The 55,089-nt window shown below is 62.3% G+C and carries 60 protein-coding genes, 1 tRNA gene and 1 pseudogene (1 of these 62 cut by a window edge); 58 read left to right on the top strand and 4 right to left on the bottom strand.

All coding sequences use genetic code 11. The annotated features are described in order from the left end of the window. The first annotated feature begins 48 nt into the window (after positions 1 to 48). The 47 genes and pseudogenes from rplJ (at position 49) to F2P47_RS09555 (ending at position 42,066) form a co-directional block, all read left to right on the top strand. A complete protein-coding gene (rplJ, locus tag F2P47_RS09785; RefSeq protein ID WP_152216168.1) occupies positions 49 to 570 on the top strand; it encodes a 50S ribosomal protein L10 in 522 nt (173 codons plus the stop codon). A gap of 61 nt (positions 571 to 631) precedes the next feature. Beyond that, on the top strand, positions 632 to 1,006 hold the full coding sequence (gene rplL / locus F2P47_RS09780) for a 50S ribosomal protein L7/L12 (RefSeq protein ID WP_152216167.1): 375 nt from the start codon (positions 632 to 634) through the stop codon (positions 1,004 to 1,006). A 161-nt stretch (positions 1,007 to 1,167) separates the two neighbouring features. Next, positions 1,168 to 5,256: a DNA-directed RNA polymerase subunit beta gene (gene rpoB / locus F2P47_RS09775; protein ID WP_152216166.1), complete on the top strand. Its 4,089-nt coding sequence runs from the start codon at positions 1,168 to 1,170 to the stop codon at positions 5,254 to 5,256. A 161-nt stretch (positions 5,257 to 5,417) separates the two neighbouring features. Beyond that, positions 5,418 to 9,629, top strand: coding sequence for a DNA-directed RNA polymerase subunit beta' (gene rpoC, locus F2P47_RS09770; RefSeq protein WP_152216165.1), 4,212 nt, complete (start codon positions 5,418 to 5,420; stop codon positions 9,627 to 9,629). Between the two features lie 15 nt (positions 9,630 to 9,644). Then, a pseudogene (locus F2P47_RS18125) lies at positions 9,645 to 9,998 on the top strand (DUF4344 domain-containing metallopeptidase); the annotation flags it as partial. 14 nt (positions 9,999 to 10,012) lie between these two features. Continuing rightward, positions 10,013 to 10,639, top strand: coding sequence for a DUF4344 domain-containing metallopeptidase (locus F2P47_RS09760; RefSeq protein WP_185681050.1), 627 nt, complete (start codon positions 10,013 to 10,015; stop codon positions 10,637 to 10,639). A 446-nt stretch (positions 10,640 to 11,085) separates the two neighbouring features. Beyond that, complete coding sequence (rpsL, locus tag F2P47_RS09755) at positions 11,086 to 11,457, top strand: 30S ribosomal protein S12 (protein WP_152216162.1); 372 nt, start codon at positions 11,086 to 11,088, stop codon at positions 11,455 to 11,457. A gap of 11 nt (positions 11,458 to 11,468) precedes the next feature. After that, positions 11,469 to 11,939 carry a 30S ribosomal protein S7 gene (gene rpsG, locus F2P47_RS09750; protein ID WP_152216161.1) on the top strand — a complete coding sequence of 157 codons (471 nt, stop codon included), beginning with the start codon at positions 11,469 to 11,471 and terminating at the stop codon, positions 11,937 to 11,939. 24 nt (positions 11,940 to 11,963) lie between these two features. Next, a complete protein-coding gene (fusA, locus tag F2P47_RS09745) occupies positions 11,964 to 14,039 on the top strand; it encodes an elongation factor G (protein ID WP_152216160.1) in 2,076 nt (691 codons plus the stop codon). Between the two features lie 42 nt (positions 14,040 to 14,081). Next, positions 14,082 to 15,272 (top strand): elongation factor Tu, encoded by a 1,191-nt coding sequence (gene tuf / locus F2P47_RS09740; RefSeq protein WP_152216159.1) that lies wholly within the window; start codon positions 14,082 to 14,084, stop codon positions 15,270 to 15,272. Between the two features lie 63 nt (positions 15,273 to 15,335). Continuing rightward, the gene (gene rpsJ, locus F2P47_RS09735) at positions 15,336 to 15,644 is read left to right on the top strand and encodes a 30S ribosomal protein S10 (RefSeq protein ID WP_012111657.1); all 309 of its coding nucleotides are present in this window, start codon (positions 15,336 to 15,338) and stop codon (positions 15,642 to 15,644) included. A gap of 55 nt (positions 15,645 to 15,699) precedes the next feature. Further along, on the top strand, positions 15,700 to 16,410 hold the full coding sequence (gene rplC / locus F2P47_RS09730; protein ID WP_152216158.1) for a 50S ribosomal protein L3: 711 nt from the start codon (positions 15,700 to 15,702) through the stop codon (positions 16,408 to 16,410). Next, positions 16,410 to 17,030, top strand: coding sequence for a 50S ribosomal protein L4 (rplD, locus tag F2P47_RS09725; protein ID WP_152216157.1), 621 nt, complete (start codon positions 16,410 to 16,412; stop codon positions 17,028 to 17,030). Before rplC ends, rplD begins: the two co-directional genes overlap by 1 nt. Further along, positions 17,027 to 17,323: a 50S ribosomal protein L23 gene (locus F2P47_RS09720; protein WP_152216156.1), complete on the top strand. Its 297-nt coding sequence runs from the start codon at positions 17,027 to 17,029 to the stop codon at positions 17,321 to 17,323. The genes rplD and F2P47_RS09720 overlap by 4 nt, the downstream gene beginning before the upstream one ends. A 15-nt stretch (positions 17,324 to 17,338) precedes the next feature. Then, positions 17,339 to 18,172 (top strand): 50S ribosomal protein L2, encoded by an 834-nt coding sequence (rplB, locus tag F2P47_RS09715; protein WP_152216155.1) that lies wholly within the window; start codon positions 17,339 to 17,341, stop codon positions 18,170 to 18,172. An 11-nt stretch (positions 18,173 to 18,183) separates the two neighbouring features. Beyond that, positions 18,184 to 18,462 (top strand): 30S ribosomal protein S19, encoded by a 279-nt coding sequence (gene rpsS, locus F2P47_RS09710; RefSeq protein WP_152216154.1) that lies wholly within the window; start codon positions 18,184 to 18,186, stop codon positions 18,460 to 18,462. 3 nt (positions 18,463 to 18,465) lie between these two features. After that, complete coding sequence (rplV, locus tag F2P47_RS09705; protein WP_152216153.1) at positions 18,466 to 18,846, top strand: 50S ribosomal protein L22; 381 nt, start codon at positions 18,466 to 18,468, stop codon at positions 18,844 to 18,846. Next, on the top strand, positions 18,846 to 19,556 hold the full coding sequence (gene rpsC, locus F2P47_RS09700) for a 30S ribosomal protein S3 (RefSeq protein ID WP_152216152.1): 711 nt from the start codon (positions 18,846 to 18,848) through the stop codon (positions 19,554 to 19,556). The genes rplV and rpsC overlap by 1 nt, the downstream gene beginning before the upstream one ends. Positions 19,557 to 19,590: 34 nt before the next feature. Next, positions 19,591 to 20,010 carry a 50S ribosomal protein L16 gene (gene rplP / locus F2P47_RS09695; RefSeq protein WP_152216151.1) on the top strand — a complete coding sequence of 140 codons (420 nt, stop codon included), beginning with the start codon at positions 19,591 to 19,593 and terminating at the stop codon, positions 20,008 to 20,010. 44 nt (positions 20,011 to 20,054) lie between these two features. Then, positions 20,055 to 20,258 carry a 50S ribosomal protein L29 gene (gene rpmC, locus F2P47_RS09690; protein WP_152216150.1) on the top strand — a complete coding sequence of 68 codons (204 nt, stop codon included), beginning with the start codon at positions 20,055 to 20,057 and terminating at the stop codon, positions 20,256 to 20,258. Between the two features lie 10 nt (positions 20,259 to 20,268). Next, complete coding sequence (rpsQ, locus tag F2P47_RS09685; protein WP_152216149.1) at positions 20,269 to 20,505, top strand: 30S ribosomal protein S17; 237 nt, start codon at positions 20,269 to 20,271, stop codon at positions 20,503 to 20,505. A gap of 45 nt (positions 20,506 to 20,550) precedes the next feature. Continuing rightward, the gene (gene rplN, locus F2P47_RS09680; RefSeq protein WP_152216148.1) at positions 20,551 to 20,919 is read left to right on the top strand and encodes a 50S ribosomal protein L14; all 369 of its coding nucleotides are present in this window, start codon (positions 20,551 to 20,553) and stop codon (positions 20,917 to 20,919) included. Continuing rightward, complete coding sequence (gene rplX, locus F2P47_RS09675; RefSeq protein ID WP_152216147.1) at positions 20,919 to 21,236, top strand: 50S ribosomal protein L24; 318 nt, start codon at positions 20,919 to 20,921, stop codon at positions 21,234 to 21,236. The genes rplN and rplX overlap by 1 nt, the downstream gene beginning before the upstream one ends. Beyond that, positions 21,229 to 21,783 (top strand): 50S ribosomal protein L5, encoded by a 555-nt coding sequence (gene rplE / locus F2P47_RS09670; protein WP_152216146.1) that lies wholly within the window; start codon positions 21,229 to 21,231, stop codon positions 21,781 to 21,783. The genes rplX and rplE overlap by 8 nt, the downstream gene beginning before the upstream one ends. Before the next feature lie 45 nt (positions 21,784 to 21,828). Next, positions 21,829 to 22,134, top strand: coding sequence for a 30S ribosomal protein S14 (gene rpsN / locus F2P47_RS09665; protein ID WP_152216145.1), 306 nt, complete (start codon positions 21,829 to 21,831; stop codon positions 22,132 to 22,134). Positions 22,135 to 22,146: 12 nt separating this feature from the next. Beyond that, positions 22,147 to 22,545 carry a 30S ribosomal protein S8 gene (rpsH, locus tag F2P47_RS09660; protein ID WP_152216144.1) on the top strand — a complete coding sequence of 133 codons (399 nt, stop codon included), beginning with the start codon at positions 22,147 to 22,149 and terminating at the stop codon, positions 22,543 to 22,545. Between the two features lie 40 nt (positions 22,546 to 22,585). Next, positions 22,586 to 23,119 carry a 50S ribosomal protein L6 gene (gene rplF / locus F2P47_RS09655; protein ID WP_152216143.1) on the top strand — a complete coding sequence of 178 codons (534 nt, stop codon included), beginning with the start codon at positions 22,586 to 22,588 and terminating at the stop codon, positions 23,117 to 23,119. Positions 23,120 to 23,123: 4 nt separating this feature from the next. Then, positions 23,124 to 23,477 carry a 50S ribosomal protein L18 gene (gene rplR, locus F2P47_RS09650; protein ID WP_152216142.1) on the top strand — a complete coding sequence of 118 codons (354 nt, stop codon included), beginning with the start codon at positions 23,124 to 23,126 and terminating at the stop codon, positions 23,475 to 23,477. Between the two features lie 11 nt (positions 23,478 to 23,488). Continuing rightward, positions 23,489 to 24,049: a 30S ribosomal protein S5 gene (rpsE, locus tag F2P47_RS09645; protein ID WP_152216141.1), complete on the top strand. Its 561-nt coding sequence runs from the start codon at positions 23,489 to 23,491 to the stop codon at positions 24,047 to 24,049. A 43-nt stretch (positions 24,050 to 24,092) separates the two neighbouring features. Continuing rightward, positions 24,093 to 24,299 (top strand): 50S ribosomal protein L30, encoded by a 207-nt coding sequence (gene rpmD / locus F2P47_RS09640; protein WP_152216140.1) that lies wholly within the window; start codon positions 24,093 to 24,095, stop codon positions 24,297 to 24,299. A 16-nt stretch (positions 24,300 to 24,315) separates the two neighbouring features. Beyond that, the gene (gene rplO, locus F2P47_RS09635) at positions 24,316 to 24,798 is read left to right on the top strand and encodes a 50S ribosomal protein L15 (RefSeq protein WP_152216139.1); all 483 of its coding nucleotides are present in this window, start codon (positions 24,316 to 24,318) and stop codon (positions 24,796 to 24,798) included. Between the two features lie 58 nt (positions 24,799 to 24,856). Beyond that, entirely contained in the window at positions 24,857 to 26,188 is a 1,332-nt protein-coding gene (gene secY, locus F2P47_RS09630; RefSeq protein WP_152216138.1) for a preprotein translocase subunit SecY, read from the top strand. Continuing rightward, entirely contained in the window at positions 26,185 to 26,781 is a 597-nt protein-coding gene (locus F2P47_RS09625) for an adenylate kinase (protein ID WP_152216137.1), read from the top strand. The genes secY and F2P47_RS09625 overlap by 4 nt, the downstream gene beginning before the upstream one ends. A gap of 240 nt (positions 26,782 to 27,021) precedes the next feature. Beyond that, entirely contained in the window at positions 27,022 to 27,390 is a 369-nt protein-coding gene (gene rpsM / locus F2P47_RS09620; RefSeq protein ID WP_152216136.1) for a 30S ribosomal protein S13, read from the top strand. Between the two features lie 61 nt (positions 27,391 to 27,451). Then, positions 27,452 to 27,841 (top strand): 30S ribosomal protein S11, encoded by a 390-nt coding sequence (gene rpsK, locus F2P47_RS09615; protein ID WP_152216135.1) that lies wholly within the window; start codon positions 27,452 to 27,454, stop codon positions 27,839 to 27,841. Between the two features lie 140 nt (positions 27,842 to 27,981). Next, positions 27,982 to 28,998: a DNA-directed RNA polymerase subunit alpha gene (locus tag F2P47_RS09610; protein WP_152216134.1), complete on the top strand. Its 1,017-nt coding sequence runs from the start codon at positions 27,982 to 27,984 to the stop codon at positions 28,996 to 28,998. A gap of 54 nt (positions 28,999 to 29,052) precedes the next feature. Then, a complete protein-coding gene (gene rplQ / locus F2P47_RS09605; RefSeq protein ID WP_152216133.1) occupies positions 29,053 to 29,484 on the top strand; it encodes a 50S ribosomal protein L17 in 432 nt (143 codons plus the stop codon). 218 nt (positions 29,485 to 29,702) lie between these two features. After that, a complete protein-coding gene (locus F2P47_RS09600; RefSeq protein WP_185681049.1) occupies positions 29,703 to 31,145 on the top strand; it encodes a DegQ family serine endoprotease in 1,443 nt (480 codons plus the stop codon). Between the two features lie 35 nt (positions 31,146 to 31,180). Next, positions 31,181 to 32,485, top strand: coding sequence for a replication-associated recombination protein A (locus F2P47_RS09595; RefSeq protein ID WP_152216131.1), 1,305 nt, complete (start codon positions 31,181 to 31,183; stop codon positions 32,483 to 32,485). Further along, positions 32,482 to 32,862: a fluoride efflux transporter CrcB gene (crcB, locus tag F2P47_RS09590; RefSeq protein ID WP_185681048.1), complete on the top strand. Its 381-nt coding sequence runs from the start codon at positions 32,482 to 32,484 to the stop codon at positions 32,860 to 32,862. Before F2P47_RS09595 ends, crcB begins: the two co-directional genes overlap by 4 nt. Then, the gene (locus F2P47_RS09585; protein WP_152216130.1) at positions 32,859 to 33,851 is read left to right on the top strand and encodes an RluA family pseudouridine synthase; all 993 of its coding nucleotides are present in this window, start codon (positions 32,859 to 32,861) and stop codon (positions 33,849 to 33,851) included. Before crcB ends, F2P47_RS09585 begins: the two co-directional genes overlap by 4 nt. Next, positions 33,848 to 34,543 (top strand): HAD family hydrolase, encoded by a 696-nt coding sequence (locus F2P47_RS09580; protein ID WP_152216129.1) that lies wholly within the window; start codon positions 33,848 to 33,850, stop codon positions 34,541 to 34,543. The genes F2P47_RS09585 and F2P47_RS09580 overlap by 4 nt, the downstream gene beginning before the upstream one ends. Further along, entirely contained in the window at positions 34,540 to 36,330 is a 1,791-nt protein-coding gene (locus tag F2P47_RS09575; protein WP_152216128.1) for an AsmA family protein, read from the top strand. Before F2P47_RS09580 ends, F2P47_RS09575 begins: the two co-directional genes overlap by 4 nt. Positions 36,331 to 36,350: 20 nt before the next feature. Further along, positions 36,351 to 37,163, top strand: a complete 813-nt coding sequence (locus F2P47_RS09570; RefSeq protein ID WP_152216127.1) for an ATP12 family chaperone protein — start codon at positions 36,351 to 36,353, stop codon at positions 37,161 to 37,163. Between the two features lie 180 nt (positions 37,164 to 37,343). Next, positions 37,344 to 38,876, top strand: a complete 1,533-nt coding sequence (locus F2P47_RS09565) for an acyl-CoA carboxylase subunit beta (protein WP_152216126.1) — start codon at positions 37,344 to 37,346, stop codon at positions 38,874 to 38,876. 10 nt (positions 38,877 to 38,886) lie between these two features. Then, the gene (locus tag F2P47_RS09560) at positions 38,887 to 40,914 is read left to right on the top strand and encodes an acetyl-CoA carboxylase biotin carboxylase subunit (protein WP_152216125.1); all 2,028 of its coding nucleotides are present in this window, start codon (positions 38,887 to 38,889) and stop codon (positions 40,912 to 40,914) included. Positions 40,915 to 41,040: 126 nt separating this feature from the next. Continuing rightward, positions 41,041 to 42,066 carry a DUF8173 domain-containing protein gene (locus F2P47_RS09555; RefSeq protein WP_185681047.1) on the top strand — a complete coding sequence of 342 codons (1,026 nt, stop codon included), beginning with the start codon at positions 41,041 to 41,043 and terminating at the stop codon, positions 42,064 to 42,066. Here F2P47_RS09555 and lipB read toward each other — a convergent pair. Next, positions 42,063 to 42,746, bottom strand: coding sequence for a lipoyl(octanoyl) transferase LipB (lipB, locus tag F2P47_RS09550; protein ID WP_152216123.1), 684 nt, complete (start codon positions 42,744 to 42,746; stop codon positions 42,063 to 42,065). The two genes, F2P47_RS09555 and lipB, sit on opposite strands and share 4 nt — an antisense overlap. Positions 42,747 to 42,804: 58 nt before the next feature. Between lipB and F2P47_RS09545 the strand changes: the two genes are divergently transcribed. The 7 genes from F2P47_RS09545 to F2P47_RS09515 all read left to right on the top strand — a co-directional run bounded on the left by F2P47_RS09545 (position 42,805) and on the right by F2P47_RS09515 (position 47,861). Beyond that, positions 42,805 to 43,032: a FliM/FliN family flagellar motor switch protein gene (locus F2P47_RS09545; RefSeq protein ID WP_152216122.1), complete on the top strand. Its 228-nt coding sequence runs from the start codon at positions 42,805 to 42,807 to the stop codon at positions 43,030 to 43,032. Between the two features lie 151 nt (positions 43,033 to 43,183). Continuing rightward, complete coding sequence (locus F2P47_RS09540; RefSeq protein ID WP_185681046.1) at positions 43,184 to 43,744, top strand: precorrin-2 dehydrogenase/sirohydrochlorin ferrochelatase family protein; 561 nt, start codon at positions 43,184 to 43,186, stop codon at positions 43,742 to 43,744. Then, a complete protein-coding gene (locus F2P47_RS09535; RefSeq protein WP_246176818.1) occupies positions 43,741 to 44,544 on the top strand; it encodes a phosphoadenylyl-sulfate reductase in 804 nt (267 codons plus the stop codon). Before F2P47_RS09540 ends, F2P47_RS09535 begins: the two co-directional genes overlap by 4 nt. Before the next feature lie 87 nt (positions 44,545 to 44,631). Next, positions 44,632 to 44,716, top strand: a tRNA-Leu gene (locus tag F2P47_RS09530). Positions 44,717 to 44,901: 185 nt separating this feature from the next. Further along, a complete protein-coding gene (locus tag F2P47_RS09525; protein ID WP_152216120.1) occupies positions 44,902 to 45,879 on the top strand; it encodes a Kelch repeat-containing protein in 978 nt (325 codons plus the stop codon). A 21-nt stretch (positions 45,880 to 45,900) separates the two neighbouring features. Next, positions 45,901 to 47,073: an isovaleryl-CoA dehydrogenase gene (locus tag F2P47_RS09520; protein WP_152216119.1), complete on the top strand. Its 1,173-nt coding sequence runs from the start codon at positions 45,901 to 45,903 to the stop codon at positions 47,071 to 47,073. Continuing rightward, positions 47,073 to 47,861 carry a thioesterase family protein gene (locus tag F2P47_RS09515; RefSeq protein ID WP_152216118.1) on the top strand — a complete coding sequence of 263 codons (789 nt, stop codon included), beginning with the start codon at positions 47,073 to 47,075 and terminating at the stop codon, positions 47,859 to 47,861. Before F2P47_RS09520 ends, F2P47_RS09515 begins: the two co-directional genes overlap by 1 nt. A gap of 2 nt (positions 47,862 to 47,863) precedes the next feature. Here the strand turns inward: F2P47_RS09515 and F2P47_RS09510 are convergent, their stop codons facing one another. Next, on the bottom strand, positions 47,864 to 48,739 hold the full coding sequence (locus F2P47_RS09510; protein WP_152216117.1) for a phosphatase PAP2 family protein: 876 nt from the start codon (positions 48,737 to 48,739) through the stop codon (positions 47,864 to 47,866). Between the two features lie 85 nt (positions 48,740 to 48,824). Here F2P47_RS09510 and F2P47_RS09505 point away from each other — a divergent pair, with 85 nt between their 5' ends. Beyond that, on the top strand, positions 48,825 to 50,021 hold the full coding sequence (locus F2P47_RS09505) for an acetyl-CoA C-acyltransferase (protein WP_152216116.1): 1,197 nt from the start codon (positions 48,825 to 48,827) through the stop codon (positions 50,019 to 50,021). Here F2P47_RS09505 and F2P47_RS09500 read toward each other — a convergent pair whose 3' ends face one another. Together F2P47_RS09500 and F2P47_RS09495 are read right to left on the bottom strand one after the other, a co-directional pair. Then, a complete protein-coding gene (locus tag F2P47_RS09500) occupies positions 50,022 to 50,417 on the bottom strand; it encodes a nuclear transport factor 2 family protein (protein WP_152216115.1) in 396 nt (131 codons plus the stop codon). Between the two features lie 12 nt (positions 50,418 to 50,429). Beyond that, positions 50,430 to 51,020: a TetR/AcrR family transcriptional regulator gene (locus tag F2P47_RS09495; protein WP_152216114.1), complete on the bottom strand. Its 591-nt coding sequence runs from the start codon at positions 51,018 to 51,020 to the stop codon at positions 50,430 to 50,432. Positions 51,021 to 51,107: 87 nt separating this feature from the next. Between F2P47_RS09495 and F2P47_RS09490 the strand changes: the two genes are divergently transcribed. The 3 genes from F2P47_RS09490 to F2P47_RS09480 form a co-directional block, all read left to right on the top strand. Continuing rightward, complete coding sequence (locus F2P47_RS09490) at positions 51,108 to 52,715, top strand: carboxyl transferase domain-containing protein (RefSeq protein WP_152216113.1); 1,608 nt, start codon at positions 51,108 to 51,110, stop codon at positions 52,713 to 52,715. Positions 52,716 to 52,864: 149 nt separating this feature from the next. After that, complete coding sequence (locus F2P47_RS09485) at positions 52,865 to 54,865, top strand: acetyl/propionyl/methylcrotonyl-CoA carboxylase subunit alpha (protein ID WP_152216112.1); 2,001 nt, start codon at positions 52,865 to 52,867, stop codon at positions 54,863 to 54,865. Beyond that, positions 54,862 to 55,089, top strand: partial view of a DUF1489 family protein gene (locus F2P47_RS09480; protein WP_152216111.1) — the 5' portion only. 207 nt of this gene lie beyond the right edge of the window; 228 of the gene's 435 nt are visible here — the first part of the coding sequence; its start codon is at positions 54,862 to 54,864; its stop codon lies beyond the right edge, outside the window. Before F2P47_RS09485 ends, F2P47_RS09480 begins: the two co-directional genes overlap by 4 nt.

The raw sequence follows: 55,089 nt of genomic DNA, 5'->3' as shown, positions 1-55,089 counted from the left end.
GAAGCCGCCCCCAGGCGCACGAGGGTTTCGTGCGCACGGAGAGAGCAAGTGGATAGAGCTGGAAAGTCAGAGCTCTTGACGCACCTCAACGGCGTTTTCGCGAACGCCAATGTGGTCGTCGTCGCCCACTACAGCGGCCTCACCGTGACGGAGATGACTGATCTCCGTGAACGGATGGCCAAGGCTGGCGCCGAGTTCAAGGTTACCAAGAACCGGATCGCAAAGCTCGCTCTGGAAGGCACCAAGGCGAACGCAAAGATCGCTGATCTGTTCGCCGGGCCTACGGCAATCGCTTATTCGCAAGACCCGGTCGCAGCCCCCAAGGTTGCCGCCGAGTTCGCCAAGACCAACCAGAAGCTGGTGATCCTTGGCGGCGCGATGGGCGAGACGCTCCTTGATGCGAATGCAGTGAAGCAGCTCGCTGAACTGCCGTCGCTCGATGAGCTTCGTGCGAAGCTTCTGGGCATGATCCAGACGCCTGCGACCCGCATTGCGGGTGTTGTGCAGGCGCCTGCGGCCCAGCTGGCGCGCGTGCTGAACGCTTATGCCACCAAGAGCGAAGCAGCCTGATCCCCGAACGGGACTGCTGTCGTGATACCCGATACCAACCGAACCTAGAGAGATATGAAAAATGGCTGATCTTGCAAAAATCGTCGAAGACCTTTCGGCCCTGACCGTGCTTGAGGCTGCTGAGCTGTCGAAGCTTCTCGAAGAGAAGTGGGGCGTCTCCGCTGCCGCTCCGGTCGCCGTTGCCGCCGCTGCCGGTGGCGCCGCCGCTCCGGCCGCCGAAGCCCAGACCGAGTTCACGGTCGTTCTCGCCGCCGCTGGCGACAAGAAGATCGAAGTGATCAAGGAAGTCCGCGCGATCACCGGTCTTGGCCTCAAGGAAGCGAAAGACCTCGTTGAAGGCGCTCCGAAGACCGTCAAGGAAGGCGCGTCGAAGGAAGAAGCCGACAAGCTCAAGGCCCAGCTCGAGAAGGCTGGCGCCAAGGTCGAACTCAAGTAATTCGACTTGTTGCATGAGACGGGGCGAAGGTGATCCTTCGCCCCGGCCTCTCCCCGAAATGGGGGAGGCGTGTGAAACGACCGAGCAGACTGACCGGGCAGCTCGGTGTCCAGAAGCAAGGCCCGGCCGCCGTTCTTATGAGAGCGTTGCGAGGAGCACAGATGACGCAGTCCTTCACTGGTCGCAAGCGGGTTCGCAAATCCTTCGGGCGCATTCCGCAGATCGCGGAAATGCCGAACCTCATCGAAGTTCAGAAATATTCATACGACCAGTTCCTGCAGGTTGAAGAACCGAAAGGCGGACGCCCCGATCAGGGCCTTCAGTCCGTCTTCAAATCGGTTTTCCCGATCAGCGACTTTTCCGAAACGGCCACTCTTGAGTTCGTGCGCTACGAATTCGAGCAGCCGAAATACGACGTCGATGAGTGCCAGCAGCGGGGCATGACCTTTGCTGCGCCGCTCAAGGTCACGCTGCGCCTCATTGTGTTCGAGGTGGACGAGGACACGGGCGCCAAGTCGGTCAAGGACATCAAGGAGCAGGATGTCTACATGGGCGATATGCCGCTCATGACCGAGAACGGCACCTTCGTGGTCAACGGCACGGAGCGCGTCATCGTTTCGCAGATGCACCGCAGCCCGGGCGTTTTCTTCGATCACGACAAGGGCAAGACCCACTCGTCGGGCAAGCTGCTTTTTGCAGCTCGCGTCATTCCCTATCGCGGCTCCTGGCTCGACTTTGAGTTCGACGCGAAGGACATCGTCTTCGTGCGCATCGACCGTCGCCGCAAGCTGCCGGTGACGACGCTTCTCTTTGCGCTCGGTCTCGATGCCGAAGAAATCCTGCACACCTTCTACAACCGCGTCGTCTATTCGCAGGCGAAGGACGGCTGGCGCGTGCCTTTCGATGCGGAGCGCTTCCGTGGCGTGAAGCCCGAGCGCGACCTCATCGACGCGAAGACCGGCAAGGTCGTCGTCGAAGCAGGCAAGAAGATGACGCCGCGCCTCGCGCGCAAGCTTGCCGAAGACGGCCTCAAGGAACTCCGCGTCCAGGACGAGGATCTCTTCGGCCGCTACCTCGCCGACGAAATCGTCAACATGGAGACGGGCGAGATCTTCGCCGAGGCCGGCGAAGAAGTGACCGCGAAGCTCCTCGAGACGCTGGTCGAGGCGGGCTATGACGAGATCGCCACGCTGGACATCGACCATGTCAACACGGGCGCGTTTATCCGCAATACGCTCGCGGTGGACAAGTGCACGAGCCGCGACCAGGCGCTGATCGACATCTACCGTGTCATGCGTCCCGGTGAGCCGCCGACGCCTGAAACGGGCGAAGCGCTCTTCCAGAGCCTTTTCTTCGACAGCGAGCGCTATGATCTCTCCGCGGTCGGCCGTGTGAAGATGAACATGCGCCTGAACCTCGACGCCGAGGACACGGTGCGCGTTCTTCGCAAGGACGACATCATCGCGGTCATCAAGACGCTGGTGGACCTGCGCGACGGCAAGGGCGAAATCGACGACATCGACAATCTCGGCAATCGCCGTGTGCGTTCGGTCGGCGAGCTCATGGAGAACCAGTACCGCGTCGGCCTGCTCCGCATGGAGAGGGCGATCAAGGAACGTATGTCCTCCGTCGACATCGACACGGTCATGCCGCATGACCTCATCAATGCGAAGCCCGCGGCAGCTGCCGTGCGCGAGTTCTTCGGCTCGTCGCAGCTCTCGCAGTTCATGGACCAGACCAACCCGCTTTCCGAGATCACGCACAAGCGTCGTCTCTCCGCGCTTGGACCTGGCGGTCTGACGCGCGAGCGTGCCGGCTTCGAAGTGCGCGACGTGCATCCGACGCATTACGGACGCATCTGCCCGATTGAGACGCCGGAAGGCCCGAACATCGGTCTGATCAACTCACTCGCGACTTTCGCCCGCGTGAACAAGTACGGCTTCATCGAGAGCCCGTACCGGCGCGTGCAGGGCGGCAAGGTGACCGATGAGGTCGTTTATCTCTCCGCCATGGAAGAAGCGCGCTACCGCGTCGCCCAGGCGAATATCGCCCTTGGCAAGAAGGGCGAGATCGAAGGCGAACTCGTCAACTGCCGTATCGACGGCGACTTCGAGATGGTGCCGCCGGAGCAGGTCGATTTCATCGACGTGTCGCCGAAGCAGATCGTTTCCGTGGCCGCGGCGCTGATCCCGTTCCTCGAGAACGACGACGCCAACCGCGCGCTCATGGGTTCGAACATGCAGCGTCAGGCCGTTCCGCTCATCCGTTCCGAGGCGCCGCTCGTCGGCACCGGCATGGAAGAAGTGGTGGCGCGTGACTCGGGCGCCGCGATTGCGGCGCGCCGCACGGGTGTGATCGATCAGGTCGACGCGACGCGTATCGTCGTGCGCGCCACGGAAGAGCTCGACGGCGCGAAGTCCGGTGTCGACATCTACAATCTGCGCAAGTTCCAGCGTTCCAACCAGAACACCTGCATCAACCAGCGTCCGCTGGTTCGCGTGGGCGATCAGGTGAAGAAGGGCGACATCATCGCGGACGGTCCCTCGACCGAACTCGGCGATCTCGCGCTCGGCCGCAACGTGCTCGTCGCGTTCATGCCGTGGAATGGTTACAACTTCGAAGACTCGATCCTGATTTCCGAACGTATCGTCAGCGACGACGTGTTCACCTCCATCCACATCGAAGAGTTCGAAGTGATGGCGCGCGACACGAAGCTCGGGCCTGAGGAAATCACGCGCGATATTCCGAACGTCGGCGAAGAGGCTCTGAAGAACCTCGACGAAGCCGGCATCGTCTATATCGGTGCGGAAGTGAACCCTGGCGACATTCTCGTCGGCAAGATCACGCCGAAGGGCGAGAGCCCGATGACGCCGGAAGAAAAGCTTCTGCGCGCCATCTTCGGCGAGAAGGCGTCGGATGTGCGCGACACATCGCTGCGCCTGCCTCCGGGCGTCGCCGGCACGATCGTCGAGGTGCGCGTGTTCAATCGGCACGGCATTGACAAGGACGAGCGCGCGATGGCGATCGAGCGCGAGGAAATCGAACGTCTCGCGAAGGACCGCGACGACGAATTCGCGATCCTCGAACGCAACGTGTTCGGCCGCCTTGCCGAGCTTCTGATCGGCAAGCAGGTCGTCGCGGGTCCGAAGGGCATTGAAGTCGGCTCGAAGATCGGTCAGGCCACGCTCGACGGTCTGACGAAGGGGCAGTGGTGGCAGATCGCCGTTGATGGCGAGAAGGCGATGACTGACGTCGAAGCGCTGAAGAAGCAGTTCGATGAAGGCAAGGAGCGCCTTGAAGCGCGCTTCGCCGACAAGGTCGACAAGTTGCAGCGTGGCGACGAGTTGCCGCCCGGCGTCATGAAGATGGTCAAGGTGTTCGTCGCGGTGAAGCGCAAGCTGCAGCCGGGCGACAAGATGGCCGGCCGTCATGGCAACAAGGGTGTCATCAGCCGTATCGTTCCGCTGGAAGACATGCCGTATCTCGAAGACGGCCAGCAGGTCGACATCGTGCTGAACCCGCTCGGTGTGCCTAGCCGCATGAACGTCGGTCAGATTCTCGAAACCCATCTTGGTTGGGCTTGCGCAAGACTCGGCAAGAAGATCTCCGCCGCACTCGACGTCTATCGTCGCGAAGCGAAGATCAAGGACCTCAAGGATCTGGTGAAGACGATCTACGGCAAGGACGAGACGGTTGCCGGACTTGACGACGAACAGCTCGTCGAGATGGCCGGCAATCTTCAGGCCGGTGTCCCGATCGCAACGCCTGTCTTCGACGGCGCCCATGAGCCCGACATCGTCGAGATGCTTGAGCTTGCGGGTATGGACCGCTCGGGTCAGGTCGTTCTTCATGACGGCCGTACCGGCGAGCAGTTCGATCGCAAGGTCACGGTCGGCTACATCTACATGTTGAAGCTGCACCATCTCGTCGATGACAAGATCCATGCGCGCTCCATCGGGCCGTACTCTCTTGTCACGCAGCAGCCTCTGGGCGGTAAAGCCCAGTTCGGCGGCCAGCGTTTCGGCGAAATGGAAGTGTGGGCGCTCGAGGCTTACGGCGCCGCCTACACGCTCCAGGAAATGCTCACGGTGAAGTCGGACGACGTGGCCGGCCGCACCAAGGTCTACGAGGCGATCGTCCGCGGCGACGACACCTTTGAGGCCGGCATTCCCGAAAGCTTCAACGTGCTCGTGAAGGAAATGCGGTCGCTCGGCCTCAATGTCGAGCTGCTGGTTCCGCAGGCGAGCTAGAGAACGCAATGCGGCGTACACCGAATGCGGTGTGCGCCGCAAGCTTCCGGCCCAACGGCGAGGAAGTGAGAATTAGACATACGGGGCAAACGTATCCGGCCGGCCCCAACGGATGCGTGAAGATGCGAACCCCGTTTTCCTGGAGGCCCTAGGAGACGTGCATGAACCAAGAGGTCATGAACATTTTCAACCCGACTGTGCCCGCGCAGACTTTCGATCAGATCAAGATCTCGATCGCGAGCCCCGAGCGGATCCTGTCGTGGTCCTATGGCGAGATCAAGAAGCCCGAAACGATCAATTACCGTACGTTCAAGCCGGAACGTGACGGTCTTTTCTGCGCGCGTATCTTCGGGCCGATCAAGGATTACGAATGCTTGTGCGGCAAGTACAAGCGCATGAAGTACAAGGGCATCATCTGCGAAAAGTGCGGCGTTGAAGTGACGCTGTCGAAGGTCCGGCGCGAGCGCATGGGCCACATCGAACTCGCGGCGCCCGTCGCGCATATCTGGTTTCTGAAGTCGCTTCCGTCCCGCATCGGCCTTCTGCTCGACATGACGCTGAAGGATCTCGAACGCGTTCTCTATTTCGAGAACTACATCGTGCTCGAGCCGGGCCTCACGCCGCTGAAGGAGCGTCAGCTCCTGACGGAAGAGGAATATCTCGACGCGCAGGAACAGTATGGTGAGGACAGCTTCACGGCCGCCATCGGCGCCGAAGCGATCCGCGAAATCCTGATGGCGCTCGACCTCGAGAAGATCGCCGCCGATCTTCGTGTGGAGATCGCCGAGGCGACGACCGAACTGAAGCCGAAGAAGCTCGCAAAGCGCCTCAAGCTGATCGAGGCCTTCATCGAGTCCGGCAACAAGCCCGAATGGATGATCCTGACGGTCGTTCCGGTCATTCCGCCAGAACTGCGTCCGCTCGTTCCGCTCGATGGCGGCCGCTTCGCGACGTCCGACCTCAACGACCTCTATCGTCGCGTCATCAACCGTAACAACCGCTTGAAGCGCCTGATGGAGCTCCGCGCGCCGGACATCATCATCCGCAATGAAAAGCGCATGCTGCAGGAAGCCGTCGACGCTCTGTTCGACAACGGCCGCCGCGGTCGCGTCATCACGGGCGCCAATAAGCGTCCGCTGAAGTCGCTCGCCGACATGCTGAAGGGCAAGCAGGGCCGCTTCCGTCAGAACCTGCTCGGCAAGCGCGTCGACTATTCGGGCCGTTCGGTCATCGTCGTGGGCCCTGAGCTGAAGCTCCACCAGTGCGGCCTGCCGAAGAAGATGGCGCTCGAACTCTTCAAGCCGTTCATCTATTCGCGTCTTGAAGCCAAGGGCCTTTCGGCGACGGTCAAGCAGGCGAAGAAGCTGGTCGAGAAGGAGCGTCCCGAGGTCTGGGATATTCTCGAACAGGTCATTCGCGAGCATCCTGTGCTGCTCAACCGCGCGCCGACGCTTCACCGCCTCGGCATTCAGGCTTTCGAACCCACGCTGATCGAAGGCAAGGCGATCCAGCTTCATCCGCTGGTCTGCGCGGCGTTCAACGCCGACTTCGACGGCGACCAGATGGCCGTGCACGTTCCGCTGTCGCTTGAAGCGCAGCTCGAAGCGCGCGTCCTCATGATGTCGACGAACAACATCCTGCATCCTGCCAACGGCTCGCCGATCATCGTGCCGTCGCAGGATATCGTTCTCGGTCTCTACTACGTCACGATCGCCAAGGACAACGAGCCGGGCGAGGGCATGGTTTTCTCCGGCCTGGAGGAAATCGAGCACGCGCTGCAGGCCAAGGCCGTCACGCTGCATGCCAAGGTCAAGGCGCGTTACAAGACGGTGGATTCCGAAGGCAACCCGATCACGCGGATCGTGGATACGACGCCGGGCCGCATGATGGTGGGTGATCTCCTGCCGCGCCATCCGAACGTCTCGTTCGATCTCGTGAACCGTCTGCTGACGAAGCGCGACATCTCGAAGATGATCGATGCGGTCTATCGCCACTGCGGTCAGAAAGAGACGGTCATCTTCTGCGACCAGATCATGGCGCTCGGCTTCCGCCAAGCCTTCCGCGCAGGCATTTCGTTCGGCAAGGATGACATGGTCATCCCCGAGGAGAAGGAAAAGCTCGTGGGCGAAACCCGCGCGCTCGCGACCGAATATGAGCAGCAGTACATCGACGGTCTGATCACTCAGGGCGAGAAGTACAACAAGGTCGTCGACGCCTGGGCCAAGTGCACGGATCGTGTCGCCGATGTGATGATGCAGAAGATTTCGGCCGTTCAGGTCGACCAGGAGACCAAGCGCGAGAAGCCCATCAACTCGATTTACATGATGGCTCACTCGGGTGCTCGTGGTTCGCCCGCACAGATGAAGCAGCTCGCCGGTATGCGCGGCCTCATGGCCAAGCCGTCGGGCGAAATCATCGAGACGCCGATCATCTCGAACTTCAAGGAAGGCCTCACCGTTCTCGAGTACTTCAACTCGACCCACGGTGCGCGTAAGGGCCTCGCCGACACCGCTCTGAAGACGGCGAACTCGGGTTATCTCACGCGTCGTCTCGTCGACGTCGCGCAGGACTCGATCATCTCCGAGTTCGATTGCGGCTCCGAGGGCGGTATCACGGTTCAGGCCGTGATCGACTCCGGCGAAGTCATCGTCTCGCTCGGTACGCGCGTCCTCGGACGCACGACCGCGGAAGACGTGCTCAACCCGGTGACGGGCGACGTTCTCGTCGCGAAGAACACGCTCATCGAAGAGTCCCATGTGGACGTGATCGAGGCGGCGAACGTTCAGTCGATCCGTATCCGCTCGGTGCTGACTTGCGAGTCTGTCACGGGCGTCTGCGGCGCCTGCTACGGTCGCGACCTTGCGCGCGGTACGCCGGTCAATCTCGGCGAGGCTGTCGGCGTCATCGCCGCGCAGTCCATCGGCGAGCCGGGTACGCAGCTCACCATGCGTACCTTCCACATCGGCGGTACGGCGCAGGTGGTCGACTCGTCCTTCGTCGAGTCGAACCATTCGGGTACGGTGCGTATCGTCAACCGCAACGTCGTGAAGGACTCCGAAGGCCAGCTCATCGTCATGGGCCGCAACGTGCAGGTCCAGGTTCTCGACGAGCAGGGACGCGAGCGGGCGAGCCAGAAGCTCACCTACGGTTCGCGCCTCAAGGTGGACGACGGCGATCACATCGAACGTGGCCAGCGTATCTCCGAGTGGGATCCGTACACCATGCCGATCCTTACCGAAGTCAACGGTCATGTTGAGTTCGAGGACCTCGTCGAAGGCGTGTCGATCCGCGAAGTTGCGGACGAAGCGACCGGCATCTCGAGCCGCGTCGTGGTCGACTGGCGCGCTTCTCCGCGCGGCAGCGAACTCCGGCCCGCCGTCGTCGTGAAGGACAAGAGCGGCAAGATCCTGAAGCTCGCCAGCGGCAACGATGCCCGCTACCTGCTTTCGGTCGACGCCATTCTGTCCGTCGAGAACGGTTCGGAAGTTCATGCCGGCGACGTGCTGGCGCGTATTCCCACGGAAGGCGCGAAGACGCGCGACATCACCGGCGGTCTGCCGCGTGTTGCCGAACTCTTCGAAGCGCGCCGTCCGAAGGACCATGCGATCATTGCTGAAGTCACCGGCAAGGTGGAATTCGGCAAGGACTACAAGAACAAGCGTCGCATCATTGTGCACCCGCTCGATGAGAGCCTCGAGCCGATCGAGTATCTGATCCCGAAGGGCAAGCATATCGGCGTGCAGGAAGGCGATGTCATCGAGAAGGGCGAATTCCTCCTCGACGGTCACCCCGCACCGCACGACATTCTTGCGATTTCGGGCGTGGAAATGCTCGCGGCCTATCTCGTCAACGAGATCCAGGACGTCTACCGCCTGCAGGGCGTGTCGATCAACGACAAGCACATTGAAGTGATCGTGCGTAACATGCTGCAGAAGGTGGAAATCACAAGCTCGGGCGACTCGACCAACCTGCCGGGCGAACAGCTTGACCGGAGCGAGTTCGACGAGATCAACGCCAAGCTCGCTGCGCAGGGCAAGGAACAGATGACGGCGAGCCCCGTGCTCCTCGGCATCACCAAGGCCTCGCTGCAGACGCGGTCCTTCATCTCGGCGGCGTCGTTCCAGGAAACGACGCGCGTGCTCACCGAGGCGGCGGTCAACGGCAAGGTCGACCAGCTCATCGGTCTCAAGGAGAACGTCATCGTCGGCCGGCTCATCCCGGCTGGTACTGGCGGCATGCTCCAGCGCCTGCGTGCGGAAGCGCACAAGCGCGACGAGAAGATCGCGGCGGAGCAGGGCGGCACGCAGCTTGCTCAGGCGAGCGAGCCTGTGGTTGTCGACGTCACCACGACGGCCGGCACTCACGCTGGCTAAGGACGCCAATCAGCTATGAAGTTGCAGGCCGTCATGGAAACATGGCGGCCTGTTTCATTTGGAGGGGACATGGGGGGTCTGGGACGGGCTGCGCTGGCTATGGCGCTGTCGCTGCTATGCGTGGCTGCTGCGCAGGCTGGAGCGATCCCGGAGGCGGAGAGGGCCGACCTCAGACGCGAGTTCATCCTCGCCAATACCGAGTTCACCGTGCTGCACGAAGTCGGCCATGTCGTCTTTCAGGAGTTCGCCGTGCCGCTCTTTGGCCGGGAGGAGGAGTCTGCCGATACGCTGGCCACCATGCTGATGATCCTGCGCTATGGCGTCGACACAGACCCGCAGCGCATGGACAGGCTGCTGATGGTCTCCGCCGAATGGTACGACGAATGGCAGGTGCTCGATCCCGCGACGAAGCGCGCTCCTACTGGGATGATCACCCGCTATCCATCCAGCGCTTCTACAACATCAACTGCCTTGTCTTCGGCGCTAATGAGGAGATGCTGGGGCTGCTTCTCGACAGCCCCTCTGAGCTGCTGCCGGTCGAGCGCGGCTGGTTCTGCGACCGCGAGTTCGCCCGCGCCAGGGCGGCCACATTCTGGCTCTATGACCACTATCGCAAGCGCCCGGCACATCCGGACAAGGGCAGGGGCATCGACTTGCCTATGATTACGGTAAAATACGATCCTCCGGAGTCTGATGAGGCGCGGGCGGCCTATGCGCTCCTGAAGGCTGACGGGTTGGTCGACCAGATGGCGGCACGCCTCAATGAGCTGCTTGCCTGGCCCCATCCGGTCAGCATCAACTTCGTCAACTGCGGTGCGAGTACTGAGGCCTATTACAATGAGCGGGTCAAAGGCATCTATATATGTGCCGGTCTGATTGCTCAGTTTGGCCGCATGGCGGACTACCAGATCGACCAGGGCTCGGACAGGCTATGCCGCAATCCCGCGATCAGACGCCTCATGGGAGACAGGTTGGGGTGCCAGGCGCCTGGAGCCAAGGGAAAGCACTGATTCTGCCCCCCGGGGTAGCGGGACCCGCGGATTCGGCCCGGACTCGGCTGATTCTGGCGCAAAACGGTCAGGGCTGTCCCCGTCAGAGTGGTTTGAGTGCGCCATTTCGGCTATAAAAGCGCGACAAACCGCCCGAAAAGATGAAAAGCCCTGATTTCATTCCTTTTCTTAAGGAACAGGCTTGACGACCCCCGGGGTGGCGGGTAACTTCCGCCCACTTTCGCCGCAGGTAGTAGGGGCACCCGAGCCGATACCGGCCGGACCTAGACACTGGGGCCAGTAAACAGACTACGAGGAATGGCGCATGACTCTGGCGCGATGTCAGAGTCCTCTGCATTTGGGCACTAAACCTTCGGGGGTGGTGCCCATGACCGCGCGCAGCCCTTCAATAAAGGGATGTCGCGAGGTTTTTGTTTTGAACAACTGGATCGAGTAGGCGAGCAGCAATGCCCACGATCAACCAATTGATCCGCAATCCGCGGAAGCCGCTTGTGAAGCGGAACAAGGTGCCGGCGATGGAGGCGTGCCCGCAGAAGCGTGGTGTGTGCACCCGCGTCTACACGACGACGCCGAAGAAGCCGAACTCCGCTCTTCGTAAGGTCGCTCGTGTGCGCCTAACGAACGGCTTTGAAGTCACGAGCTACATCCCCGGCGAAGGTCACAACCTTCAGGAACATTCGGTTGTTCTGATCCGTGGCGGCCGCGTGAAGGATCTTCCCGGCGTTCGCTACCACATCATCCGCGGCGTGCTCGATACGCAGGGCGTGAAGGATCGTCGCCAGCGTCGTTCGAAGTACGGCGCGAAGCGTCCGAAGTAAGGAACTAGAACATGTCGCGTCGCCACCGCGCAGAAAAACGAGAAGTGATTCCGGACGCCAAGTATGGCGACGTGATCCTCGCGAAGTTCATGAACAGCCTGATGTACGACGGCAAGAAGTCCGCCGCCGAAAGCATCATCTACGGCGCGTTCGACCAGATGGAAAAGAAGGCGAAGGTCGATGCTCTTCGCACTTTTCATGAGGCGCTTGAGAACGTGATGCCTGCGATCGAAGTTCGCTCGCGGCGTGTCGGCGGTGCGACCTACCAGGTCCCCGTCGAAGTTCGTCCCGATCGCCGGCGCGCTCTCGCGATCCGCTGGATCATCTCTGCGGCTCGTGCCCGCAATGAGACGACCATGATCGGTCGTCTGTCGGGCGAGCTGCTCGACGCTGCCAATAATCGCGGTAACGCGGTCAAGAAGCGTGAAGACACGCATCGTATGGCCGAAGCCAACCGCGCCTTCTCGCACTACCGCTGGTAACCAGTCCTTCTGAGGCCTTTAGTCATGCCCCGTCAGACCAAGCTCGAAGATTATCGCAATATCGGCATCATGGCGCACATTGATGCCGGTAAGACGACGACGACCGAGCGCATTCTTTACTTCACGGGCGTGAGCCACAAGATCGGCGAAGTCCATGACGGCGCTGCCACCATGGACTTCATGGAGCAGGAGCAGGAGCGCGGCATCACGATCACGTCCGCCGCGACGACGTGCTACTGGAAGGGCCACCGCCTCAACATCATCGACACTCCCGGCCATGTGGACTTCACGATTGAAGTCGAGCGTTCGCTGCGTGTGCTCGATGGCGCTGTCTGCGTTCTCGACTCGAGCCAAGGCGTTGAGCCCCAGACCGAGACCGTGTGGCGCCAGGGTGACAAATACCATGTGCCGCGCATCGTCTTCGTCAACAAGATGGACAAGATCGGTGCGGATTTCGATCGTTGCGTCACCGACATCGTACAGCGCCTTGGCGCGCGCCCGGTGCCGCTGCAGCTGCCGATCGGCGCGGAAAGCGACTTCAAGGGCGTCGTCGATCTCGTTGAGATGAACGGCGTGATCTGGTCGGGCGACGACAAAGATCTGAAGATGGAGATCATTGAGATCCCGGCTGATCTCAAGGAAAAGGCCGCTGCCGCTCGCGCCGCGCTCATCGAAGCTGCGGTCGAGCTGGACGACACGGTGATGGAGGCCTATCTCGAAGGCAACGAGCCGGACAACGCGACGCTGAAGCGTCTCATCCGCAAGGCTGTGCAGACGAGCGCCTTCTACCCGGTTCTCTGCGGCACGGCCTTCAAGAACAAGGGCGTGCACACGCTGCTCGATGCCGTTGTTGATTATCTGCCGTCGCCGGTTGACGTGCCCGCCATTAAGGGCATCGACGTCAAGACGGAACAGGAGACGGTTCGCAGGTCGTCGGATGACGAGCCGCTTGCCTTGCTCGCCTTCAAGATCATGGACGACCCGTTCGTCGGTTCGCTGACCTTCTGCCGCATCTATTCGGGCAAGGTCGAAAGCGGCATGACGCTTCTGAATTCGCCGCGCGACAAGAAAGAGCGCGTCGGCCGCATGCTTCTCATGCATGCCAACAACCGCGAAGACATCAAAGAGGCCTATGCCGGCGATATCGTCGCGCTCGCCTCACTGAAGGATACGCGCACGGGCGACACGCTTTGCGATCCGCTGAATGCCGTCATTCTTGAGCGTATGGAATTCCCGGAGCCGGTCATCGAGATCGCTGTCGAGCCGAAGACAAAGGCCGACCAGGAGAAGATGGGCGTTGCTCTGCACAAGCTCGCTGGTGAAGATCCGTCATTCCGCGTCTCGACCGACACGGAAAGCGGCCAGACGATCCTGAAGGGGATGGGCGAACTCCATCTCGACATCAAGGTCGACATTCTTCGCCGTACCTACAAGATCGACGTCAATGTCGGCGCTCCGCAGGTTGCCTATCGCGAAGCGATCACCAAGCGCGCCGAAATCGACTACACGCACAAGAAGCAGTCGGGCGGTTCGGGCCAGTTTGCCCGCGTCAAGATCGTTCTCGAACCGTTGGAGCCGGGTGCGGGCTTCGTGTTCGAAAGCAAGATCGTCGGCGGCTCGGTGCCGAAGGAATACATTCCCGGCGTCCAGAAGGGCATCGAGAGCGTCAAGGACTCGGGTCCGCTCGCGGGCTTCCCGATGATCGACTTCAAGGCGACGCTGATCGACGGCGCCTACCATGATGTCGACTCGAGCGCGCTCGCGTTCGAAATCGCCGCCCGCGCTGCCTTCCGTGAAGGTGCGCAGCAGGCCGGTGTGAAACTCCTCGAGCCGATCATGAAGGTCGAGGTTGTGACGCCTGAGGAATTCCTCGGCGGCGTCATCGGTGACGTCAACTCGCGTCGTGGCCAGATTCTGGGCACCGATCAGCGCGGTAATGCGCAGATCGTCAACGCGATGGTGCCGCTTGCCAATATGTTCGGGTACGTGAACACGCTGCGCTCGATGAGCCAGGGCCGTGCGAGCTACTCGATGCAGTTCGATCACTACGAGCAGGTTCCGCAGGCGGTGTCCGACGAAGTTCGGGCGAAGCTCGCCTAATCAGTTAATCGAAGTTAGTTCCAGAAGGATTGGAGCGCCGAGATGGCCAAAGAGAAATTTGAGCGCAATAAGCCGCACTGCAACATCGGGACGATTGGTCACGTCGATCATGGCAAGACGACGCTGACGGCTGCGATCACGAAGGTTCTGGCGGAATCGGGCGGGGCGACGTTTTCGGCCTATGACCAGATCGACAAGGCGCCGGAAGAGAAGGCGCGCGGGATCACGATCTCGACGAGCCATGTCGAGTATCAGACGGCGAACCGTCACTATGCTCACGTCGACTGCCCCGGCCATGCCGACTATGTGAAGAACATGATCACGGGCGCGGCGCAGATGGACGGCGCGATCCTGGTGGTTTCGGCCGCCGACGGCCCGATGCCGCAGACGCGCGAGCACATCCTGCTCGCCCGTCAGGTCGGTGTTCCGGCGCTGGTGGTGTACATGAACAAGGTCGACCAGGTCGACGATCCTGAGCTGCTTGAGCTCGTGGAGATGGAAGTTCGCGAGCTTCTGTCAGTCTACAACTTCCCGGGCGACGAGATCCCGATCGTGAAGGGTTCGGCGCTGGCGGCTCTCGAAGGGCGTGACGACGAGATCGGCAAGAACTCGATCCTGGCGCTGATGCAGGCGGTTGACGACTACATCCCGCAGCCCGAGCGTCCGATCAACATGCCGTTCCTGATGCCGATCGAAGACGTGTTCTCGATTTCGGGCCGCGGCACGGTTGTGACGGGTCGCGTTGAGCGCGGCGTCGTGAAGGTCGGCGAGGAAATCGAAATCGTTGGTATCGAGCCGACGGTGAAGACGACCTGCACGGGCGTTGAAATGTTCCGCAAGCTTCTGGACCAGGGTCAGGCAGGCGACAATGTCGGCGTTCTGCTGCGTGGCACGAAGCGCGAGGACGTGGAGCGCGGTCAGGTTCTCTGCCAGCCGGGTTCGATCACGCCGCACACGGAATTCGAGGCGGAAGCCTACATTCTGACGAAGGAAGAGGGCGGTCGTCACACGCCGTTCTTCACGAACTACCGTCCGCAGTTCTACTTCCGCACGACGGACGTGACGGGTGTCGTCACGCTTCCGGCCGGCACGGAAATGGTGATGCCGGGCGACAATGTGAAGATGAACGTGACGCTGATCGCGCCGATCGCCATGGAAGAGAAGCTCCGCTTCGCCATCCGTGAAGGCGGCCGTACCGTCGGCGCAGGCGTCGTCTCGAAGGTGTTGAAGTAATAGTTACGGGGCGCGGAAAAGCCCGCGCCCCGCTTAATTCGGCCGACAGGCACGAGGATGAAAATGCAAAGGCAGAAGATTCGCATCCGGTTGAAAGGCTTCGATCATCGTGTACTCGATGTTTCGACGCGTGAGATCGTCAACACGGCGAAGCGCACCGGCGCTCAGGTACTGGGCCCGATCCCGCTGCCCACGCGGCTTGAAAAGTTCACCGTGCTTCGTGGTCCGCATATCGACAAGAAGAGCCGCGAACAATTCGAAATTCGGACGCACAAGCGTGTGCTCGACATCGTGGATCCCACGCCCCAGACGGTCGATGCGCTGATGAAGCTCGACCTGGCCGCCGGTGTGGACGTCGAGATCAAGCTCTGAGCTGAAAGCAGCGGGCTTTAGAGCCTGACCGCCGATTAGAACGAGGAATGGGACCATGCGTTCCGGAGTTATTGTCAAAAAGGTCGGAATGACCCGTCTGTTCATGGAAGACGGACGTCATGTACCGGTCACCGTGTTGAAGCTGGACAACCTTCAGGTTGTCAGCCAGCGCACGGAGGAAAAGAACGGCTATACGGCAGTGCAGCTCGGCACCGGCCTCGCCAAGGTGAAGAACGTGGCGAACGCTCAGCGTGGCCAGTTCTCTCGTGCCGAGGTGGAGCCGAAGCTGAAGCTGGTCGAGTTCCGGGTCAGCCCGGAAAACCTGCTCGATGTCGGCGTCGAGATCACGGCGGATCATTTCGTCGAGGGTCAGTACGTGGACGTCAGCGGCACCTCGATCGGTAAGGGCTTCGCCGGTGTCATGAAGCGCCACAATTTCGGTGGCCTTCGCGCGACGCACGGTGTGTCCGTCAGCCATCGTAGCCACGGTTCGACCGGTCAGCGGCAGGATCCGGGCAAGGTGTTCAAGGGCAAGAAGATGGCCGGTCATCTCGGTGCCGAGCGTGTGACGACGCAGAATCTCGAAGTCGTCCGCACCGATGTCGAGCGCGGCCTGATCATGGTGAAGGGCGCCGTTCCGGGCTCCAAGGGCGGCTATGTGCTCGTCCGCGACGCCGTGAAGTCGAAGCTGCCGGACAGCGTCCCGACCCCTGGTGCGTTCCGTCGCGCCGGCGGTGAAGCCGCTGCCCAGAAGGAAGGTGCGTAATGAAGGCCGATGTAACAACTCTCGCCGCAGGCAAGGCCGGTACGGTCGAGCTGTCCGATGAGGTTTTCGGGCTCGAGCCGCGCCAGGATCTCCTGCATCGCATGGTGAGCTATCAGCTCGCGAAGCGTCAGGCCGGTACGCACAAGTCGAAGGGCCGCTCGGAAATCTCGCTCACGGGCAAGAAGTTCGTGAAGCAGAAGGGTTCTGGCGGCGCCCGTCACGGCGATCGCAAGGCTCCGCAGTTCCGCGGTGGCGGCAAGGCGTTCGGTCCGGTCGTTCGCAGCCATGCGATCGATCTGCCGAAGAAGGTTCGCGCGCTCGCGCTGCGTCACGCCCTGTCGTCGAAGGTGAAGGCCGATAACCTCGTCATTCTCGAGGACACGAAGGTCGAAGCGCCCAAGACCAAGGCGCTGAAGGAAGCCTTCGCGAAGCTTGGCCTGAAGTCGGTTCTGTTCATCGACGGCGCCGAGGTCAACGAGAACTTCGCGCTCGCCGCGCGCAACATCCCGAATGTGGATGTGCTGCCGGTGCAGGGCATCAACGTCTACGACATTCTGCGCCGCGAGAAGCTCGTATTGACCAAGGCCGCAGTTGAGAGCCTGGAGGCTCGGTTCAAATGATCACGAACGAGCACATTTACGACATCATCGTCTCGCCGGTGATCACCGAAAAGGCGACCATGGCTTCTGAGTGGAACCAGGTCATCTTCAAGGTTGCTCGCCCCGCGACGAAGCCGCAGATCAAGGAAGCCGTCGAAAAGCTCTTCGGCGTCAAGGTCAAGGCGGTAAATACGCTGCTCCGCAAAGGCAAGACGAAGCGCTTCCGCGGCTTCGCTGGCAAGCAGAGCGATTTCAAGAAAGCGATCGTGACCCTCGAAGAGGGCTACTCGATCGACGTGACGACTGGTCTCTAAAGAGAGCTCGTACCGATGGCACTGAAGAAATATAAACCGACAAGCCCCGCACAGCGCGGCCTTGTGCTGGTCGACCGGTCGGGCCTCTACAAGGGCAAGCCCGTGAAGGGCCTGACCCATGGTCTGACGAAGTCGGGTGGTCGCAACAACCATGGCCGCATCACCTCGTTCGATCGGGGCGGCGGGCATAAGCGCAGCTACCGCATCATCGACTTCAAGCGTCGGAAGTTCGATCAGCCGGCGACCGTTGAGCGGCTCGAATACGATCCGAACCGTACGTCGTTCATTGCGCTGATCAAATATGCGGACGGCGAGCTCGCCTACATTCTGGCGCCGCAGCGCCTGGCGGTCGGCGACACGGTGGTCGCTGGCGAGCGCGTCGACGTGAAGCCGGGCAATGCGATGCCGCTTTCGTCGATCCCCGTCGGCACGATTGTCCACAATGTGGAACTGAAGCCGGGCAAGGGCGGTCAGATCGCGCGTTCGGCTGGTACCTATGTTCAGCTCATCGGCCGCGACCAGGGCTACGCGCTCCTGCGTCTGTCGTCGGGCGAGCAGCGCATGGTGCGCGGTGAGTGCATGGCGTCGATCGGCGCCGTGTCGAACCCGGACCACGGCAACATCACTATCGCCAAGGCCGGTCGCAATCGTTGGCTCGGCAAGCGCCCGACGGTTCGAGGCGTCGCCATGAACCCGGTCGACCATCCGCACGGCGGCGGCGAAGGCCGTACCTCGGGTGGCCGTCATCCGGTCACGCCGTGGGGCAAGCCGACCAAGGGCAAGAAGACGCGGCAGAACAAGGCGACGGATAAGTTCATCCTGCGCAGCCGTCACAAGAAGAAGGGTTGAGGACACTCGACATGGCACGTTCCGTAAAAAAAGGCCCCTTCGTCGATGGCTACCTTCTCAAGAAGGCAGAAACCTCGCGTACATCGGCCCGCAAAGACGTCATCAAGACGTGGAGCCGCCGCTCCACGATCCTGCCGCAGTTCGTCGGCCTGACCTTCGCTGTCCATAACGGCAAGAAGCATATCCCGGTGCTCGTCACCGAGGACATGGTCGGGCACAAGCTCGGCGAGTTCGCGCCGACGCGCACGTTCTTCAGCCACTCGGCTGACAAGAAAGCCAAGAAGGGCTAAGTCATGGGCAAACCAGCAAACAAGCGGGCGCTCGCCGACAATGAAGCGAAGGCTGTCGGCCGGATGATCCGGGTGAGCCCCCAGAAGCTCAATCTCGTCGCGCAGCTCATTCGCGGCAAGAAGGCGGACAGCGCGCTCGCCGATCTCACCTTCTCGAACAAGCGCGTTGCGCGCGACGTCAAGAAGGTGCTTCAGAGCGCGATCGCGAACGCCGAGAACAACCACGATCTCGAAGTCGACGAGCTCGTCGTCGCTGAGGCCTATGTGGGCAAGAACCTGGTGATGAAGCGTTGGCATGCGCGTGCGCGTGGCCGCGTGGGCCGGATTGAAAAGCCGTTCAGCCAGATCACCATTGTCGTACGGCAAGTCGAGGAGCAGGCCTGATGGGTCATAAAGTCAATCCGATCGGACTGCGGCTTGGCGTCAACCGCACCTGGGATTCGCGCTGGTTCGCGGGTCGCCACGAGTACGGCAAGCTGCTGCATGAAGACATCAAGATCCGCGAATACCTCAGCAAGACGCTGAAGCAGGCCGGCATCTCGAAGATCGTGATCGAGCGTCCGCACAAGAAGTGCCGTGTGACGATCCACACCGCGCGGCCCGGCGTCGTTATCGGCAAGAAGGGCGCGGACATCGAGAAGCTCCGCAAGGACATCGGCAAGGTCACGGCCTCTGAAGTGCATCTCAACATCGTTGAAGTGCGCAAGCCTGAGATCGACGCGACGCTTGTCGCGGAGAACATCGCGCAGCAGCTCGAGCGCCGCGTTGCGTTCCGCCGTGCGATGAAGCGGGCAGTGCAGTCGGCCATGCGTCTCGGCGCCGGCGGCATCCGTATCAACTGCGCCGGTCGTCTCGGCGGTGCGGAAATCGCGCGTACCGAATGGTATCGTGAAGGCCGCGTTCCGCTTCACACGCTGCGCGCCGACATCGACTACGGCGTTGCGACGGCGAAGACGGCTTATGGCACCTGCGGCGTCAAGGTCTGGATCTACAAGGGCGAGATCCTTGAGCATGACCCGATGGCCTCCGAGCGCCGTGCGCTTGAAGGTGGCGCCGATACGGGCGGTCGTCCGCGCCGTGAAGACCGCGCCTAAGCGCCTGAAGATTTGAGCGAAGAGAGTTTCGACCATGTTGCAACCGAAGCGCACTAAGTTCCGCAAGGCTCACAAGGGCCGCATCCATGGCAATGCCAAGGGTGGCACGAACCTCGACTTTGGGGCCTTTGGCCTCAAGGCCCAGGAGCCCGCTCGCGTGACGGCGCGGCAGATCGAGGCGGCTCGCCGCGCGATCACCCGCCACATGAAGCGCGCAGGCCGCGTGTGGATCCGCATTTTCCCGGACGTGCCGGTTTCGAAGAAGCCGACCGAAGTCCGAATGGGTAAAGGCAAGGGCACGCCTGAGTTCTGGGCTGCCCGCGTCAAGCCGGGCCGGATCATGTTCGAGCTCGACGGCGTGCCGCTTGCGGTCGCCGAGGAGGCGCTTCGCCTCGGTGCGGCGAAGCTGCCGATCAAAACGAGGTTCGTGGCTCGTCCCGGCGAGCACGCGTAAGGCGACCAATCCGCCAAGCGCGGTCAGAACGAAAGGGTGAGGCCATGAAGGCCAGCGAAGTAAAAGATTTGACGCCGGACCAGCTGCAGGACCAGCTCCTGAAGCTGAAGAAGGAGCAGTTCAACCTGCGCTTCCAGAGCGCGAGCGGACAGCTGGAGAAGACTTCGCGTCAGAAGCAGGTGCGTCGCGACATCGCGCGCATCAAGACGATCCAGCGGCAGCGCGCCACCGCGCAGGTCAAGGGCTGAGGACTTACAAATGCCGAAGAGAATTCTGCAAGGTGTCGTGGTTAGCGACAAGAACAACAAGACCGTAGTGGTCAACGTCGAGCGCCGCTTCAGCGATCCCGTCCTTCGGAAGATCGTGCGCCGTTCGAAGAAGTACCACGCGCATGATGAGAGCAACTCGGTGAAGGTTGGCGATATCGTGAAGATCCGCGAGTGCCGGCCGATCTCGAAGCTGAAGAAGTGGGAAGTATTTACGGACGAAGCCTGATCCCTTTAGAGGGGCCAGGCTCTTCCGAGCAAGGCGGATGAAGTCATGATTCAGCAAGAGACGAACCTCGACGTCGCCGACAACTCTGGTGCGCGCCGCGTCATGTGCATCAAGGTTCTGGGCGGCTCCAAGCGGAAGTACGCTTCCGTTGGCGACATTATCGTCGTCAGCATCAAGGAAGCGATCCCGCGCGGCAAGGTGAAGAAGGGCGAGGTGATGAAGGCCGTCGTGGTTCGCACCGCGAAGGACATCCGTCGCGCCGACGGTAGCGTGATCCGGTTCGATCGTAACGCGGCCGTGCTCATCAACAACCAGGGCGAGCCCATCGGCACGCGCATCTTCGGCCCGGTCACTCGTGAGCTCCGTGCGAAGAACCACATGAAGATCGTTTCGCTCGCGCCGGAGGTGCTTTGATGGCTGCGAAGATTAAAAAGGGCGACAAGGTCGTCGTCCTCGCTGGCAAGGATAAGGGCAAGAAGGGCACCGTTCTGTCCGTGCTGCCGAAGGAAAACCGGGCGCTCGTTCAGGGCGTGAATATTGTGAAGCGTCATACGAAGCCGTCCCAGACGACGACGGGCGGTATCGTGGCGCGCGAAGCGGCGATCGATCTTTCGAACCTCGCGATCGAGGATCCCAAGACCGGCAAGCCGACTCGAGTTGGGTTCAAGACGCTGGAAGATGGCCGCAAGGTTCGCGTGGCCAAGGCGTCGGGAGAAACGATCGATGGCTGAAGCATACATTCCGCGGCTCAAGTCGGAGTATCTGGCGAAGATTCGCCCGGCGCTCCAGGAGCAGTTCAAGTACCCGAACACCATGCAGGTGCCGGCGCTGGACAAGATCGTGCTCAACATGGGCGTGGGCGAGGCCGTTGCCGACTCCAAGAAGATCAAGAGCGCGTTCGACGACCTGCAGGCGATTGCCGGCCAGAAGCCGGTGATCACCAAGGCGAAGACCTCCATCGCGACCTTCAAGCTGCGTGAGAACATGCCGGTTGGCGTGAAGGTCACGCTCCGCAAGGACCGGATGTACGAGTTCCTCGACCGTCTGGTGACGATCGCTCTCCCGCGTGTCCGCGACTTCCGCGGCCTCAATGCGAAGAGCTTCGACGGCCGTGGCAACTACGCCATGGGTCTGAAAGAGCATATCATTTTCCCGGAAATCGACTACGACAAGGTCGACCAGGTCTGGGGTATGGACATCATCGTCTGCACGACGGCGAAAACGGACGACGAAGCGCGCGAACTGCTGCGTGCCTTCAACTTCCCGTTCTCGAAGTAAGATTTTCTGTGGTCCGCGACGGACGTGGACCCGACGGAGGTTTGGATGGCTAAGAAGAGCGCCATTAATAGAGACCAGAAGCGGCGGAAGCTGACGGCGAAGTTCGCGAACAAGCGGGCGAAGCTGAAGGCCATGACGGTCGACCAGTCGCTGTCTGTGGATGAGCGTTTCAACGCGCAGCTGAAGCTCAATGAGCTGCCGCGCAACTCGTCCAAGACCCGTATTCACAACCGCTGCGAGCTTACGGGCCGTAGCCGGTCCTATTACCGCAAGCTGCGCATGTCGCGTATCGCCCTCCGGGACCTCGCGTCCCGTGGGCAGATCCCCGGCATGGTCAAGTCGAGCTGGTAAGGAGACGCGCGCATGACGATGACTGATCCACTGGGTGATATGATCACCCGCATCCGGAACGCGCAGCTCCGCGGCAAGGGCAAGGTGGCGACGCCTGCCTCCAAGCTCCGCGGTTGGGTGCTCGACGTTCTGGCGGACGAAGGTTTCATCCGTGGCTATGCCAAGGTTGATTACCCGAACGGCAAGAGCGAGTTCGAGATCGAACTTAAGTACAACGAAGGCGCGCCGGTCATTCAGTTGATTGAACGCGTGTCGACGCCGGGCCGTCGGGTTTACTCGTCGGTCAAGGAAGTGCCGAGCGTGCACAACGGCCTTGGCATCTCGATCCTTTCGACTCCGAAGGGTGTGATGTCCGACTCGGCTGCACGTGAGAAGAATGTAGGCGGCGAGGTGCTGTGCCGCGTCTTCTAAGACGCCGCCAGCTCCGCCAGACGACGGGAAAGAGACGACCATGTCGCGAATTGGTAAGAAGCCCATCGAAATCCCGAAAGGGGTGACCGTGGCTATCAACGGCCAGGAAGTGGCCGTGAAGGGTCCGAAGGGCGAACTCAAGCTCACGCTCGTCGAAGATGTGACGGTTGAGCAGGGCGCTGACGGCATTTCGGTGAAGCCGCGCGATGACACGCAGCGGGCTCGCGCGATGTGGGGTCTGTCCCGCACGCTCGTGCAGAACCTGGTGATCGGCGTGACCGACGGGTTCACGACGAACCTGGAGATCAACGGCGTCGGCTATCGCGCCGCTCTGCAGGGCAAGAACATTCAGCTGAGCCTGGGCTTCAGCCATGACGTGATCTATCCGATCCCCGAAGGCATTGAAGTCAAGATCGCAAAGCCGACTGAGATTTCGATCAGCGGCACGGACAAGCAGAAAGTCGGCCAGGTTGCTGCGGAGATCCGTGGCTATCGCGGGCCCGAACCCTACAAGGGCAAGGGCGTGAAGTACGCCGGCGAATTCATCTTCCGCAAGGAAGGCAAGAAGAAGTGAGCGGATGGCTATGACCAAGAATCTTCATCAGCGCCGGACGCAGCGCAACCGCACCAAGCTCGCGAAGATCGCGAACGGACGGCCGCGTCTATCCGTGTTCCGTTCTTCCAAGCACATCTATGCCCAGATCATCGACGATGTTCAGGGCGTGACGCTCGCCGCCGCCTCCACCATGGAGAAGGATTTCGGCGGGAAGGGCGGCAATGTGGACGGGGCGACCGAGATCGGAAAGCTCGTTGCACAGCGCGCACTCGAGAAGGGCGTCAAGGACGTTGTCTTCGATCGCGGCGGATATATTTACCACGGGCGCATCAAAGCGCTCGCTGATGGCGCCCGCGAAGGCGGTCTCAACTTCTAAAGGATTTGACAGTGGCACGCGAAAGAACACGAGATCGGGACCGGGAAGAGCGCGACAGCGAGTTTGTGGACAAGCTGGTCCACATCAACCGCGTCGCGAAGGTGGTCAAGGGCGGTAAGCGCTTCGGCTTTGCGGCGCTCGTCGTCGTCGGCGACCAGAAGGGCCGCGTTGGCTTCGGCCACGGCAAGGCGCGCGAAGTGCCGGAAGCGATCCGCAAGGCTACCGAGGCGGCGAAGCGCGCGATGATCCGCGTGCCGCTGCGTGAGGGCCGGACGCTGCATCATGACATTGACGGCCGTCATGGCGCCGGTCGCGTCGTGCTCCGCGCTGCTCCTGCCGGTACCGGCATCATCGCTGGCGGCCCGATGCGCGCCGTCTTCGAGACGCTTGGCGTGCAGGACGTCGTTGCGAAATCGCTCGGCTCGTCCAATCCGTACAACATGGTGCGGGCGACGTTCGATGCGCTGAAGCACGAGCAGAGCCCCCGCATGGTCGCGGCGCGTCGTGGCAAGAAGGTCAGTGATATCGTCGGTCGCCGTGCGGACGGCGCAGGCGAAGCCCTGTCCGAATAAACCGGACGGAACTAGAGACTTCCAAGTTTAGAGGAATCGAGACATGTCGGCGAAGAAGACAGACGGCAAGAAAACCGTGACCGTCCAGCAGACCGGAAGCACGCTTCGCAAGAAGCCCGGCCAGCGCGAGACGCTGATCGGTCTCGGCCTCAACAAGATGCGCCGGACGAGCACGCTCGAGGATACGCCTGCTGTGCGTGGCATGATCAACAAGGTAGCCCATCTCGTCCGTATCGTTGACGAAGCTTGAGGCTTGCGAGGCTAAGATGACGACTCTCAACAAGATCAGCGACAATCAGGGCGCCCGCAAATCGCGCATCCGCGTCGGCCGTGGTATCGGCTCGACGAAGGGCAAGACCGGCGGCCGTGGCGTCAAGGGTCAGACATCCCGTTCCGGCGTGGCCATCAAAGGCTACGAAGGCGGCCAGATGCCGATCCACATGCGCCTGCCGAAGCGTGGCTTCAAGAACCTGTTCCGCCTCGACTACAACGTCATCAATCTCGACCAGCTGCAGAAGGCCGTCGATGACGGCAAGTTTGCTGCCGGTTCGAAGGTCGATGTCGCGACGCTGGTGAGCGTAGGCATTCTCCGCCGTGCCAAGGACGGTGTGCGTCTCCTGGCGCGCGGCGAACTCAAGGCGAAGCTCGCTCTCGAAGTTGCCGGCACGTCGGAAGCCGCGAAGGCCGCGGTCGAGAAGGCCGGCGGCTCTGTCACGGTCATCGCAGCGAAGGTAGCGGCCGCTGAATAAGGCCGCGAAGACTTTGGCCACGCTTGTGCCAAGCGCGCAATGCACGGAGTAGGACGAGATGGCATCAGCGGCTGAACAGCTGGCGGCAAATCTGAACTTTTCGGCCTTCTCGAAGGCCGACGAGCTGAAGAAGCGCATCTGGTTTACCCTGGGCGCGCTCATTGTCTACCGTCTCGGCACCTACATCCCGCTGCCCGGCATCGATCCGGCCGCGCTGGCCCAGGTGTTCAAGCAGCAGCAGTCCGGCATCCTGGGCATTTTCGATATGTTCGCGGGCGGCGCGGTTGGCCGTATGGCGATCTTCGCTCTCGCGATCATGCCCTACATCTCCGCCTCCATCATTCTTCAGCTGATGACTTCGGTTTCGAAGCATCTGGAAGCGCTGAAGAAGGAGGGTGAGCAGGGCCGGAAGACGATCAATCAGTATACGCGCTACGGCACTGTGATCCTCGCCGCTTTTCAAGGCTACGCGATTGCAGTTGGCCTTGAGAATGCGCAGCATGTCGTCATCGATCCGGGCATCTTTTTCCGCGCGACGACTGTGGTCACGCTGGTCGGCGGTACGATGTTCCTGATGTGGCTCGGTGAGCAGATCACGTCGCGTGGCGTCGGCAACGGTATTTCGCTGATCATTTTCGCGGGCATCGTGGCCCAGCTGCCCCACGCTATCGCCGGCACTCTGGAACTCGGCCGCACCGGCGCGCTGTCGGCGGGCGTCATTCTCTTTGTCGCGGTGATGGTCGTTGCCGTGATCATGGCGATCGTCTTTGTCGAACGGGCTCAGCGCCGCCTGATCGTCCAGTATCCCAAGCGCCAGGTTGGCAACAAGATGTATGGTGGCGACAGTTCGCATCTGCCGCTGAAGCTGAATACGTCCGGCGTCATTCCGCCGATCTTCGCCTCGTCGCTTCTGCTGTTGCCGATCACCATTGCGAACTTCACTGCAGGTGCGGGCCCCGACTGGCTCAACACTGTGACGGCAATGCTCGGCCATGGTCAGCCGCTCTATATGGTGTTCTACGCAGCTGGCATCATCTTCTTTGCCTTCTTCTACACGGCGCTCGTGTTCAACCCGAAGGACACAGCCGATAACCTGAAGAAGTATGGCGGATTCATTCCCGGCATTCGTCCCGGCCAGCGCACGGCGGAATATATCGACTACGTGCTGACCCGCCTGACCGTTCTCGGCGCAGCCTATCTCACCGCGATCTGCTTGCTGCCGGAGATCCTGATTTCGCAATACAAGGTGCCGTTCTATTTCGGCGGTACCTCGCTGCTGATCGTGGTGAGCGTCACCATGGACACTGTGGCGCAGATCCAGAGCCATCTGCTCGCGCACCAGTATGAAGGACTGATCAAGAAGTCGAAGCTGAGGGGGGCGCGTCGATGAAGCTTATTCTTCTCGGGCCGCCTGGCGCCGGCAAGGGTACGCAGGCTCAACGTCTGCAGGAGACCTATGGTCTGGTGCAGCTCTCGACGGGCGACATGCTTCGCGCCGCCGTGAAGGCGGGCACTGAAGTCGGCAAGAAAGCCGAGGCGATCATGGCGCGCGGCGATCTGGTGCCTGATGATGTCGTGGTTGGTATCATCAGCGACCGCATCGAGCAGCCGGACGCGAAGAAAGGCTACATCCTGGACGGGTTCCCCCGGAACGTCGCTCAGGCTGAAGCGCTGGACAAGATGCTCGCGGGCAAGGGTACGAAGCTCGATGCCGTGGTCGAGCTCGAAGTCGACGACAAGATTTTGCTTGGCCGTATCGAGAACCGCGCTGCCCAGACGGCTGGCGGTCCCCGCGCGGACGACAATGCCGAGGCGCTGGCAAAGCGGCTCAAGGTCTACCACGAACAGACGGCGCCTCTCGTTGCTTACTACAAGAAGCAGGGCGCGCTGAAGGGCGTGGACGGCATGAAGGATATCGACGACGTGACCCGCCAGATCGAGGCGGTGCTCGGACTTGGAGCGAAAAAAGGGGAATTGGCTTAAGCGGTTGACTGGGAAGGGTTAAATCCTATAATCCCGGCCTTCGCGACGGCACTTTCAGGGCAAATACCGGTATGGGCCGAAAATTGGCGGAATTCCGCGGGTTTTCGGAGGGTCCATCCGGGTTTTGACGTAGGCGCCGTCTTAAGCGATTCCCCATGTGGCGGTGACCCAGGTGGGTCGCCGGACCGAATGAGGGTTGTATCGGGCTGAAGCGCCGATACGGAGAGCAGGAGAATTGAAGTGGCTCGTATTGCTGGTGTCAACATCCCGACGAACAAGCGGGTGCTCATCGCGCTGACCTATATCCATGGCATCGGCGATGCCAAGGCGCAGGAAATCTGCGAGAAGGTCGGTATTCCGGCTGAGCGCCGTGTGAACCAGCTGACCGATAGCGAAGTCATCCAGATCCGCGAAACGATCGATCGCGATTACATGGTCGAAGGCGACCTTCGTCGCGAAGTCGCGATGAACATCAAGCGGCTCATGGATCTCGGCTGCTACCGCGGTCTGCGTCACCGCAAGGGCCTGCCGGTGCATGGCCAGCGGACGCACACCAACGCCCGCACCCGCAAGGGTCCGGCCAAGGCGATTGCCGGCAAGAAGAAGTAAGAGCTCCACGTAATTTTTACGCCGGGGCATGAGCTCGGGCGACAGGCAAGGTTTGAGAGCGATGGCTAAGGAAAAGACCCGTATTCGGCGCAAGGAACGGAAGAACATTTCGTCCGGCGTGGCGCATGTGAACTCGTCGTTCAACAACACGATGATCACGATCACAGACGCGCAGGGCAACACGATCTCCTGGTCCTCGGCCGGCATGATGGGCTTCAAGGGCAGCCGCAAGTCGACGCCCTTCGCCGCGCAGATGGCCGCCGAAGACGCCGGCAAGAAGGCGATGGAGCACGGCATGCGTACCCTCGAAGTCGAGGTGACGGGTCCGGGTTCGGGTCGTGAGTCCGCTCTGCGCGCGCTGCAGTCGGTCGGCTTCACCGTGACGACGATCCGTGACGTCACGCCGATTCCGCACAATGGCTGCCGCCCGCCCAAGCGTCGTCGCGTGTAACCAGCATTCGATACTCGACCTTTTCTGGTCCGTCTGCTCGCACGATAGAATGGTGGGGTGGACGTTAAAGAGACCAAGTGGCGGATGTCTCCCGCCCGGCGCGCCGGTTTGGCGCCCGTAAACGGCACGAGGTTTTGAAATTGATCCAGAAGAACTGGGAAGAGCTGATTAAGCCGAACAAGCTCGAAATCAATCCGGGCCATGACGCCGGCCGCTTCGCGACGGTTGTCGCGGAGCCGCTTGAGCGCGGCTTCGGTCTGACGCTTGGCAATGCGCTGCGCCGCGTCCTGATGTCGTCGCTTCAGGGCGCCGCCGTCACCGCCGTGCAGATCGACGGCGTGCTGCATGAGTTCTCGTCGATCGCGGGCGTTCGCGAAGACGTGACGGACATCATCCTGAACATCAAGCAGCTTGCGCTGCGCCTTCATGCCGAAGGCCCGAAGCGCATGACGCTGACGAAGAAGGGCCCGGGAGTCGTCACCGCTGGCGACATCACGACGGGTGCCGACATTGAAGTGCTGAACCCGGACCTCGTGCTCTGCACGCTGGACCAGGGCGCCGACATCCGCATGGAATTCACGGTCGCGCTCGGCAAGGGTTATGTCTCGTCGGACCGCAACCGTCCGGAAGATGCGCCGATCGGCCTGATCGCCGTCGACAGCCTCTATAGCCCGGTGAAGCGCGTTTCCTACAAGGTCGAGAACACCCGCGAAGGGCAGATCCTCGACTATGACAAGCTCACCATGCAGATCGAGACGAACGGCGCACTGACGCCGGACGACGCGGTTGCCTATGCCGCGCGAATCCTGCAAGACCAGCTCCAGATTTTCGTGAACTTCGAAGAGCCGGAGCAGAAGCACATCGAAGAGACGCGCCCGGAACTCGAATTCAACGCGGCGCTGCTCAAGAAGGTCGACGAACTGGAGCTTTCGGTCCGTTCGGCCAACTGCCTCAAGAACGACAACATCGTCTATATCGGCGACCTCATTCAGAAGACGGAAGCCGAAATGCTCCGTACGCCGAACTTCGGACGCAAGTCGCTCAACGAGATCAAGGAAGTGCTCGCGCAGATGGGTCTCCACCTCGGCATGGAAGTGCCGAACTGGCCGCCGGAGAACATCGAAGAACTCGCGAAGCGCTACGAAGACCAGTATTGATATTTGAACGCCGCGTCGCAGAAGACGCCGCAAGGAATGTAAGGAGAAGGGGTCATGCGTCACGGTAATTCCGGCCGCAAGCTCAACAGGACGGCGAGCCACCGCAAGGCGATGCTGGCCAACATGGCCGTCGCGCTGATCAAGCACGAGCAGATCGTCACGACGCTGCCGAAGGCGAAGGAGCTGCGCCCCTACGTGGAGAAGCTTGTCACGCTCGGCAAGACGGACACGCTGCACACGCGCCGTCAGGCCTATGCGCAGCTGCCCGACAAGAAGTGGGCGGCGAAGCTCTTCGACATTCTCGGGCCGCGCTACAAGGAGCGTCCCGGCGGCTATATCCGTGTGCTGAAAGCGGGCTTCCGCTTTGGCGACAACGCGCCGATGGCCGTGATCGAATTCGTCGACCGCGACGAGAGCGCCAAGGGCCAGGATTCGGGCCCGGTGCTGGTCGAGGGTGACGAAGAGGAAGCGCTGGCGACGGCGTAAGCCGATCGCGCGTCTGGCGACAATCAAGGGCGGCCTTCGGGCCGCCCTTTTTGTTTGCGTCTGGAGCGCCATCAAGGGGGGCAAGCTGGCCGGTAGCTGAAGAGTTCGTAAGGAACCGGCGGCACTTTCCGCCTTGCCAGCGTCACATTGGCTCAACAAAATCCATGAAAAGGATGCGGCGCTTCCGGGCCGGGGCGCATCAAGTGGTGATCGAATTGATGACTCAATCTTCCGTTGGCGGCTGGACCGCGATGGCGCTTGGCGCCGTGGCGCTCAGCCTGACACTGGTTTTCTTTCCGCACGATGTGAAGGCGGAGACACGCGCCCTGCCGGGGTCGGCGGGCGAGGTGACGCTTTCCTATTCGTCGGTGGTGAAACGGGTCGCGCCTGCGGTCGTGAACGTCTATTCGAAGCGTGTGGTCCGGGCACAGGCGCCGTCGCCGCTCTTCAACGATCCCTTCTTCCAGCGCTTTTTCGGCGACCGCTTCAGTTTTGGCGTGCCACGCGAGCGTGTGCAGCAGTCGCTCGGGTCGGGCGTCATCATCGACGCGGACGGGCTCATCGTAACCAACAACCACGTCATTCAGGGCGGCGATCAGTTCAAGGTCGCGTTGAACGACCGGCGCGAATTCGAGGCCAAGGTGGTGCTCGCCGATGAGCGCACGGATCTTGCCGTGCTGAAGATCGACACCAAGGGCGAGAAGTTGCCGTTCCTGTCGTTCAAGGACTCGGACTCGGTGGAGGTCGGCGACCTTGTGCTGGCGCTCGGCAATCCTTTCGGCGTCGGGCAGACGGTGACAACGGGTATCGTCTCGGCGCTGGCGCGAACACATGTCGGTGTGTCGGATTATCAGTTCTTCATTCAGACGGATGCGGCGATCAATCCCGGCAATTCGGGCGGCGCGCTGGTGACGACCGACGGCAAGCTCATCGGCATCAACAGCGCCATCTATTCGCAGTCTGGCGGCAGCGTCGGCATCGGCTTCGCGATCCCGTCGAACATGGTGCGGCTGATCGTCGACAGCGCCAGGAATGGCGGCCGTGTGAAGCGCCCCTGGACGGGGGCGCAGCTGCAGGCGGTCGATGCGCAACTCGCCTCGACGCTCGGTCTCGACAGGCCGGGCGGCGCTCTGGTGCAGGAAGTCTTTCCGGGCGGACCGGCGGCGCGCGCGGGCCTCAAGGAAGGTGACGTGATCCGCTCTGTCGACAATCACGATGTCGAAGACCCGCAAGCCGTCCGCTATCGCTTCGCGACCAAGGGGCTCGATGGCAAGGTAACCGTGCGCTACCAGCGCGACGGCCGCTCTTTCGAGACGCAGGTGGCGCTGGAAGCGGCGCCGGAGAAGCCGGCTGCCGATCGCACACTTATCAAGGGCCACAATCCCTTTACCGGGGCGACCGTTGCCAATCTCTCGCCTGCCGTAGCCGACGAACTCGACCTTGATACGTTTGGGGGCAAGGGCGTCGTGGTCCTGAAGATTGAGGATGGGACGCCTGCGGAAAGGCTCCAGTTCCAGCCGGGCGACATCGTGCTTCAGGTGGGAGAGACCAAGATCGGCTCGGTGAAGGAGCTTTTGGGCGCCACCGCCGGCACGCGCGAGCAATGGGATTTCGCGATCCGGCGCGGCGATCGGACCTTCACGGCGACGGTCGGTGGGTGATGCAGCGGACAGGGGAAACATGCTAAACCCTGCCCATGAGCAACCTTTTCGAAGCCGCAGGTCTGGATGAGGGCGCCCCGCGTCCGTTGGCGGACCGGCTGCGCCCGAAGACGCTTGAGGAAGTGGTCGGCCAGGATCACCTGATCGGGCCGAAGGGGCCGCTCGGCCGGATGCTCGCCAAGGGGCACCTTTCCTCGATCATCCTCTGGGGGCCGCCCGGCACCGGCAAGACGACCATTGCCCGGCTTCTGGCCGACAAGGTAGGGCTCCATTTCGAACCTATGTCGGCGATCTTTTCCGGGGTTGCGGATCTGAAAAAGGTCTTCGACGCGGCGCGGGGTCGTCGTGCGGTCGGCAAGGGGACGCTGCTCTTCGTCGACGAAATCCACCGCTTCAACCGCGCCCAGCAGGATAGCTTCCTCCCCGTGATGGAGGATGGCACGGTAACGCTGGTCGGCGCGACGACGGAAAACCCGTCTTTCGAACTCAACGCGGCGCTTCTCTCGCGTGCGCAGGTGCTGGTTCTGAACCGGCTCGACGATGCGTCACTCGAAAAGCTGCTTGAGCGCGCGGAGGTCCATGTCGGACGCAAGCTGCCGCTCGACGCGGATGCGCGGGCGACGCTGCGCGCCATGGCGGATGGCGATGGACGCTACATGCTGGGTCTTGCCGAAGAAGTCTTCGAGGTGGCGGGCGATCATGTGCTCGATACGGCAGGCCTCATCGGCGCCGTGCAGCGCCGCGCCCCGCTCTACGACAAGGGGCGGGAAGGGCACTACAATCTCGTCAGTGCGTTGCATAAATCCGTACGCGGATCGGATTGCGACGCCGCGCTCTACTGGCTCGCGCGGATGCTCGCAGGCGGCGAGGACCCGCTATACATCTGTCGCCGCATGGTGCGCATGGCCGTGGAGGATATCGGCCTTGCCGACCCGGAAGCGCTCCACCAGACGCTCGCCGCGAAAGAGGCCTATGATTTTCTGGGAAGTCCCGAAGGCGAACTCGCTATCGCGCAGGCGCTGATCTACCTCGCCACGGCGCCGAAATCGAATGCGGCCTACATGGCCTTCGGCGCAGCGAAGCGCGCAGCCAAGGAAACGGGCTCGCTCAATCCGCCTGCGCATATTCTCAATGCGCCAACGCGGCTGATGAAGGATCTCGGTTACGGCAAAGGCTATGTCTACGATCCCGACACGCCGGAAGGATTTTCGGGGCAGGACTACTTCCCGGACGAGATGGAACGCGAGCAGTTCTACGAACCTTTCGAACGTGGCTTCGAGCGTGAGATTTCCAAACGCCTCGCCTATTGGCAAAGATTGAGACAGGAGAAGTCGAAGTGAACAGCATTTTCGCCGTTGCGGTCGGTGGCGCCATTGGTTCCGTGCTGCGCTACCTCTTCAACATCGAGGTGACGAAGGCGCTCGGCACCGGCTTTCCCTGGGGCATCCTCGTCGTCAACATTCTTGGCTGCTTCGTCATGGGTGCCGTTGCGGAGAGCTTCGCGCTGAAGTTCAACGCACCGCAGGAAATGCGCAGCTTCATGATGACGGGCATTCTCGGCGGCTTCACGACATTCTCGGCCTTTGCGCTCGATACGGGCAACATGATCGAGCGGAACGATTTCGGCCTTGCTGGTCTTTATTTGGCGGGGTCGGTCGGCGGATCGATCCTGGCGCTTTTTCTCGGACTTTGGACTGTAAGGGCGGTGTTTTCATGAGTGCTGTCGCGCAACTCGACGTGACGGAGGAGGAGGACGGCATCCGCCTCGACCGCTGGTTCAAGCGCCGCTTCCCGTCGTTGACGCATGGACGTCTCGAGAAGCTGCTGCGTACCGGGCAAGTCCGTGTCGACGGCGTCAAGGCCAAGGCAAGCGCGCGACTTGCGGCCGGGCAGATCGTCCGTGTGCCGCCGCTCGGCGAGGCGCTGGAACCCGCGCCCAAGCTTGAAAAGCCGGTGAGCGAGGCCGATGCGGAAATGATCCGCGCCTGCGTCATCTACAAGGACAAGTCGGTGATCGTGCTAAACAAGCCCTCGGGGCTTGCCGTGCAGGGAGGCACCAAGACGGAGCGGCATCTCGACGGCATGCTCGACGCGCTGATGTTCGAGGCGAAGGAGCGCCCGCGCCTCGTTCACCGGCTCGACCGCGATACCTCGGGTGTCATCGTGCTGGCGCGGAATGTCCGCGCGGCGACGGCGCTTGCCCGCGCCTTCCAGCAGAAGGATGCGCAGAAGATTTACTGGGCGCTCGTCGTCGGCGTTCCGAGCCCGCGTCAGGGCACGATCAACCTTGCACTGACGAAGCAGGGTGGACCGCGCGCCGAGCGCGTTTTCGCCGCCGAGAAGGGCGACGAGGACGCGAAATATGCCGTCACGCATTATTCGGTGGTGACGACCGTGGCGCAGAAATTCGCCTGGGTCGCCTTCATGCCCATGACGGGCCGCACCCACCAGATCCGCGCTCATGCCGCCGCCATGGGAACGCCGATTGTCGGCGATGGAAAATATGGCGGTGTCGATGCGCATCCGGGCGGCGAAATTCCGCGCCAGCTTCACCTTCATGCGCGCTCGCTCGACATCGCGCATCCAGATGGTGGCAAGCGCCTCTTTGTGGAGGCGGAACTTCCGCCGCATATGAAGAGGACGTGGGAGCTGCTTGCCTTCGAAGAGCGCGATGCGAAACACGCTTTTGATGGGCTGGAGCCATGAGCTCGCGCCTTGTCGTCTTCGATTGCGACGGCACACTGATCGACAGCCAGCACATGATCGTGGCGGCGATGAACCATGCGTTCGAGGCGCATGGGCTTGAGGCTCTGCCGCGCGAGGAGGTTCTGTCCATCGTCGGCCTCTCGCTGGACGAGGCGCTGGCGGCGCTTCTGCCGGAGACGGACCCGCTGCTCAGGAAGGCCGTGACCGAGGGTTACAAGGACGCCTTCCATCATCTGCGCGCGCGGCCTGAGCTTGCCGAGCCGCTTTTCCCCGGCGCGCGTGAAGCCATCGAAAAATTGGCGGCGCGGGACGACGTGCTTCTCGGCATTGCCACGGGCAAGTCGCAGAAGGGGTTGCGCCTCGCCCTCGAACAGCATGATCTTATCCACCTCTTCGTTACCCTTCAGACGGCGGATGATGCGCCCTCGAAGCCCCATCCCATGATGATGGAGCGCGCCATGGCGGAAGCGGGCGCCGGCCCCCGAGATACGGTTCTGGTGGGAGACACGTCATACGATATTCATATGGCCCGCGCTGCCGGGACGCATGCCTTTGGCGTCGATTGGGGCTATCATGACACGGATGTTCTCGCGCAGTCGGGGGCGGCGGTGATCCTGTCGGACTTCGCCGAGCTTCATCCAGCGCTGGAGACGATCTGGACGGTGCCATTGTCGAAGGGGACAATTAAATGAGATTCATTGGCCGGTTGCTTCTTCTCGTCATCATCGTTCTGGTCGTCGGCGTTGTCGGCCTGAGCTTCGTCGATCTCGGGCGTTTCTCGCCGCAGATCGAGGCGGCGGCGCAAAAGGCGACGGGACGCGCCCTCAAGATCGACGGGCGCCTCCATATCGGCATCTCGCTGGAGCCTGAACTGGTCGCCGAGAAAGTGAGCTTCGCCAACGCCGACTGGGGCACGAAGCCGGAGATGATGAAGGCGGATCGGCTGGCGCTGAAGATCGCCGTGCTGCCGCTGCTGAAGGGGCAGGTAGCGCTGAAGTCGGTCGAGCTCGACGATGCCGACATCTATGTCGAAACGGACAAGGCCGGTAAGGGCAACTGGGAGTTCGGTACCGCGCAGGCAGAGGCCACGACCAAGGCGGGCGGCACTCCGGCGCTCGCGGGCGTTCCCAATGTCGCGATCTCGAACCTCAAGATTACCTATCGTGATGGCACGACGAAGAAGGTAACGACGGCGGATTTCAAGAAGGTCAGCATCGCGCAGAAGGTCGGTGGTGTTCATGCCACGATCGAGGGCGACGTCAACGGCTCTGCTGTTGCCTTCGACTCCGATGTGTTTCAGGCGGTGGGCGACATTTCGCTGAAAGACGTGTCCGTGACCGTGGCAGGCACGAGCGCCAAGGGCGATCTTACGCTGGCGCTTGGCGGTGCGAAGCCCAACATCACCGGCGCGCTGACGAGCCCCAAATTCGACCTCACGCCCTTCACCAAGGGCGATGGCGGCGGCAAGTCGAAAGGCGGGCCGGTCTTCAGCCGCGATCCGCTTCCGCTCGATCAGCTCGGTGCGGCAGATGCGGATGTGGCCGTCAGCGTCGGTTCACTCGTCTTTGGCAAGGTCGAACTTACCAATGTGAAGCTGCCGGTGAAGCTCAAGGACGGCCAGCTCAATGCGCCGTTAAGTGCGGCTTATCGCGGCGTGCCGATCAATGCGACGGTGGCGGCGAATGGCGGGTCGCGTACTGTGTCGCTGGATGCGCGCACGACATCGCTTGATCTGGGCCAGCTGTTCAAAGACCTCGAAGTGACGGACCTTCTTTCCGTCAAGGCCGATATTGCGGCAAAGCTTAGCGGTCGCGGCAGGTCGCTGCACGACATCGCGGCAAACCTCAACGGCATGACCAACCTTGCGACGGGTGAGGGCACGGTCAATTCGAAGATGTTTGCGATCGTGTCGGACGATCTCGCCAAGGCGATCATTCCGAGCGGCCAGAGCGGCGATAAGGCAAGGCTCGTCTGCGCTTTGAGCGCGTTCAACTTCCAGGGTGGTGTCGGCACCTCCAAGGCGCTGGCTGTGGAAACCGACAGCCTCATCACTACGGGTGGCGGCACGATCAATCTTGGTACGGAGCAGATCGACTTGCTGCTCAATCCGAAGCCCAAGAATCCGAGCCTGATGAGTGTCGCTTTCCCGATCCGCGTCTCGGGTCCGCTTTCGGCCCCTTCGGCGGGGCTCGACAGGACGGGCGTCGTCACCGGCGTGGCGACTGCGGTTGGCGGCGTGGCGCTGACCGGCGGCGTCGGCGCGCTCCTGCCGCTGATGAGCAGCGGCAATGGAGGCGCGGCGAGTTCGGGTGGCTGCGCGAAGCTTGCGGCTGCGGCGGCTCAGGACTCTGGTGGCGTCGGCGGCGCGGTGAAGGGCGTCGGCAGCGCGGTTGGCGGTGCAGCGGAAGGTGCGGCCAAGGGTGTCGGCGGTGCTGTCAAAGGCATCGGCGAGGGCATTGGCGGCCTCTTCGGCAAGTAAGCGATAGCAAAGTAACCAATATGAGTGACGACGATTCCATTTTCGGCCCGCTCTTCTCGGAGTTGGGGCGCAACCGGGCGCTCGGCGAGCAGGTCGAGCATCCGGGGCGCAACACCTTCCGGCCTCTGCCCAAACGCTTCTACAAGGAGGCGAAGGCGGCGCCGCTGGACGATGGCTTCACGGTGCTGCTCGACGGACGCGGCGTGAAAACGCCCGCCCGCAGACCCCTCAAGGTGCCGACGCCGGCGCTGGCGGAAGCCATGGCCGAGGAATGGGGGAGGCAAGGCGAGAAGATCGATCCTCGCACCATGTGGCTGACCAAGCTCGCCAACACGGCGATCGACCGGGTGGAGCCGCGCCGCGGCGAGGTGATTGCCGACATCATGGCCTTCGCGGGCACCGACCTCATCTGCTATCGGACCGACAATCCGGCGGAACTGGCCCGGCGCCATGCCGCCTATTGGCAGCCATTGGTCGACTGGGCGGCGGAGGCCTTCGGCGCCAGGCTCCGCGTGACCGAGGCCATTACCCACATTCCGCAGGACGAGGAGGCGCTCGCCGCGCTCCGTTCAGCCCTGACCGAAATTGGCTCTTTTTCGCTCGCGGCACTCCATAACGCCGTGACGCTGACTGGCTCGGCCATTATCGGCCTCGCGCTGCTGAAGGGCAGGCTCGATGTAGGGCAGGCGTTCGACGCTTCCCATGTGGATGAGGCGTGGCAGGCGGAGCTCTGCGGTGAGGACGAAGATGAGGCGGTTCGACTCGCCATGCGGCGCGAAGAACTCGCCGATACTGCCCGTTTTTTGGACCTTCTCGGCGGGATTGCCGTCTGACGCTGCGTAAAACCGGGGCTCCAAAACACCCGCCAAGCCATTGGCAATTTTACGCTTTGGGTGCTATTCAAGGCCCTCGCAAGGAGCCGGGCGGTGGCCTTTTGGAGCCCCGTTTTCCGGTCAACCACCATCTCGACAATGCCCGGCCGGTACGTTCGGCCCAGGGTCTCAGGGTGCGGAATGAAAGAGATTATTCGCCAGCTCGAAGAGCGCAGGAACGTTGCCAGACTCGGCGGCGGCCAGAAGCGCATCGACGCTCAGCATGCACGCGGCAAGCTCACGGCGCGCGAGCGCATCGAGCTTCTGCTCGATGAGGGCTCCTTCGAGGAGTTCGACATGTTCGTCGAGCATGATTGCCACGACTTCGGCATGGAAAAGCAGAAGATTCCGGGCGACGGCGTCGTGACGGGTTGGGGCACGGTCAATGGCCGTCCCGTCTATATCTTCGTGAAGGATTTCACCGTCTTCGGCGGCTCGCTCTCCAAAGCGCATGCGAAGAAGATGACGAAGATCCAGGATATGGCGCTGCGCAATGGCGCGCCGATCATCGGCCTCTTCGACGCGGGCGGCGCGCGCATTCAGGAAGGCGTGGACGCGCTCGGCGGCTATGGCGAGGTCTTCACGCGCAATGTGCTCGCCTCGGGCGTCATTCCGCAGATCTCCGTCATCATGGGACCATGCGCGGGCGGCGACGTTTATTCGCCGGCCATGACGGACTTCATCTTCATGGTCCGCGACACGTCCTACATGTTCGTGACCGGCCCGGACGTTGTGAAGACGGTGACGAACGAAACCGTTACGTCGGAACAGCTTGGCGGCGCGTCTGTCCATACCGTCAAGTCGTCGGTCGCCGATGGCGCCTGGGACAATGATGTCATCACGCTCGGCCAGATCCGCCGCCTGATCGACTTCCTGCCATCGTCGAACCGCGACGATGTGCCGGAGCGTCCCTATTACGACGACGCCAAGCGCATCGAGATGTCGCTCGACACGCTGATCCCGGCGAACCCGAACATGCCCTACGACATGAAGGAACTGATCCTTAAGGTCGTGGACGAGGGCGATTTCTTCGAGATTCAGGAAAGCTTCGCGAAGAACATCGTCACCGGCTTCGCCCGCATCGAAGGCCGCACTGTCGGCGTCGTCGCGAACCAGCCGATGGTTCTTGCGGGCGTGCTCGACTCCGACGCCAGCCGCAAGGCCGCGCGCTTCGTGCGCTTCTGCGACTGTTTCAGCATTCCGATCGTCACCTTCGTGGATGTGCCGGGCTTCCTGCCGGGCACCGCGCAGGAGTACGGCGGCCTCATCAAGCACGGCGCGAAGCTTCTCTTCGCCTATACCGAGGCGACGGTGCCGAAAATCACCGTCATCACGCGCAAGGCCTATGGCGGCGCCTATGACGTCATGTCGTCGAAGCATATTCGCGGCGATTTGAACTACGCCTGGCCGACCGCTGAAATCGCGGTCATGGGCGCGAAGGGCGCGGTCGAGATCATCCATCGCCAGGACCTCGGCGATCCGGAGAAGATCGCCGCGCACACCAAGACCTATGAAGATCGCTTCCTCAATCCCTTCGTCGCCGCCGAACGCGGCTATATCGACGAAGTGATCATGCCGCACTCGACGCGAGTGCGCGTGGCGCGGGCGCTGGCTCTCCTTCGCAACAAGGAAGTCGAAGCCCCGTGGAAGAAGCACGACAACATTCCGCTCTGAGGGCGATCGCATGTTCAAGAAAATCCTGATCGCCAACCGAGGCGAGATTGCCTGCCGCGTCATCAAGACGGCGCGCAAGATGGGCATCAAGACTGTCGCCGTCTATTCCGACGCCGACAAGGACGCGCTGCATGTCGAGATGGCGGATGAAGCCGTCCATATCGGCGCGCCCGCAGCTGCTCAGTCCTATCTGATCATCGAAAAGATCATCGACGCCTGCAAGCAGACGGGCGCCGAAGCGGTTCATCCGGGATACGGCTTCCTGTCCGAGAACTCGAAGTTCGCCGTCGCGCTGAAGGAGGCAGGGATTGCCTTCATCGGTCCGAACGTCAAAGCCGTCGAGGTCATGGGCGACAAGATCGAGTCGAAGAAATTCGCCAATGCGGCGAAAGTCTCGACCGTTCCGGGCTATCTCGGCGTGATCGTCGATGCCATCGAAGCCGTGAAGATCGCCAATGAGATCGGCTATCCGGTCATGATCAAGGCGTCGGCGGGCGGCGGCGGCAAGGGCATGCGCATCGCATGGTCCGAGAAGGAAGTGGCGGAAGGCTTTGCTGCTTCGATGTCGGAAGCCAAGTCGAGCTTCGGCGACGACCGCGTCTTCATCGAGAAGTTCGTCACGCAGCCGCGCCACATCGAAATCCAGGTGCTCGGCGACAAGCATGGCAACGTCATCTATGTGAACGAGCGCGAGTGCTCGATCCAGCGCCGCAACCAGAAGGTCATCGAAGAGGCGCCGTCGCCTTTCCTCGATGAGAAGACAAGGCGGGCGATGGGCGAGCAGGCCGTCGCGCTCGCCAAGGCCGTGGATTACGAAAGCGCGGGCACCGTCGAATTCATCGTCGACAAGGACCGCAATTTCTACTTCCTCGAAATGAACACGCGCCTTCAGGTCGAGCATCCGGTGACCGAACTCATCACCGGCATCGACCTTGTGGAGCAGATGATCCGCGTCGCTGCAGGCGAGAAGCTCTCGATCACGCAGGCCGATGTGAAGATCAACGGCTGGGCGATGGAAAGCCGCATCTATGCGGAAGATCCCTATCGCAACTTCCTGCCTTCGACCGGTCGCCTCGTGCGCTATCAGCCGCCGGCGGAAGGCGCCGAGAACGGCCTTACCATCCGCAACGATACCGGCGTTTATGAAGGCGGCGAAATCTCGATCTATTACGATCCGATGATCGCCAAGCTCTGCACACACGGTCCGGATCGCGCCAGCGCCATCGACTATATGTCCATCGCGCTGGACGAGTTCCGCATCGACGGCATCCAGCACAACATCCCCTTCCTTGGCGCGATCATGGAGCATCCGCGCTTCCGGTCGGGTAACATCACGACGGGCTTCATCGCCGAGGAATATCCGGAAGGTTTTCACGGCGTCGAACTGGGTGATGAACGCCGCCGCAAGCTCGCTGCCATCGCGGTTTACATGAACGAGCTTCATGCCGCCCGCGCTGTGCAGATCAGCGGCCAGCTTTCGGGCCGTCCGCGCAAGCTGCCCGAGGATTGGGTGGTGAGCCTTGATACGTGGCACCAGAGGGCGAAGGCCGATTTCGTCGAGGACGGTCTGGAGATCACGCTTTCCGGTCTTGACGACAGCGACGCTCAGACCTTCGTTGTGGACAGCGAATGGACGCCGGGACAGTCGGTTTTTGTTGGCACGGTGAATGGCGAGGAAATCGCTGTGCAGATTGATCGCGCGAAGCAGGGCTATCGCCTGCGCTATCGTGGCGCGACGGTTGCGGCCGTGGTGCGTACGCAGCTCGGCCATCGCCTGAACCTGCTGATGCCGGAAAAGGTCGCCGCCGATACGTCGAAGTATCTGCTGTGCCCCATGCCCGGCCTCGTGAAGTCGATTGCGGTGGAAGTCGGCCAGGAAGTGAAGGCCGGCGAGCCGCTGGCAATCGTCGAAGCGATGAAGATGGAAAACATCCTCCGCGCCGAGAAGGATTGCACGATTGCCTCCATCGAGGCGAAACCGGGCGACAGCCTGGCGGTCGATGCCGTCATCATGGAGTTCGACTTCGAGACGAAGTAAGAAGCGAGCGCATAAATCGAACACTTTCACCCCGGCCTTGTGCCGGGGTGTTTGCTTTTATGGGCTTGCGGTTGACACCCCCGCGCAATGACGCGAGCCTTGGTTGACCTCAAGGAGGAGGGTTCCATGCGTACCGGATTTCCAGCCGCATTCATGGCGCTGACGGGTCTGCTTCTGTTTGCAGTCCCTGCAGACGCTGCCATCGCCAAGGGCGCGACGCCTGCCTCCGTTGAATGGGGCAGCGGCGACACGGTCTATCTCGCCGGGCGGGACGTAACGGTCGATAGCAATGTCGCGGGGGCGCTCACCATTACCGGCGAGACCGTTGCCATCACGCGCGATGTGAAGGTGGGCGGCGATGTCTGGATCGCCGGACGCCGCGTCGCGACGGAAGGCGACATCAAGGGCGATCTTTCCATCCGCGCGCAGGACGCGCTCATCAACGGCCACGTGAAGGGCGACGTCACGTTTTATGGCGTTCATGTGGTCTTCGGTCCCGATGCGTGGGTCGAGGGCAATGTGAACTACTTCTCCGCCGGTCCTGCCGAAGTCGATACCGGAGCGAGAATCAAGGGCGCCATGCGCTCGAAGGTTTGGGACGAGGCGACGAAGCCTCGCGAGCCGCATTATGATGGGTCGGAGCCATACAGGCCGTATACGGAGAGAAACTGGAGCGACCGCTGGCCGGCGCCCGGCTACCGGCTTTCGTGGCCGGGGGCCATTTTCTTTGGTCTTCTCGCGGGGATCGTCGCGCTGGCCGCGCCTGCAGGCGCCGCGCGTCTCAGCGAGGCGGCCGGGGCGCAACCGGCCTTTGCGTTTCTTGTCGGTCTCGTCTGGCTGATCGGCACGCCCATACTGGCGGTCATATCCGCCGTTACCATCATCGGCCTGCCGCTCGCCTTCATCGTTATTCTGCTTTGGCCGCTCGGCATGGTGATCGGCCTCGTCATCGCCATCATGGCGATAGGCGAGCTTGTCGCGGGTCGCATCGGAACGACCTATGATAGAACCGCGCGCGTGATCGGCGGCATCGTCGCGGCGACGCTTCTGCTCTGGATCGGGATTTCGCTTCCGGCGCTCGGAGGGTTCGTGTGGCTCGCTGCCGTCACCTTCGGCGTCGGCGCGCTGGTGCTGTCGGTGCGGCTGGACTAGCGGCTGGCGCCGAACACTTCCTCGAAGCTCGCTCGCAGTGCCATGTCGACCTCTTCCATGCTCACCACATGGCCAAGGTCGGCAAGGCTCGTCACGCCATGCTGCGAGATACCGCAAGGCACAATGCCGGAGAAATGTTCCAGCGCCGGGTCGACGTTGATACTGATGCCGTGAAACGTCACCCATTTGCGGATGCGCACGCCGATGGCGGCGATCTTGTCTTCGCGGCCAATGCCCTTGTCCGGACGGCGCACCCAGACGCCGACGCGATCCCCGCGCACTTCGCCGACCACGTTGAAACGCGCCAGCGTGGCGATCAGCCAGCGTTCGAGGTCGTGGACATAGGCGCGCACGTCGGGCTTGCGACGCTTCAGATCGAGCATCACATAGGCCACGCGCTGTCCGGGCCCGTGATAAGTGTATTGCCCGCCGCGCCCGGTCTTGAACACAGGGAAGCGATCCGGCGCGAGGAGATCTTTTTCATCCGCGCTGGTGCCCGCCGTGTAGAGGGCAGGATGTTCGAGCAGCCAGACCAGTTCGTTCGCCTTGCCTTCCGCGATGGCAGCGGCGCGTGCTTCCATCTCCGCGACGGCGACGTCGTAGGGCACAGGCGCGTCAGAGATGCGCCATTCGACGGTGTGGGCGGCAAGCGGCTCCGCCAGGCTCGATGTCTTAACCATGGGGTAACTCTAGCATGCGACTTTGATGCGGGTCGCGTGATGCCAATTGGGGGCGGGAATGAATTCCGTCAATAACGTTTCTGTCGAGATTTCCGTCGTGCTGGGCAAAACCGCCCTGCCGATCCATCAGCTTTTGAAAATGGGCCGCGGTGCGGTCATCGAACTCGACGCGCATCATGACGACGAGGTTTGGCTGCTTGCCAACAACATTCCCATCGCGCGCGGCGAAATCGTCGTGCAGGGCGAGCGCATCGCCATCTCGATTACCGAGACGATCCGGAACTAAGCGGCCTTCCTATAAATACTTAAAAAAGACGTGAAATACATAATAGTACGTCCGGATATTGAATTATTCGGGCGCTTGTCCTATTTCTACGGGAATTAGGCCGCGCACCCTCATGGGGCGTTCAACCCCTTGGCTCCCGTCAGGAGACATCATGCTTCCCATCGTGCTCGATGTCGGCGCGCTCCGGATCGTGCTGGTCGGGGAGGGTGAGGCCGGTCTGAAGCGGCTGGAGCTTCTGGATGCTGCCGGGGCCGCCAATGTGGAGGTCTATTCCGGGGCGCTGGAAGGGGCTTTGGCGAGGCGGGCCGGTACGCGGTTGAAGGGCACGAGGCCCTCCAGCGAGGCTCTGGAGGCCGCTGGGCTGGTGCTGATTGCCGGTCTCGACGAGGCCGGGTCCGAGGCCTTGGCCGCCGCTGCCCGAAAGGCGGGACGGCTGGTGAATACGGAAGACCGGAAACCGCTTTGCGACTTCCACATTCCTTCGACTGTCAGGCGGGGCGATCTGCTTTTGACGGTGTCTACCGGGGGGCAGTCTCCCGGCCTCGCGCGGCGCCTCAGGCGCTATCTCGAGGGGCTGTTCGGGCCGGAATGGTCCGGGCGGCTCAAAGAACTGGCGGAGCGCCGCGAAGTCTGGCGCGCGGAGGGCCTCGATCTGTCCGAAGTCGGACGGCGTAGCGAGGCATATATCGAGGAAGAAGGTTGGCTCCCATGACAGTCATTCAGCTCAAGAGCCATGAGAACCGTGCCGCCGCCATGGACGCGGCGACCGTTACGTCGCCGCGCCTGACGGATCTGCGAGCGCGCTATCAGGGTCTCAGCGGGCAGGCGCTGCTCGAAGTCATGATCCGGCACGAATTCGCGGGCAAGATCGCCGTCGTCTCCTCCTTCGGCGCCGAATCGGCCGTGCTCTTGCACATGGTGGCCGAGATCGATCCGACGACGCCGGTCATCTTTCTCAATACGGGCAAGCTTTTCGGTGAAACACTGCGCTATCGCGACCGGCTGCAGGAACGCCTTGGCCTGACCGATATTCGTGCCGCGGGTCCTCACCCGGCAGATCTGATGGCCAGAGACCCGAACGGTACGCTCTGGAATGCCGATCCCGACGCCTGCTGCTTCGTCCGCAAGGTTTTGCCGCTCGAGCGCGCCCTCAAGGGCTTCGAGGCCTCGATCACGGGCCGCAAGCGCTTCCAGACCTCGGCGCGAACCGGCATGGACCCTATCGAGGAAGAGGCCGTGCGCGGCACGGGCGAGCCCGGCAGCGCCACGGGAACCCGCTTCAAGCTCAATCCGCTGGCCTATTGGGGGCAGGAGGAGCTGGAGCGCTACACAGACGCCAACCGGCTGCCCCGGCACCCGCTGGTCAAGGATGGTTACCTCTCCATCGGCTGCATGCCCTGCACGGAACGCGTTCCGGAAGGGGGCAGCTATCGGGACGGGCGCTGGGTCGGTCGCGACAAGGACGAGTGCGGCATCCATCTGCCCCTCAATACGGGTGGCGACGGCATCTGACCGGCTTTCGGTTATTCACCGAATTCGTCAATTTGCAGCTTGAGTACCGGTAAGGGATTTGTTACATCGGCGCATCCCAAGTCATGCGCGGTCGTGGCGGAATTGGTAGACGCGCAGCGTTGAGGTCGCTGTGGGGCAACCCGTGGAAGTTCGAGTCTTCTCGACCGCACCATGATCTTGGGACGAAAATGAAAAGTCGGCTCGCACCTCAAGCGGCCGGCTTTTTCTTTGGCGCTTCGCCGTCTGAGGAACGCGGCAGCCCGCTGGCGAGCCGCCTGCAAATAACGCACACTCGCAACCCATTCGCCGCCGTCCGGGGTCCGCCGACCGGGGCGGTCGCGCTTTACCGGGGCCTTCATGCGTTCGTCTTCGTTTTGTCCCTCCGCTTTCCGCCGCCGCTCAGTGGTTGCCGCACTGCTGGCGGGGCTCGCCGGGCCCGCCTGGGCCGATGGCTGGCACGAAGGCGCGCCGATGACGACGGCGCGCGCGCATGCAGGCGCCGCGCTGCTGGGCGAGGATCTCTATGTAGTCGGCGGCGGCAGCGCTTCGGGCCCGCGCGCGCTCACCGAGGTCTATGACACGATCGGCGACATCTGGCGGGCGGATGTGGCGCTGCCCGTGGGGCTCGAGCAATTCGGCATGGCAGCGAGCGGCGGGCGAATCTATGTGGCAGGCGGCTATGCAGCGGGCGGAACGCGGGACGCGCCGATGCTGGAAGAGAGCGCCGCCACATGGGTTTTCGATCGGGCCGTGGGTGGCTGGCGCAATGTGGCGCCCATGCCCGCGCCGCGTGTCGGCCTTGCGCTCGTAGCGATAGGCGACAAGCTCTATGCGCTGGGCGGCAAGGGGAACGATGCGGCGCGGGTCTTCGTCTACGATCCCGCCGCCGATACCTGGTCCGTCGCCAGGGCGAGCCTGCCGGCGCCGCGCAGCGACGCCGCGATCGTTGCGCTGGGCCACGACATCTACGTGATCGGCGGGCTCGAAGGGCGCGCGCCCTCGGCCCGCGTTAATATTCTGGATACCGATACGGGCACCTGGCGCGTCGGGCCTCCGCTGCCCGCACCGCGCGAAGGCCATGTCGCGGCGGTTCTCGGCGGCAAGATTCATGTGACCGGCGGGCAGAGCCTTTCGCCGCCGAAGACCTTTGCCGATCATTTTGTGCTTGAAGGCGGAGCGTGGGTGAAAGCCGCGCCGCTGCCGACGCCGCGCCACGCCGCCGTTGCGGCAGCGACAGGCGGCAAGCTCTTCGTCATTGGCGGAAGTCCGGGGGCGGGCGTCTTTACGGTCTTTACGCAGTCCGACGCGGTCGATATCTACGTTTCAGGCAAATAGAACATCAAGAAAGCCGCCGACATGTCTTCAGCGAATTTCCAGTCCCTCGACTTCGATCTCGGCGAAACCGCCGACATGATCCGCGATACGGTGCGCGCCTTCACGGCCGACAAGATCACGCCTCGCGCGGCGGAGATCGACCGCACCAACCAGTTCCCCCGCGACCTCTGGCCCGAACTCGGCAATTTCGGCCTTCTCGGCATCACGGTGGAAGAGGAATTCGGCGGGGCGGGGCTCGGCTATCTCGAACATGTCGTGGCGATGGAAGAGATCAGCCGCGGCTCGGCAAGCATCGGCCTTTCCTACGGCGCCCATTCCAATCTCTGCGTCAATCAGCTTCGCCGCTGGGGCACGGTCGCGCAGAAGAACAAATATCTGCCAAAGCTTATTTCAGGCGAGCATGTCGGCGCGCTGGCCATGTCGGAGCCGGGCGCGGGCTCGGACGTCGTTTCCATGCGTCTCAAGGCCGAGAAGAAGGGCGACCGCTTTGTCCTCAACGGCAACAAGATGTGGATCACCAACGGCCCGGACGCCGAAACGCTGATCGTCTATGCCAAGACCGATCCGCAGGGCGGTCCGCGCGGCATCACGCCCTTCATCATCGAGAAGGGCTTCAAGGGCTTCACCCCGGCGCAGAAGCTCGACAAGCTCGGCATGCGCGGCTCGAACACGGCGGAACTCGTCTTCGAGGATTGCGAAGTGCCCGAGGAGAACGTGCTCGGCAAGCTCAACGAAGGCGTGCGCGTGCTGATGTCCGGCCTTGACTATGAGCGCGCCGTGCTTTCTGGCGGTCCGCTCGGCATCATGCAGGCCTGCATGGATGTTGTTGTGCCCTATGTGCATGAACGCAAGCAGTTTGGCGAGCCGATCGGCACGTTCCAGCTGATGCAGGGCAAGCTCGCCGACATGTATTCGACCATGAATGCCTGCCGCGCCTATGTCTATGCGGTGGCCAAGGCCTGCGATCGCGGACAGACGACGCGCAAGGATGCGGCGGGCGCGATCCTTTACGCGGCAGAGAAGGCGACATGGATGGCGCTCGAAGCGCTTCAGACGCTGGGCGGCAATGGTTATATCAACGACTATCCGACAGGCCGATTGCTGCGCGACGCCAAGCTCTATGAGATCGGCGCGGGCACGAGCGAAATCCGCCGTATGCTGATCGGTCGCGAACTTTTCAACGAGACCGCCTGATGAGCGTCGACGCCGTATTCGAAGTCAAAGGCAATGTCGCACACAGCACCGCCCATGCGGCGGGACCGTGGGATCCGTCCATGCAGCATGGCGGCGCGCCGTCCGCGCTCGTCGCCTGGGTGGTGGAGAACATTCCGACCGCGGCACCGATGCAGGTCGCGCGGATGACCATCGACCTGTTGCGGCCCGTTCCCATCGCGCCGCTGGAAATCAGGTCCGAGGTCGTGCGCGAGGGAAAGAAGATCCAGCTTTGTGGCGTGAGCCTTTTCGCGGGTGGTAAGGAATGCGTGCGGGCGAGCGCGCTGAAGATTCGCGTGGCCGATTATCCGGAGCTCAACGGCGTGGCCGAGGCGGCGGCAAGCCTTCCGTCTCCTGCGGAATCCGCACCCATCGAGGAGGTGGTCCGTCGCAGCAGCGGCTTCATCTCCGGCGTCGAGGTGCGAAATGCCATCGGTAATTTCGGTCTCTTGAGCGGCGGTGGGCCCGCCGCCTGCTGGTTTCGCTCCGTCCGTCCGATCGTTGCGGGCGAGGCAAACACGCCGCTGATGCGCGCCGCCTTGACGTCCGACTTCTGCAATGGCGTTTCGTCGGTGCTCGATCGGGGATGGACTTTCCTCAATGGCGACCTGTCGATCAACTTTGCCCGCATGCCGGTGGGCGAGTGGATCGCGCTCGATGCCGAAACATGGATCGATGAGCGCGGCGTCGGTATTGCGGCGGGCAAGCTCGCGGATGAACGCGGCTATTTCGGCCGCGCCGTCCAGAGCCTCGTGGTCGAGAAGCGCTGAGGCTACCTCACGAGCCCCAGCTTGCGGAAGGCGAGGGGCGCGAGGCCGGTCATGTAGAAGGCAAGGGCGGCGTTGATCGCGTATCGCGCGACCGTGCCGTCTGCGCCGAGCGCATGGGCTGCATGGTTGAGGCCGCTCTGGAGCGCGAACAGGATCACAAGGCCAATGAGGCCCATGGGCACGCAAAGCCACCAGACGGGTAGCACGGGTTCGGCGGGCGCGAGCTTGCGATCCATATTCGCACCAAGAACCCAGCCGAAAAGAAGAGCCAGGACGCCGACTGTGCTGTCCGGCTTTTCGCCGTTCGGCCATGTGATGAAAAGAACCGCGCCCGCGACGACGATGATCGCGAGATGCGTGAGCATAGGCCAGTTGTGTGCTGCTTCCAGCTTTGGCGAAAGAAGCCAGGCAAAGATCGCGAGCCCGATGATGGCAAGCCCGACGCCCGTCAGCACGTCGTCGACATCATGGACGCCGAGATAGAGACGGCTGAAGCAAACGCCAGTGATGATGATCGCCGCGGCGGCGTAGGCCCAGTATTGGCGGATCTCCCATGCGATCAGCGACCACATGGCGAAGGCGACCTGCGCATGGCCGCTGGGCCGTCCGTAAGAGCCTAACACGCGCTGATCGAGCCAGTATTTCGGGTTGGGCCGTGGATCCTGCCAGAGGTCCTTGAGCCAGCCATTGAGGATCGCCGTGATGGCGATCAGCACAGTCATGCGCATGGCGCGGTCACGGCCCCAGAACCAGTAGGCGAGCGGCAGGGCGATCAGGAAGAACGTCGTATAGCCGAGCCAGGTGAAGCCATTGGCAATTGCCGTAGCGGCATCGCTGCGCAAAGGCAGCACCCACTCCATATTGTGCAGAAATTCCACGCGAACTTTCCCCCCTCATGAGTTTTGGGCTAGGGTTCCCCCCGAATCCAAGCCTTCGGAAACAATTTAACGTGGAAACGCAGCCATGACACAGACCCGTAACAGCACCGACCCGATCGTCATCGCGAGCGCGGCGCGGACCCCCATGGGCGGGTTTCAGGGCGCGTTGTCGGACATCTCCGGCCCCGACCTCGGCGCGGTCGCCGTGCGCGCGGCGGCGGAACGGGCTGGGCTTTCGTCGGGAGGTGTCGATGAGGTGATGATGGGCTGTGTGCTCTCGGCCGGCGCGAAGCAGGCGCCAGCGCGGCAGGCGGCGCTCAAGGGGGGCCTCGACCAGTCGACGCGCTGCACCACGGTGAGCAAGGTCTGCGGCTCGGGCATGAAGGCCATCATGCTTGCCCATGACGCGCTGGCGCTCGGCCATGGCGACGTCATCATCGCGGGCGGCATGGAGAGCATGACCAATGCGCCTTACCTGTTGCCCAAGGCGCGCGGTGGCTATCGCCTCGGCCATGGCGAGGTGAAGGACCACATGTTCCTCGACGGGCTTGAGGACGCCTATGAAGGCCGGTTGATGGGCACCTATGCCGAAGAGACGGCGAAGCACTATCAGTTCTCGCGCGAGGCGCAGGACGCCTATGCGATGGAGTCGCTTGCCCGCGCCAGGCGCGCCATCGAGGGCGGCAGTTTCGCGCCTGAAATCGTTCCCGTCGCGGTGCAGAGCCGCAAGGGTGAGATCGAGGTCATTCAGGACGAGCAGCCGCTGAAGGCCGACCCCGCGAAGATCCCGACGCTGAAGGCCGCCTTTGCCAAAGACGGCACGGTGACGGCGGCCAATGCCAGCTCGATTTCGGATGGCGCCGCCGCGCTCGTCCTCATGCGTCTTTCGGAGGCGGAAAAGCGCGGCCTGAAGCCGCTCGCCGCGATCCGCGGCCATTCCGGTTTCGCGCAAGCGCCCGCCTGGTTCACCACCGCGCCAGTCGGTGCGATCAACAAGCTTTTCGAGCAGACGGGCTGGAAGGCCACCGACGTCGATGCCTATGAGATCAACGAAGCCTTCGCCATCGTCGTCATGGCGGCGATGAAGGAGATCGGTCTCAGCCATGACAACATCAACGTCTATGGCGGCGCGACGGCGCTGGGCCATCCCATCGGCGCGTCGGGCGCGCGCATCGTCGTGACGCTGCTCAACGCGCTGAAGCAGGGCGGCGGCAAGCGCGGCGTCGCCTCGCTCTGCATCGGCGGTGGCGAAGCGACGGCGCTTGCGGTCGAACTGATGTAATCAGGCGGCGGCTTTCGCCAGCGTCGCCTTGACGTGTTCGGCGAGCGCGATGAGGCCATTGAGCGGGCGGATGAGCACTTCGATGTGCTTCATCTGCGCGTTCTCATCCACCGTGATACGGTCGATGCCCTTCAGATTGACGTCGCCGATCCTCGTCTCGAATTCGAGGATGATGTCGCGTCCGTCGATCCATTCCTTCTTGTAGACGAAATCCTCGAAGCCCTCGTTGACGGCATTGAGGATCGAGATCACGTAGGCTTTTGAATATTTCGGCTTGTAGAAGGCGGGCGAGGAAATGCCCGCATCCTCGGCGACCAGATCGTCGAGAACCTCAGGTGTCGGATTTTCCATATAGGCGTACCAGCGCGTGAGAAACGCCTTTGCTTCGCTGGACATGTCTTCTCCCTCTTATGCCGTCACGCCGTCGAGTACGAGGCGCGTGTGAATGTCGATCAGCTTCCGGCGGCTGACGCGGCCCTTGGGATCGTACCACGTGCAGATGCCCGTGAGCATGGCGAGCAGGGCATAGGCCGTCACGCGAATATCCGAGACCGCGAAGAGCCTTTTTGCTGCACCCGTTTTCAGAATATCGCAGAGCCGGTCTTCATAGGCGCGGCGCAGCGTCACGATGGTCTTGCGGTTCTTCGGGGTCAGGCTCCTCAGCTCGGCAGAGCCGATGAAGACCTCGCGCTTGCGCTCGATGTGATAGTCGAGATGGAAGGCAACGAAGGCCTTGAGCCGCTCGACCGGTCCCTCGACGCCCTCAAGCTCCGCATCGACGCGGGCGAGCAGCATCACCATGTGATTGTGGATGAGGTCGAAGAGGAGGTCCTGCTTCGTTTCGATGTGGTTGTAGAGCGACCCCGGCTGAAGGCCAACCTTGGCGGCGAGTTCCCGAAGGCTCATGGCCTCGTAGCCGGCCGTATAGATGAGGTCGAGGCCGGCCTCGTTGATGGCGGCCAGCGTTTTCGGGCCGGAGGAACCTCTGGTTCTGCTCATGAATGGCGGCCTTGTGGGGATCAGGAAACGAACGTATGATCGTTTTTATACCAGTCCGGCCCCATCTTCAATCATCCGGTCGCGCCCATGTCCATTCTCAAGACCAATATCAATCCGCGCGATGCGCGCTTCAGGGAAAACGCCGATGCCATGTCGCGGCTCGTCGCCGAGCTTGCGGCCGAACGGGCAAAGGCGGCGGAGGGGGGCGACCAGCGCTCGCGCGAACGGCATGTGTCCCGGGGCAAGCTCCTGCCGCGCGACCGCGTGCATGGCCTCATCGATCCGGGTACGCCGTTTCTCGAACTGTCGCCCATGGCCGCGCATGGCATGTATGGCGAAGCGATCAACGCGGCGGGCATCATCACTGGCATTGGCCGCGTGGCGGGGCAGGAATGCGTCATCGTCTGCAACGATGCGACGATCAAGGGCGGCACCTATTATCCCGTGACGGTGAAGAAGCATCTCCGCGCGCAGGAGGTCGCGCTCGAGAACAATCTGCCATGCTTCTATCTCGTCGATAGCGGGGGCGCGAACCTGCCAAACCAGGCGGAGATTTTCCCCGACCGCGAGCATTTCGGCCGCATCTTCTACAATCAGGCGCGCATGTCCTCGAAGGGCATTCCGCAGGTCGCAGTCGTCATGGGCTCCTGCACGGCGGGCGGCGCCTATGTGCCGGCCATGTCGGATGAGACGATCATCGTGCGCAAGCAGGGCACCATTTTCCTCGGTGGGCCGCCGCTGGTGAAAGCGGCGACGGGCGAGGTGGTGACGGCGGAAGACCTCGGCGGCGCCGATGTCCATTCGCGCAAGTCGGGCGTTACCGACCATTACGCTATGGACGACAATCACGCGCTTGCCATCGCGCGTCAGATCGCCTCGACGCTCAACCGCCAGAAGCAAGTGAACATCCCGCTTTCAGAGCCGGTTGCGCCGCTTTACGACGAGGCGGAACTCGATGGCGTCGTGCCGCACGCGCTTTCGATCCAGTACGATGTGCGCGAGGTCATTGCGCGGCTGGTCGACGGTTCGGAGTTCGACGAGTTCAAGGCGCTTTACGGAACGACCGTCGTTACCGGCTTTGCCAAGCTTCATGGCATTCCCATCGGTATCGTTGCGAATAACGGCATTCTCTTTTCGGAGTCGGCGTTGAAGGTTGCTCATTTCGTCGAGCTTTGCTGCCAGCGCCGCATCCCGCTTCTGTTCCTTCAGAACATCGCGGGCTTCATGGTGGGCCGCGAATATGAAACCGGCGGCATCGCGAAGGACGGCGCGAAGATGGTGACGGCGGTTGCCTGCGCCGATGTGCCCAAGATCACGCTGGTCATCGGCGGCTCCTACGGCGCGGGCAATTACGGCATGTGCGGACGCGCCTACTCTCCACGTTTCCTTTTCACATGGCCCAATGCGCGCATCTCCGTCATGGGCGGCGAACAGGCGGCAAGCGTTCTCGCCACTGTGAAGCGCGAAGGCATGGAAGCGCGCGGGGAAAGCTGGAGCGCGGAAGACGAAGACAGCTTCAAGGCGCCGATCCGCGCGCAATATGAGAAGGAAGGGCATCCCTATTTCGCCACGGCGCGGCTCTGGGATGACGGCATCATCACGCCCCGCGAAACCCGCCGCGTCCTCGCGCTTGCCTTTTCCGCCACGCTCAACACGCCAGTACCGGATACGCGCTTCGGCGTGTTCCGGATGTGAGGGGCCATGCATTCTTCCTCACCTGAACTCGGGCGTCATGCCCCGCTTCATGCGGGGCATCCACGTCTTTCTGTGATCGCAACCGTTCGGAAGACGTGGATGGCCCGGACAAGCCGGGCCATGACGGGAAATAAGAAGGGTCTCGTCTGATGTTTTCTTCACTCCTCATCGCCAATCGCGGCGAGATCGCGGCGCGCGTCATGCGCACGGCAAAGCACCTCGGGTTGCGCACCGTGGCCGTCTATTCCGATGCCGATGCTGGCGCCTATCATGTCAGGCAGGCGGACGCCGCCGTTCACATCGGGTCTGCCCAGGCGAAGGATTCCTATCTCGTCATCGAGAAGATCATCGAGGCCGCGAAGCGGTCCGGCGTGGAGGCGATCCATCCGGGCTATGGTTTTCTCTCCGAGAATGTCGCCTTCGCCGAGGCTTGCGAAAAGGCGGGACTGATTTTCGTCGGACCGCCCGCATCCGCGATCAAGGCGATGGGTTTGAAGGATGCCGCCAAGGCGCTGATGGAGAAGGCGGGTGTTCCCGTCGTTCCGGGCTATCACGGCGCGGAGCAGGATGCGCTCTTTCTTGAGGGCGAAGCACAGAAGATCGGCTATCCCGTTCTCATCAAGGCGGTGGCGGGCGGCGGCGGCAAGGGCATGCGCCGCGTGGACGAGCCGGCCTCCTTCGCGACGGAACTCAAGAGCGCGCAGCGCGAGGCACTGGCCGCCTTTGGCGACGAACGTGTATTGATCGAAAAATATGTCACGCGTCCGCGCCATATCGAAATCCAGGTCTTTGCCGATGCGCATGGCAATGCCGTCTATCTGCACGAGCGCGATTGCTCGCTGCAGCGGCGCCACCAGAAGGTGATCGAGGAAGCGCCTGCACCGGGAATGCCCGAAGAGATGCGCCGCGCCATGGGCGAGGCGGCGGTGGCGGCGGTCAAGGCCATCGGCTATCGCGGCGCGGGCACGGTGGAATTCATCGCCGACGGTTCCAACGGGCTTCGCGCTGACGCCTTCTGGTTCATGGAAATGAACACGCGGCTTCAGGTCGAGCATCCCGTGACCGAAGCGATCACCGGCACCGACCTCGTCGAATGGCAGCTCCGCGTCGCAGCCGGCGAGAGATTGCCGCTGGCGCAGAAGGACATTCCGCTCAACGGTCATGCCGTCGAAGTGCGTCTCTACGCCGAAGACCCGGCAAAAAACTTCTTCCCCTCGACCGGCAAGCTGACGCGCTTGCGCCTGCCGGAAGAAGAAGGCATTCGCGCCGATATGGGCGTGGAGGAGGGCGACGAAGTTTCCATGTTCTACGATCCGATGATCGGCAAGATCATCGCGCATGGCGAGGACCGCACGGCGGCGCTGGCGAAGATGCGTCGCTTCCTGCTCGATACGGAAGTGGCGGGCCCGCGCACCAATCTCGCTTTCCTTGCCGAGATCATGGGGCATGATCCGTTCCGTGAGGCCGATATCGACACGGGCTATATCGACCGTCATATCGCCGCGCTTGTACCGGTGGAGACGCTTGATGCGCATGTGATCGGCGCAGCGCTGGTTGGCCATTTTTTGGCGCGTGCGGAGGCGCTTGCAGGCGACCGCCGGTCGCCTTGGGTAGCCTCGGATAGTTGGACGCTTGGCGGCGCCCGAAGCGAGACGTTGAAGCTTATGCTGGGAGATGAGGTGCTGAGCATTCGTGTTACGCCAGAGGATCAGGGGTGGCGCTTCACGCATCACGGCGTTGAGCATCTCTTGGCTGGCGCGATGAATGCGCAAGGCGAGATCGTCGCAACGGTCGATGGTCTGCGGTTCAAGGCGGGCTTCGTGAGCGTCGGGTGCGGCTTCAGCGTGATCCTGCGCGGTGCTACCCGCGATTTCACCATTCCCGATCCGCTCGATGTCGATGTGGCGACGGAGGGCGACACGGGCGCGCTGAAATCGCCCATGCCGGGCAAGATCGTGGCCGTCATGGCGGAGGCGGGCGTCCATGTGAAGAAGGGCACGGGCCTCGTCATCATGGAAGCGATGAAGATGGAGCAGACGCTTGCGGCGGCGGCCGATGGCATCATAGCCTCAGTCAATGTCGCGCCCGGCGATCAGGTGGAGGCGGGTGCGGCGCTGGTCGTGTTCGAGGTCAAGAAGGACGAGGCGTGACGCTTCATCTCATCAAGCTTTGTGTCGGCGCGGACGACGTCGAGGATCTGCGGTCCTGGCAGGCCGAGCGTCTTGCGGAGAAGCGCAAGCGCAAGGAGAAGCCCATGCTCGCGCACGTCACACGAATGGTGCCGACGCGGGCGGCGGAAATCCTCGAAGGCGGATCGCTCTACTGGGTGATGAAGGGCATCATCCGCTGTCGGCAACGGATCGTGGAGATCGAA

This window comes from Parvibaculum sedimenti (genome assembly GCF_009184905.1).
In the GTDB taxonomy this organism is placed as follows: domain Bacteria; phylum Pseudomonadota; class Alphaproteobacteria; order Parvibaculales; family Parvibaculaceae; genus Parvibaculum; species Parvibaculum sedimenti.
Note: the sequence above shows the minus strand (reverse complement) of the source record. Positions and strands in the feature narration are given on the sequence as shown.

Bases quoted from the DNA above. Each gene is read 5' to 3' on its own strand.
- rplL (WP_152216167.1), top strand. From the start codon at position 632: ATGGCTGATCTTGCAAAAATCGTCGAAGACCTTTCGGCCCTGACCGTG.
- rpoB (WP_152216166.1), top strand. From the start codon at position 1,168: ATGACGCAGTCCTTCACTGGTCGCAAGCGGGTTCGCAAATCCTTCGGG.
- rpoC (WP_152216165.1), top strand. From the start codon at position 5,418: ATGAACCAAGAGGTCATGAACATTTTCAACCCGACTGTGCCCGCGCAG.
- F2P47_RS09760 (WP_185681050.1), top strand. From the start codon at position 10,013: ATGGCAGGTGCTCGATCCCGCGACGAAGCGCGCTCCTACTGGGATGAT.
- rpsL (WP_152216162.1), top strand. From the start codon at position 11,086: ATGCCCACGATCAACCAATTGATCCGCAATCCGCGGAAGCCGCTTGTG.
- rpsG (WP_152216161.1), top strand. From the start codon at position 11,469: ATGTCGCGTCGCCACCGCGCAGAAAAACGAGAAGTGATTCCGGACGCC.
- fusA (WP_152216160.1), top strand. From the start codon at position 11,964: ATGCCCCGTCAGACCAAGCTCGAAGATTATCGCAATATCGGCATCATG.
- tuf (WP_152216159.1), top strand. From the start codon at position 14,082: ATGGCCAAAGAGAAATTTGAGCGCAATAAGCCGCACTGCAACATCGGG.
- rpsJ (WP_012111657.1), top strand. From the start codon at position 15,336: ATGCAAAGGCAGAAGATTCGCATCCGGTTGAAAGGCTTCGATCATCGT.
- rplC (WP_152216158.1), top strand. From the start codon at position 15,700: ATGCGTTCCGGAGTTATTGTCAAAAAGGTCGGAATGACCCGTCTGTTC.
- rplD (WP_152216157.1), top strand. From the start codon at position 16,410: ATGAAGGCCGATGTAACAACTCTCGCCGCAGGCAAGGCCGGTACGGTC.
- F2P47_RS09720 (WP_152216156.1), top strand. From the start codon at position 17,027: ATGATCACGAACGAGCACATTTACGACATCATCGTCTCGCCGGTGATC.
- rplB (WP_152216155.1), top strand. From the start codon at position 17,339: ATGGCACTGAAGAAATATAAACCGACAAGCCCCGCACAGCGCGGCCTT.
- rpsS (WP_152216154.1), top strand. From the start codon at position 18,184: ATGGCACGTTCCGTAAAAAAAGGCCCCTTCGTCGATGGCTACCTTCTC.
- rplV (WP_152216153.1), top strand. From the start codon at position 18,466: ATGGGCAAACCAGCAAACAAGCGGGCGCTCGCCGACAATGAAGCGAAG.
- rpsC (WP_152216152.1), top strand. From the start codon at position 18,846: ATGGGTCATAAAGTCAATCCGATCGGACTGCGGCTTGGCGTCAACCGC.
- rplP (WP_152216151.1), top strand. From the start codon at position 19,591: ATGTTGCAACCGAAGCGCACTAAGTTCCGCAAGGCTCACAAGGGCCGC.
- rpmC (WP_152216150.1), top strand. From the start codon at position 20,055: ATGAAGGCCAGCGAAGTAAAAGATTTGACGCCGGACCAGCTGCAGGAC.
- rpsQ (WP_152216149.1), top strand. From the start codon at position 20,269: ATGCCGAAGAGAATTCTGCAAGGTGTCGTGGTTAGCGACAAGAACAAC.
- rplN (WP_152216148.1), top strand. From the start codon at position 20,551: ATGATTCAGCAAGAGACGAACCTCGACGTCGCCGACAACTCTGGTGCG.
- rplX (WP_152216147.1), top strand. From the start codon at position 20,919: ATGGCTGCGAAGATTAAAAAGGGCGACAAGGTCGTCGTCCTCGCTGGC.
- rplE (WP_152216146.1), top strand. From the start codon at position 21,229: ATGGCTGAAGCATACATTCCGCGGCTCAAGTCGGAGTATCTGGCGAAG.
- rpsN (WP_152216145.1), top strand. From the start codon at position 21,829: ATGGCTAAGAAGAGCGCCATTAATAGAGACCAGAAGCGGCGGAAGCTG.
- rpsH (WP_152216144.1), top strand. From the start codon at position 22,147: ATGACGATGACTGATCCACTGGGTGATATGATCACCCGCATCCGGAAC.
- rplF (WP_152216143.1), top strand. From the start codon at position 22,586: ATGTCGCGAATTGGTAAGAAGCCCATCGAAATCCCGAAAGGGGTGACC.
- rplR (WP_152216142.1), top strand. From the start codon at position 23,124: ATGGCTATGACCAAGAATCTTCATCAGCGCCGGACGCAGCGCAACCGC.
- rpmD (WP_152216140.1), top strand. From the start codon at position 24,093: ATGTCGGCGAAGAAGACAGACGGCAAGAAAACCGTGACCGTCCAGCAG.
- rplO (WP_152216139.1), top strand. From the start codon at position 24,316: ATGACGACTCTCAACAAGATCAGCGACAATCAGGGCGCCCGCAAATCG.
- secY (WP_152216138.1), top strand. From the start codon at position 24,857: ATGGCATCAGCGGCTGAACAGCTGGCGGCAAATCTGAACTTTTCGGCC.
- F2P47_RS09625 (WP_152216137.1), top strand. From the start codon at position 26,185: ATGAAGCTTATTCTTCTCGGGCCGCCTGGCGCCGGCAAGGGTACGCAG.
- rpsK (WP_152216135.1), top strand. From the start codon at position 27,452: ATGGCTAAGGAAAAGACCCGTATTCGGCGCAAGGAACGGAAGAACATT.
- rplQ (WP_152216133.1), top strand. From the start codon at position 29,053: ATGCGTCACGGTAATTCCGGCCGCAAGCTCAACAGGACGGCGAGCCAC.
- F2P47_RS09600 (WP_185681049.1), top strand. From the start codon at position 29,703: ATGACTCAATCTTCCGTTGGCGGCTGGACCGCGATGGCGCTTGGCGCC.
- F2P47_RS09595 (WP_152216131.1), top strand. From the start codon at position 31,181: ATGAGCAACCTTTTCGAAGCCGCAGGTCTGGATGAGGGCGCCCCGCGT.
- F2P47_RS09585 (WP_152216130.1), top strand. From the start codon at position 32,859: ATGAGTGCTGTCGCGCAACTCGACGTGACGGAGGAGGAGGACGGCATC.
- F2P47_RS09580 (WP_152216129.1), top strand. From the start codon at position 33,848: ATGAGCTCGCGCCTTGTCGTCTTCGATTGCGACGGCACACTGATCGAC.
- F2P47_RS09575 (WP_152216128.1), top strand. From the start codon at position 34,540: ATGAGATTCATTGGCCGGTTGCTTCTTCTCGTCATCATCGTTCTGGTC.
- F2P47_RS09570 (WP_152216127.1), top strand. From the start codon at position 36,351: ATGAGTGACGACGATTCCATTTTCGGCCCGCTCTTCTCGGAGTTGGGG.
- F2P47_RS09565 (WP_152216126.1), top strand. From the start codon at position 37,344: ATGAAAGAGATTATTCGCCAGCTCGAAGAGCGCAGGAACGTTGCCAGA.
- F2P47_RS09560 (WP_152216125.1), top strand. From the start codon at position 38,887: ATGTTCAAGAAAATCCTGATCGCCAACCGAGGCGAGATTGCCTGCCGC.
- F2P47_RS09555 (WP_185681047.1), top strand. From the start codon at position 41,041: ATGCGTACCGGATTTCCAGCCGCATTCATGGCGCTGACGGGTCTGCTT.
- lipB (WP_152216123.1), bottom strand. From the start codon at position 42,746: ATGGTTAAGACATCGAGCCTGGCGGAGCCGCTTGCCGCCCACACCGTC.
- F2P47_RS09545 (WP_152216122.1), top strand. From the start codon at position 42,805: ATGAATTCCGTCAATAACGTTTCTGTCGAGATTTCCGTCGTGCTGGGC.
- F2P47_RS09540 (WP_185681046.1), top strand. From the start codon at position 43,184: ATGCTTCCCATCGTGCTCGATGTCGGCGCGCTCCGGATCGTGCTGGTC.
- F2P47_RS09535 (WP_246176818.1), top strand. From the start codon at position 43,741: ATGACAGTCATTCAGCTCAAGAGCCATGAGAACCGTGCCGCCGCCATG.
- F2P47_RS09525 (WP_152216120.1), top strand. From the start codon at position 44,902: ATGCGTTCGTCTTCGTTTTGTCCCTCCGCTTTCCGCCGCCGCTCAGTG.
- F2P47_RS09520 (WP_152216119.1), top strand. From the start codon at position 45,901: ATGTCTTCAGCGAATTTCCAGTCCCTCGACTTCGATCTCGGCGAAACC.
- F2P47_RS09515 (WP_152216118.1), top strand. From the start codon at position 47,073: ATGAGCGTCGACGCCGTATTCGAAGTCAAAGGCAATGTCGCACACAGC.
- F2P47_RS09505 (WP_152216116.1), top strand. From the start codon at position 48,825: ATGACACAGACCCGTAACAGCACCGACCCGATCGTCATCGCGAGCGCG.
- F2P47_RS09500 (WP_152216115.1), bottom strand. From the start codon at position 50,417: ATGTCCAGCGAAGCAAAGGCGTTTCTCACGCGCTGGTACGCCTATATG.
- F2P47_RS09495 (WP_152216114.1), bottom strand. From the start codon at position 51,020: ATGAGCAGAACCAGAGGTTCCTCCGGCCCGAAAACGCTGGCCGCCATC.
- F2P47_RS09490 (WP_152216113.1), top strand. From the start codon at position 51,108: ATGTCCATTCTCAAGACCAATATCAATCCGCGCGATGCGCGCTTCAGG.
- F2P47_RS09485 (WP_152216112.1), top strand. From the start codon at position 52,865: ATGTTTTCTTCACTCCTCATCGCCAATCGCGGCGAGATCGCGGCGCGC.